This window comes from Nocardia wallacei (assembly GCF_029868745.1).
GTDB lineage: Bacteria > Actinomycetota > Actinomycetes > Mycobacteriales > Mycobacteriaceae > Nocardia > Nocardia wallacei_B.
Genome location: NZ_JARWOP010000295.1, coordinates 1 through 48,995 on the forward strand (window position 1 = coordinate 1; position 48,995 = coordinate 48,995).

General features: G+C 67.5%; 53 protein-coding genes, 1 tRNA gene and 3 pseudogenes. 20 read left to right on the plus strand and 37 right to left on the minus strand.

Features of this window, described 5'->3' with window-relative positions:
* Positions 1 to 81 precede the first annotated feature (81 nt).
* Positions 82 to 417, minus strand: a complete 336-nt coding sequence (locus QH470_RS27035) for a histone-like nucleoid-structuring protein Lsr2 (protein WP_187683724.1) — start codon at positions 415 to 417, stop codon at positions 82 to 84.
* 441 nt (positions 418 to 858) lie between these two features.
* On the opposite strand from QH470_RS27035, the gene QH470_RS27040 reads away from it, so the two are divergent.
* Both QH470_RS27040 and QH470_RS27045 read left to right on the plus strand, forming a co-directional pair.
* Positions 859 to 1,272 carry a helix-turn-helix domain-containing protein gene (locus QH470_RS27040; protein WP_280275175.1) on the plus strand — a complete coding sequence of 138 codons (414 nt, stop codon included), beginning with the start codon at positions 859 to 861 and terminating at the stop codon, positions 1,270 to 1,272.
* A 38-nt stretch (positions 1,273 to 1,310) separates the two neighbouring features.
* On the plus strand, positions 1,311 to 2,021 hold the full coding sequence (locus QH470_RS27045; RefSeq protein WP_280275176.1) for an alpha/beta hydrolase: 711 nt from the start codon (positions 1,311 to 1,313) through the stop codon (positions 2,019 to 2,021).
* On the opposite strand, the gene QH470_RS27050 is transcribed toward QH470_RS27045, so the two are convergent.
* Both QH470_RS27050 and QH470_RS27055 read right to left on the minus strand, forming a co-directional pair.
* On the minus strand, positions 1,929 to 2,531 hold the full coding sequence (locus QH470_RS27050) for a hypothetical protein (RefSeq protein WP_280275177.1): 603 nt from the start codon (positions 2,529 to 2,531) through the stop codon (positions 1,929 to 1,931). The two genes, QH470_RS27045 and QH470_RS27050, sit on opposite strands and share 93 nt — an antisense overlap.
* A 118-nt stretch (positions 2,532 to 2,649) precedes the next feature.
* Entirely contained in the window at positions 2,650 to 3,774 is a 1,125-nt protein-coding gene (locus QH470_RS27055; protein ID WP_280275219.1) for an epoxide hydrolase family protein, read from the minus strand.
* 71 nt (positions 3,775 to 3,845) lie between these two features.
* Here QH470_RS27055 and QH470_RS27060 point away from each other — a divergent pair, with 71 nt between their 5' ends.
* Positions 3,846 to 4,211, plus strand: a complete 366-nt coding sequence (locus tag QH470_RS27060) for a metalloregulator ArsR/SmtB family transcription factor (protein WP_280275178.1) — start codon at positions 3,846 to 3,848, stop codon at positions 4,209 to 4,211.
* A complete protein-coding gene (locus tag QH470_RS27065) occupies positions 4,208 to 4,720 on the plus strand; it encodes an SRPBCC family protein (RefSeq protein ID WP_280275179.1) in 513 nt (170 codons plus the stop codon). The genes QH470_RS27060 and QH470_RS27065 overlap by 4 nt, the downstream gene beginning before the upstream one ends.
* A gap of 63 nt (positions 4,721 to 4,783) precedes the next feature.
* Here QH470_RS27065 and QH470_RS27070 read toward each other — a convergent pair whose 3' ends face one another.
* The gene (locus QH470_RS27070) at positions 4,784 to 5,398 is read right to left on the minus strand and encodes a TetR/AcrR family transcriptional regulator (RefSeq protein WP_280275180.1); all 615 of its coding nucleotides are present in this window, start codon (positions 5,396 to 5,398) and stop codon (positions 4,784 to 4,786) included.
* A gap of 77 nt (positions 5,399 to 5,475) precedes the next feature.
* Between QH470_RS27070 and QH470_RS27075 the strand changes: the two genes are divergently transcribed.
* A complete protein-coding gene (locus tag QH470_RS27075) occupies positions 5,476 to 6,483 on the plus strand; it encodes a GlxA family transcriptional regulator (protein ID WP_280275181.1) in 1,008 nt (335 codons plus the stop codon).
* A 90-nt stretch (positions 6,484 to 6,573) separates the two neighbouring features.
* Positions 6,574 to 7,539, plus strand: a complete 966-nt coding sequence (locus tag QH470_RS27080; protein ID WP_280275182.1) for an alpha/beta hydrolase — start codon at positions 6,574 to 6,576, stop codon at positions 7,537 to 7,539.
* Between the two features lie 16 nt (positions 7,540 to 7,555).
* On the opposite strand, the gene QH470_RS27085 is transcribed toward QH470_RS27080, so the two are convergent.
* From QH470_RS27085 to QH470_RS27095, 3 genes are all read right to left on the minus strand, one after another.
* On the minus strand, positions 7,556 to 8,446 hold the full coding sequence (locus QH470_RS27085) for an alpha/beta fold hydrolase (RefSeq protein ID WP_280275183.1): 891 nt from the start codon (positions 8,444 to 8,446) through the stop codon (positions 7,556 to 7,558).
* Between the two features lie 74 nt (positions 8,447 to 8,520).
* Positions 8,521 to 9,120 (minus strand): dihydrofolate reductase family protein, encoded by a 600-nt coding sequence (locus QH470_RS27090; RefSeq protein WP_280275184.1) that lies wholly within the window; start codon positions 9,118 to 9,120, stop codon positions 8,521 to 8,523.
* Positions 9,117 to 9,950, minus strand: coding sequence for a metalloregulator ArsR/SmtB family transcription factor (locus tag QH470_RS27095; protein WP_280275185.1), 834 nt, complete (start codon positions 9,948 to 9,950; stop codon positions 9,117 to 9,119). The genes QH470_RS27090 and QH470_RS27095 overlap by 4 nt, the downstream gene beginning before the upstream one ends.
* 155 nt (positions 9,951 to 10,105) lie before the next feature.
* Here QH470_RS27095 and QH470_RS27100 point away from each other — a divergent pair, with 155 nt between their 5' ends.
* The 3 genes from QH470_RS27100 (at position 10,106) to QH470_RS27110 (ending at position 11,386) form a co-directional block, all read left to right on the plus strand.
* Positions 10,106 to 10,237: a hypothetical protein gene (locus QH470_RS27100; protein ID WP_280275186.1), complete on the plus strand. Its 132-nt coding sequence runs from the start codon at positions 10,106 to 10,108 to the stop codon at positions 10,235 to 10,237.
* A complete protein-coding gene (locus tag QH470_RS27105) occupies positions 10,234 to 11,235 on the plus strand; it encodes a zinc-binding dehydrogenase (protein ID WP_280275187.1) in 1,002 nt (333 codons plus the stop codon). The genes QH470_RS27100 and QH470_RS27105 overlap by 4 nt, the downstream gene beginning before the upstream one ends.
* Positions 11,236 to 11,312: 77 nt before the next feature.
* A tRNA-Pro gene (locus tag QH470_RS27110) sits at positions 11,313 to 11,386 on the plus strand.
* A 1,428-nt stretch (positions 11,387 to 12,814) separates the two neighbouring features.
* Here the strand turns inward: QH470_RS27110 and QH470_RS27115 are convergent.
* The 4 genes from QH470_RS27115 to QH470_RS27130 all read right to left on the minus strand — a co-directional run bounded on the left by QH470_RS27115 (position 12,815) and on the right by QH470_RS27130 (position 17,967).
* Positions 12,815 to 13,813: a hypothetical protein gene (locus tag QH470_RS27115; RefSeq protein WP_280275188.1), complete on the minus strand. Its 999-nt coding sequence runs from the start codon at positions 13,811 to 13,813 to the stop codon at positions 12,815 to 12,817.
* A gap of 83 nt (positions 13,814 to 13,896) precedes the next feature.
* Positions 13,897 to 15,741: a 3-deoxy-7-phosphoheptulonate synthase gene (locus QH470_RS27120; protein ID WP_280275189.1), complete on the minus strand. Its 1,845-nt coding sequence runs from the start codon at positions 15,739 to 15,741 to the stop codon at positions 13,897 to 13,899.
* A 754-nt stretch (positions 15,742 to 16,495) separates the two neighbouring features.
* Positions 16,496 to 17,092: an NADPH-dependent F420 reductase gene (locus QH470_RS27125; RefSeq protein ID WP_280275190.1), complete on the minus strand. Its 597-nt coding sequence runs from the start codon at positions 17,090 to 17,092 to the stop codon at positions 16,496 to 16,498.
* Between the two features lie 38 nt (positions 17,093 to 17,130).
* Positions 17,131 to 17,967: an inositol monophosphatase family protein gene (locus QH470_RS27130; RefSeq protein ID WP_280275191.1), complete on the minus strand. Its 837-nt coding sequence runs from the start codon at positions 17,965 to 17,967 to the stop codon at positions 17,131 to 17,133.
* Between the two features lie 96 nt (positions 17,968 to 18,063).
* On the opposite strand from QH470_RS27130, the gene QH470_RS27135 reads away from it, so the two are divergent.
* Positions 18,064 to 18,966, plus strand: coding sequence for a LysR family transcriptional regulator (locus QH470_RS27135; protein ID WP_280275192.1), 903 nt, complete (start codon positions 18,064 to 18,066; stop codon positions 18,964 to 18,966).
* A 179-nt stretch (positions 18,967 to 19,145) separates the two neighbouring features.
* On the opposite strand, the pseudogene QH470_RS27140 reads toward QH470_RS27135, so the two are convergent.
* The 12 genes and pseudogenes from QH470_RS27140 to QH470_RS27195 all read right to left on the minus strand — a co-directional run bounded on the left by QH470_RS27140 (position 19,146) and on the right by QH470_RS27195 (position 27,707).
* A pseudogene (locus QH470_RS27140) lies at positions 19,146 to 21,085 on the minus strand (potassium transporter Kup).
* A 279-nt stretch (positions 21,086 to 21,364) separates the two neighbouring features.
* Positions 21,365 to 22,045, minus strand: coding sequence for a DUF8020 domain-containing protein (locus QH470_RS27145; RefSeq protein WP_280275193.1), 681 nt, complete (start codon positions 22,043 to 22,045; stop codon positions 21,365 to 21,367).
* A 362-nt stretch (positions 22,046 to 22,407) separates the two neighbouring features.
* Positions 22,408 to 22,923 (minus strand): DUF3558 domain-containing protein, encoded by a 516-nt coding sequence (locus tag QH470_RS27150; protein WP_280275194.1) that lies wholly within the window; start codon positions 22,921 to 22,923, stop codon positions 22,408 to 22,410.
* 5 nt (positions 22,924 to 22,928) lie between these two features.
* On the minus strand, positions 22,929 to 23,180 hold the full coding sequence (locus QH470_RS27155; RefSeq protein ID WP_280275195.1) for a DUF3558 family protein: 252 nt from the start codon (positions 23,178 to 23,180) through the stop codon (positions 22,929 to 22,931).
* Positions 23,181 to 23,271: 91 nt separating this feature from the next.
* Positions 23,272 to 24,219: a magnesium and cobalt transport protein CorA gene (locus tag QH470_RS27160; RefSeq protein ID WP_425302790.1), complete on the minus strand. Its 948-nt coding sequence runs from the start codon at positions 24,217 to 24,219 to the stop codon at positions 23,272 to 23,274.
* A complete protein-coding gene (locus QH470_RS27165; protein WP_280275196.1) occupies positions 24,216 to 24,395 on the minus strand; it encodes a hypothetical protein in 180 nt (59 codons plus the stop codon). The genes QH470_RS27160 and QH470_RS27165 overlap by 4 nt, the downstream gene beginning before the upstream one ends.
* A 58-nt stretch (positions 24,396 to 24,453) precedes the next feature.
* Positions 24,454 to 25,215 carry an ABC transporter permease gene (locus QH470_RS27170; RefSeq protein WP_280275197.1) on the minus strand — a complete coding sequence of 254 codons (762 nt, stop codon included), beginning with the start codon at positions 25,213 to 25,215 and terminating at the stop codon, positions 24,454 to 24,456.
* Complete coding sequence (locus QH470_RS27175; RefSeq protein ID WP_280275198.1) at positions 25,212 to 26,021, minus strand: ABC transporter ATP-binding protein; 810 nt, start codon at positions 26,019 to 26,021, stop codon at positions 25,212 to 25,214. Before QH470_RS27175 ends, QH470_RS27170 begins: the two co-directional genes overlap by 4 nt.
* A 4-nt stretch (positions 26,022 to 26,025) precedes the next feature.
* Complete coding sequence (locus QH470_RS27180; RefSeq protein WP_280275199.1) at positions 26,026 to 26,367, minus strand: DUF1048 domain-containing protein; 342 nt, start codon at positions 26,365 to 26,367, stop codon at positions 26,026 to 26,028.
* Positions 26,368 to 26,384: 17 nt separating this feature from the next.
* On the minus strand, positions 26,385 to 26,717 hold the full coding sequence (locus QH470_RS27185; RefSeq protein WP_280275200.1) for a PadR family transcriptional regulator: 333 nt from the start codon (positions 26,715 to 26,717) through the stop codon (positions 26,385 to 26,387).
* Positions 26,718 to 26,735: 18 nt separating this feature from the next.
* Positions 26,736 to 27,428, minus strand: coding sequence for a GtrA family protein (locus QH470_RS38140; protein WP_342228468.1), 693 nt, complete (start codon positions 27,426 to 27,428; stop codon positions 26,736 to 26,738).
* Positions 27,429 to 27,530: 102 nt separating this feature from the next.
* Entirely contained in the window at positions 27,531 to 27,707 is a 177-nt protein-coding gene (locus tag QH470_RS27195) for a hypothetical protein (RefSeq protein WP_280275201.1), read from the minus strand.
* A gap of 41 nt (positions 27,708 to 27,748) precedes the next feature.
* Here QH470_RS27195 and QH470_RS27200 point away from each other — a divergent pair, with 41 nt between their 5' ends.
* Positions 27,749 to 28,354, plus strand: coding sequence for a hypothetical protein (locus QH470_RS27200; protein WP_280275202.1), 606 nt, complete (start codon positions 27,749 to 27,751; stop codon positions 28,352 to 28,354).
* An 81-nt stretch (positions 28,355 to 28,435) separates the two neighbouring features.
* Here the strand turns inward: QH470_RS27200 and QH470_RS27205 are convergent, their stop codons facing one another.
* From QH470_RS27205 to QH470_RS27220, 4 genes are all read right to left on the minus strand, one after another.
* Complete coding sequence (locus QH470_RS27205; protein WP_280275220.1) at positions 28,436 to 29,986, minus strand: MFS transporter; 1,551 nt, start codon at positions 29,984 to 29,986, stop codon at positions 28,436 to 28,438.
* A gap of 118 nt (positions 29,987 to 30,104) precedes the next feature.
* Complete coding sequence (locus QH470_RS27210; protein WP_280275203.1) at positions 30,105 to 30,395, minus strand: hypothetical protein; 291 nt, start codon at positions 30,393 to 30,395, stop codon at positions 30,105 to 30,107.
* Positions 30,396 to 30,412: 17 nt separating this feature from the next.
* Positions 30,413 to 30,856: a hypothetical protein gene (locus QH470_RS27215; RefSeq protein ID WP_280275204.1), complete on the minus strand. Its 444-nt coding sequence runs from the start codon at positions 30,854 to 30,856 to the stop codon at positions 30,413 to 30,415.
* 37 nt (positions 30,857 to 30,893) lie between these two features.
* A complete protein-coding gene (locus QH470_RS27220; protein WP_280275205.1) occupies positions 30,894 to 32,201 on the minus strand; it encodes an erythromycin esterase family protein in 1,308 nt (435 codons plus the stop codon).
* Positions 32,202 to 32,293: 92 nt separating this feature from the next.
* On the opposite strand from QH470_RS27220, the gene QH470_RS27225 reads away from it, so the two are divergent.
* The gene (locus QH470_RS27225; RefSeq protein WP_280275206.1) at positions 32,294 to 32,665 is read left to right on the plus strand and encodes an STAS domain-containing protein; all 372 of its coding nucleotides are present in this window, start codon (positions 32,294 to 32,296) and stop codon (positions 32,663 to 32,665) included.
* Between the two features lie 27 nt (positions 32,666 to 32,692).
* On the opposite strand, the gene QH470_RS27230 is transcribed toward QH470_RS27225, so the two are convergent.
* Positions 32,693 to 33,148 carry an ATP-binding protein gene (locus QH470_RS27230; RefSeq protein ID WP_280275207.1) on the minus strand — a complete coding sequence of 152 codons (456 nt, stop codon included), beginning with the start codon at positions 33,146 to 33,148 and terminating at the stop codon, positions 32,693 to 32,695.
* A 226-nt stretch (positions 33,149 to 33,374) separates the two neighbouring features.
* Here QH470_RS27230 and QH470_RS27235 point away from each other — a divergent pair, with 226 nt between their 5' ends.
* Both QH470_RS27235 and QH470_RS27240 read left to right on the plus strand, forming a co-directional pair.
* Complete coding sequence (locus tag QH470_RS27235; RefSeq protein WP_280275221.1) at positions 33,375 to 33,854, plus strand: hypothetical protein; 480 nt, start codon at positions 33,375 to 33,377, stop codon at positions 33,852 to 33,854.
* A 331-nt stretch (positions 33,855 to 34,185) separates the two neighbouring features.
* A complete protein-coding gene (locus tag QH470_RS27240) occupies positions 34,186 to 35,169 on the plus strand; it encodes an alpha/beta hydrolase (protein ID WP_280275222.1) in 984 nt (327 codons plus the stop codon).
* 21 nt (positions 35,170 to 35,190) lie between these two features.
* Here the strand turns inward: QH470_RS27240 and QH470_RS38320 are convergent.
* Positions 35,191 to 35,502, minus strand: a pseudogene (locus QH470_RS38320) (GNAT family N-acetyltransferase); the annotation flags it as partial.
* A gap of 102 nt (positions 35,503 to 35,604) precedes the next feature.
* On the opposite strand from QH470_RS38320, the gene QH470_RS27245 reads away from it, so the two are divergent.
* A complete protein-coding gene (locus tag QH470_RS27245) occupies positions 35,605 to 37,278 on the plus strand; it encodes a GMC family oxidoreductase (protein ID WP_280275208.1) in 1,674 nt (557 codons plus the stop codon).
* On the opposite strand, the gene QH470_RS27250 is transcribed toward QH470_RS27245, so the two are convergent.
* A complete protein-coding gene (locus tag QH470_RS27250) occupies positions 37,235 to 37,729 on the minus strand; it encodes a MarR family winged helix-turn-helix transcriptional regulator (protein ID WP_280275209.1) in 495 nt (164 codons plus the stop codon). The genes QH470_RS27245 and QH470_RS27250 overlap by 44 nt on opposite strands.
* A 122-nt stretch (positions 37,730 to 37,851) precedes the next feature.
* Between QH470_RS27250 and QH470_RS27255 the strand changes: the two genes are divergently transcribed.
* The 3 genes from QH470_RS27255 to QH470_RS27265 are packed head-to-tail and all read left to right on the plus strand — an operon-like array spanning position 37,852 to position 41,429.
* Complete coding sequence (locus QH470_RS27255; RefSeq protein WP_280275210.1) at positions 37,852 to 38,946, plus strand: spirocyclase AveC family protein; 1,095 nt, start codon at positions 37,852 to 37,854, stop codon at positions 38,944 to 38,946.
* Between the two features lie 15 nt (positions 38,947 to 38,961).
* Complete coding sequence (locus tag QH470_RS27260) at positions 38,962 to 39,780, plus strand: CbbQ/NirQ/NorQ/GpvN family protein (protein WP_280275211.1); 819 nt, start codon at positions 38,962 to 38,964, stop codon at positions 39,778 to 39,780.
* The gene (locus tag QH470_RS27265; protein ID WP_280275212.1) at positions 39,777 to 41,429 is read left to right on the plus strand and encodes a nitric oxide reductase activation protein NorD; all 1,653 of its coding nucleotides are present in this window, start codon (positions 39,777 to 39,779) and stop codon (positions 41,427 to 41,429) included. Before QH470_RS27260 ends, QH470_RS27265 begins: the two co-directional genes overlap by 4 nt.
* 6 nt (positions 41,430 to 41,435) lie before the next feature.
* Here the strand turns inward: QH470_RS27265 and QH470_RS27270 are convergent, their stop codons facing one another.
* On the minus strand, positions 41,436 to 41,882 hold the full coding sequence (locus QH470_RS27270) for a MarR family winged helix-turn-helix transcriptional regulator (RefSeq protein ID WP_280275213.1): 447 nt from the start codon (positions 41,880 to 41,882) through the stop codon (positions 41,436 to 41,438).
* Between the two features lie 103 nt (positions 41,883 to 41,985).
* On the opposite strand from QH470_RS27270, the gene QH470_RS27275 reads away from it, so the two are divergent.
* Positions 41,986 to 42,918: an NADP-dependent oxidoreductase gene (locus QH470_RS27275; protein ID WP_280275214.1), complete on the plus strand. Its 933-nt coding sequence runs from the start codon at positions 41,986 to 41,988 to the stop codon at positions 42,916 to 42,918.
* An 82-nt stretch (positions 42,919 to 43,000) separates the two neighbouring features.
* Here the strand turns inward: QH470_RS27275 and QH470_RS27280 are convergent, their stop codons facing one another.
* The 6 genes and pseudogenes from QH470_RS27280 to QH470_RS27305 all read right to left on the minus strand — a co-directional run bounded on the left by QH470_RS27280 (position 43,001) and on the right by QH470_RS27305 (position 48,595).
* The gene (locus tag QH470_RS27280; protein ID WP_280275215.1) at positions 43,001 to 44,161 is read right to left on the minus strand and encodes a CoA transferase; all 1,161 of its coding nucleotides are present in this window, start codon (positions 44,159 to 44,161) and stop codon (positions 43,001 to 43,003) included.
* Positions 44,162 to 44,188: 27 nt separating this feature from the next.
* Positions 44,189 to 45,748 carry a class I adenylate-forming enzyme family protein gene (locus QH470_RS27285; RefSeq protein WP_280275223.1) on the minus strand — a complete coding sequence of 520 codons (1,560 nt, stop codon included), beginning with the start codon at positions 45,746 to 45,748 and terminating at the stop codon, positions 44,189 to 44,191.
* A 150-nt stretch (positions 45,749 to 45,898) separates the two neighbouring features.
* Positions 45,899 to 46,957, minus strand: a pseudogene (locus QH470_RS27290) (AMP-binding protein); the annotation flags it as partial.
* Positions 46,957 to 47,754 carry an enoyl-CoA hydratase/isomerase family protein gene (locus QH470_RS27295; RefSeq protein WP_280275216.1) on the minus strand — a complete coding sequence of 266 codons (798 nt, stop codon included), beginning with the start codon at positions 47,752 to 47,754 and terminating at the stop codon, positions 46,957 to 46,959. The gene QH470_RS27295 and the pseudogene QH470_RS27290, both read right to left, overlap by 1 nt.
* 16 nt (positions 47,755 to 47,770) lie before the next feature.
* Positions 47,771 to 48,460 (minus strand): enoyl-CoA hydratase/isomerase family protein, encoded by a 690-nt coding sequence (locus QH470_RS27300; RefSeq protein ID WP_280275217.1) that lies wholly within the window; start codon positions 48,458 to 48,460, stop codon positions 47,771 to 47,773.
* A 6-nt stretch (positions 48,461 to 48,466) separates the two neighbouring features.
* Positions 48,467 to 48,595 (minus strand): hypothetical protein, encoded by a 129-nt coding sequence (locus tag QH470_RS27305; protein ID WP_280275218.1) that lies wholly within the window; start codon positions 48,593 to 48,595, stop codon positions 48,467 to 48,469.
* A gap of 104 nt (positions 48,596 to 48,699) precedes the next feature.
* On the opposite strand from QH470_RS27305, the gene QH470_RS27310 reads away from it, so the two are divergent.
* Positions 48,700 to 48,993: a hypothetical protein gene (locus tag QH470_RS27310; protein ID WP_425302791.1), complete on the plus strand. Its 294-nt coding sequence runs from the start codon at positions 48,700 to 48,702 to the stop codon at positions 48,991 to 48,993.
* Positions 48,994 to 48,995: the final 2 nt, after the last annotated feature.

Consider the following 48,995-nt stretch of genomic DNA (forward strand, 5'->3'; position numbering starts at 1 on the left):
CCCCCTCTTTTTCTACCACACACCCTCCCCCGCCGGGGCGGTGCGCCCCCCCCCCCCCGGCTTTCGTGACGGTGTGCGACGTCAGCTGGCTTTGTTGTACGCCTCGATGATGTCCGCCTGGACGCGGCCACGGCTGGAGACGTTGTAACCGTTCTTACGGGCCCAGTCGCGGATGGCCGCCGTCTGGCCGCTGTCGTTACGCGGCCGGGCGGCGATCTTGTTCTTGCCCTTGGGGATTCGCCCCACCTTGCGGGCCGGCTCGATCCACTCTTCGAACACCTTGCGGAGCTTGCCCGCATTGCGGACGGACAGATCGATTTCGTACTCCACGCCGTCGATGCCGAAGCGAACCGTCTCCTCGGCTTTGGATTTGCCGTCGTAGTCGTCCACGAGCTCGACGATGACCTTCTTTGCCATACGGTAACCCCTCCAATGCTCGCAAGAATGTATGTGACGTAACGCTAGCTCGCCGCGAAGATAATTACGAATCCGTTCCCATTTGTGGGACGTAACAGGGATTCGCGGCGCGTCATTCGAAGTGCGGGCCGCGCCGCCGTGACGTGGCCGGTCAGGTCCGAAGCGGTCGAATCGGACGGCGGTGCGGCGGTGCCGCGCCGGTCGGTTCCGTTGTGCGGCCCCGGTTTCCGTACGGGCTTGCGATCCGCGTTCGCGTGAACGGTTCGGATACGGACCGGTAACCGAGGCCGGAATACTTGTGCGCTACCACAGTTCGGTAGCGGGATCTTCGCCGAGAGCGTAGTTTTCACTGCTACAGCCTCGCGCGCGAGTGGTCGTGCACAACGGCCGCGCGTGGCCGGGACGGCATTGCGAAAATGAGCTTAGGAGTTTGCGGGGATCATGGCGAGTTTTGCGGATCGGTTGAACAAGTTGTTCGCCACTGTTCATCCTCCCGGACGCCCGCCGCTCAGCAATGCCGAGGTTGCGGCCAATCTCGCCGCGGCGGGCCAGCCGGTTTCCAAGCCCTACCTCTCGCAGCTGCGCTCCGGGCAACGCACGAATCCCTCCGCCGAGACGATCGCGGCGCTGGCGAAGTTCTTCAAGGTGGAGCCGCAGTATTTCACCGACGATGTCTACGCGGCCCGCGTCGACCACGATCTGGAACTGCTCTCGCAACTACGGGGATACAACTTGCGCAGGCTCTCGAGTCGCGCCTTCGACCTCTCCGCGGAATCCCAGAATCTGCTCGCCGTCATGGCCGACAAACTCCGTGCCAGCGAAGGCCTTTCGGAATTCCACACCGATCCGACGTAGGTAAGGCTAGCCTGACCTAACTATGTGATACTCGATCCATGGTGTACTTCGACGGGGCCGGTGGCCGGGTTCATTACCGCAGGTGGTCCGCGGAACAGCCGCGGGCGGTGGTGGTCCTGCTGCACGGGTTGCGGCAGCAGAGCGCCGACTATCATCGCTTCGCCCGAGCGGCGAACGGGCATGGCATCGCGGTTTTCGGCATCGACCATCTGGGCCATGGCCTCAGCGAGGGGGAGTGGAACGCCCAGGCGCCCGCCGACCATCTCGTCGCGAACGTCCTGCATCTCGTGGGCGTAGCTCGCGCGGCGTATCCCGGCGTGCCGCTGGTACTGGCCGGGCATTCACTGGGCGCGGGCACGGCGCTGGTGGCGATGGCCTCCGGCGCCGAAGCCGTCGGCGAGGTGTCGGCGGTGGTGCTGACCGGAACTCCGCAACAGGTGCTGGACATGGGTGTGGCCCCGCCGCCGGTGCCGACCCTGGCACTGCACGGCACCGAGGATCGGATCGCTCCGATCGAGCCGGTCCGAGCGTGGGCGGCCGGAACCCGGTGCGTCGTGCGTGAATTCGCCGGCGCCGGGCACGATCTGCTGCACGAGCCGGATCATCGCCTCGTCACGCGCGCGGTGCTCGACTTCGTGCTCGCCGCCGGGAATGCGTCAGAGGATGAACGACGCCGCCCCGCCGGAATTTCCCTCCGGCTCGGCGAGCAGCTGGCGCAGGCGCGGCCGGTTCGACTGATCCAGCGCTAATGCCGCCATCCACAGCCAGGCGGTGATGTTGTCGGGGATCCGCCAATCCTCGCGCGGCGCGGAGGGGACGTGGATCCGGACCGGCTCCAGATCCTGTAGGTGCCGCGGCACCACGGCCCACCACTGGCGGCCGGTGGCGTCGATGGTGACGGCGGCGATCAGGTCGTCGGCGCCGGGCAGTTGTTCGGCGGCGGTGTGGATCTGCGCGGGGATGTGCCGGTTCTCGTCGCGGCCGTCCAGCTGGTCCGCGAAGACGATGAACACCAGGCCGAAGCCGAACATGTCGGAGCCCAGATTGCGGCGCAACTGCGCGGCGCTGGCATGGATCGGATGCGGGTCGAGTTCGGAGTGGTCCTCGGTCAGCTGGGCCGGCACGAAGTCGGCGGCGATACTGGCGCCGTCGTAACGGAATCCGCACAGCATCGGCATCATGCCGCCGGGCATCGAGAGCATGAACCGTGAGGTGATCTCCTCCACCGATTCGGCGCCCGGGTATCGGATTGTCGTCATGCGATCGTGTCCTTCACTGGTCCCCGCTGTCCCGATCCGTGGCCGCGCTGAATCATGCTGTGACAGTAACGGCTCGGACCGGAGAGTTTGTTCCGTGTCGAATGTCACGCGACCGCCGTCAACGGACGGTGGCGAAGAAGGCGCGGAGGTCGGTGGTGAAGAGGTCCGGTTGTTCGAAGGCGGCGAAGTGGCCGCCTCGGGGCATCGTGGTCCAATGGGTGATGTTGTAGTTCGGTTCGCACCAGGAGCGCGGGGCGCGGCCGATTTCCTTGGGGAAAGAGGCTATCCCGGTAGGGATTTCGACTCGCGTGCCGCGGCGGAACGCGGCCGTGCTCTCCCAGTACAGGCGTGCGGAGGAGGCTCCGGTGCCGGTGATCCAATACAGGGTTACATTGTCGAGGATTTCGTCTCGGGTCAGGGCGTTCTCGGGGTGGCCGTCGCAATCGGTCCACGACCAGAATTTTTCCACGATCCAGGCGAGTAGCGCGACCGGTGAGTCGAGCAGGCCGTAGCCGAGGGTCTGCGGGCGGGTGGACTGCTGTTTGGCATATCCGGAATCCCAGCGCCGGTAGTACTTCAGGGCGGCCAGCGCGTCGCGTTCGGCCTCGGTGGGGTTGCGCAGCGCCGCCTCGGTGGGCGTGGCGATGGGCATATTGGTGTGGATCCCGACGCAGTGCCCGACGTTGCGGCCGATCTCCGTCGTGACCGCGGCGCCCCAATCGCCGCCCTGGGCGCCGAATCGGTCGTAGCCGAGCCGGGTCATCAATGTTTCCCAGGCCGCGGCGATGCGGCTCGCGTCCCACCCGGTGGTCGTCGGTTTCCCGGAGAATCCGTATCCCGGCAGCGATGGGCAGACGACATGAAAGGCGTCCTCGGCGCGTCCGCCGTGTGCTGTCGGATTGGTCAGGGGCGCAATGATTTTGCCGAATTCGAGGATGGAACCGGGCCAGCCGTGCGTGATGATCAGCGGGAAGGCGTCGGGGTGCGGTGAGCGCTGGTGGACGAAATGAATGGGCAGTCCGTCGATGTCGGTGACGTATTGGTCGAATTGGTTGAGCGCCGATTCCCGAGCCCGCCAGTCGTATTCGGTGGCCCAGTAATCGGCGAGTTCCCGGGTATAGGCCAGCGGGATCCCCTGGCTCCAGTCGTCGACGCACTCGGCCTCCGGCCAGCGGGTGTCGGCCAGGCGTCGGCGCAGGTCGGTCAGCACATCGTCGGGGACGTCGATTCGAAAACGTTCGATATCGGTCATGGTCCCATTCTGGGGTCTCGGCCGGGCTGGACAATCTGTAACCACTTGGTTACGCTTTCGGTGTGGACGAGGTGGCAGGGGCGATCGCGGACCCGGTGCGGCGACGAATCCTGGAACTGCTGCGTGAGAACCGGCTGACGGCGGGCGCCATCGCCGAGCACTTCGACATCAGCAGGCCCGCCGTCAGCAGGCACCTGCGGGTGCTGCGGGAGAGCGGCCTGGTGCACGACGAACTCGTCGGCAGGCAGCGGTACTACCTGCTCGACGCCGCGCCCCTGGCCGAAATCGCCGACTGGATAACGAGTTTCGCGGCGCGGCCGGGCTGGGCGCAGCACCTCGACGCGCTGGAAACCGAGGTGTACCGCACCCGCCGTGAGCGCCGCGCGACCCGTCCCGCAGCAGAATCGCACAAGGAGGAGACCGCATGACCCCGACACCCACCGGCCGGTTGCTGGCCGCCGAACAGGGCCGCGACCTGGTGCTCACCCGCACCTACCGCGCTCCCATCGATGACGTGTGGGCCAGCGTCACCGAGTCCGACCGCACGGCCCGATGGTTCGGTCCATGGACCGGCGAGCCCGGTCCGGGTCGGACCATCAAGGTGCAGATGGCTTTCGAGGAGGAGCAGCCGTGGATGGATATGCACATCGATGTTTGTGATCCGCCGCACCGGCTCGGCGTATCCGCCGTGGACGACTACGGCGCGTGGCGGCTGGAACTGGTGCTCAGCGAGGCGGCGGGCGTCACGGAGTTGCGGTTCGTTCATCATCTGCTCACCGAGGACGAGATCGCTCAGGTGAACCACGTGGGGCCCGGGTGGGAGTACTACCTCGACCTGCTCGGAGCGGCGCGGGACGGCGCGCCACAGCCCGACTTCGCCGACTACTACCCGGGAATGGCCGCGTATTACGAGAATCTCGTGGCGGGGCAACGCTAGGCTTCACTGGGAAGCGTTGGTATGCAGGGCGTTTCCCGTCGGACGCCGGGCGGGAATGCTGCGCTACCTTACCGCCGACGAGTCCCGATCGGCCCAGGCTCCGGGGAGTGTCCGGACCGATACGTCCGCGATCTCGAGCAGTCGCGGACGGGGGGTTCCCAAGCGGCTCAGATGGATCAGGCCCTGCGCCACCACCACGATATTGGCGCTGTGTGCCGCGAGATCGGGCTCCGGCAGGTCGCGGCGGGCGCTGCGGCGCAGCCGTTCGGCGACACCCTGCTCCATAGCCGCGGTGGTCCGGGCGCCGATCCCGACCACTTCGGGGATGCGGTTGCCGAGTTGGGCGATGCTGTTGAGCATCAGGCAGCCGCGCCGATCCGGTTGTGCCGCACAGTCGTCGACGATCGCGGCGAGCAGCGCGCGCACCGCGTCGCGGGCGGAACCGGGCGCGGACGCGACGACGTCGCGCACGAACCGGGCGCGGTGCTGGCAATAGCGTTCGAACGCCGCGAGGAACAGGCCCCGTTTGTTGCCGTACGCGGCGTAGATGCTGCCGTTGCCGACACCGGCGGCCCGCGACACGTCGTCCACCGAGGTGTCGTCGAACCCTCGGGTCCAGAACAGGTCGGTCGCGGCATCGAGCAGGCTCGATTCATCGAACTGTCGTGGCCGTCCCATGCGCTCACCGTAGCAATCCGATGCGAGACGGCACACATTACTTGTTCTGGAGGCGCGCCTCCAGAATGATGGTGGTCATGTCAACCGACTCGCCCCGCCGCCGCGTAGGCATCCTGGTCTTCGACGGCGTGAAGATGTTCGACTTCGCGGGTCCGGCGGAGGTGTTCATCGAGGCGAATCAGGCCGCCCCGGGTTATGAGGTGGTACTGATCTCGGCGGACGGGGCGAGCGTGCAGACCTCGATCGGCGCCCGGATCGAGGTGAGCGGCGCCGCCACCGAGGCCGGACGGTTCGACACCATCGTCATCCCGGGCAGCGAACTGCCGCCGGCCAAGTTCCTGACGCCCGAGGTGCTGGCGGCGGCGCGGCATCTCTCGTGGAACACGCGCCGGCTCGCCTCCGTGTGCAGCGGCGCCTTCGTGCTCGCCGAACTCGGTCTGCTCGACGGCCGGCGCGCCACCACGCACTGGAAGTTCGCGGCCGATCTCGAGCGGCGGTATCCCGCCGTGGCGGTGGAACCCGATGCGATCTTCGTCCGGGACGGCAACCTGTACAGCTCGGCCGGCGTCGCGGCCGGAGTGGACCTGGCCCTGGCGCTGGTGGAGGAGGATTTCGGCGCCGATGTCGCGCGGCGGGTCGCGCAGCTGATGGTGGTGTACATGCAGCGCGGCGGTGGGCAGTCGCAGTTCTCGGCGTCGCTGACCGGGCCGGTGCCGCGCAGTCCGCTCGTTCGTAAGGTTGTCGACCTGATCTGTGCCGATCCGGCGTTCCCGCACACGGTGCAGACCTTGGCCGCGCACGCCCAGGTCAGCGTCCGGCATCTGACCCGCTTGTTCCGCACCGAGCTGGAGCATTCGCCCGCGGAGTACGTGGCCTTCATCCGGTTCGGCGTCGCCCGCGACATGCTGCACGCCGGACGCAGCGTGACCGATGCGGCGATGATCGCCGGTTACGGTAACAGCGAGGCGTTGCGGCGGGCGTTCATGACCCGGCTCGGTATCTCGCCGCGCAAGTACCAGCAGCGGTTCCGGTCGACCGGATCGGCGTCCGGGATCGGCACGCCGGTCGCGGCCGCGGTGTCCTGAACGGGTGCTTTCACGTCCCGTGGGGAGGGGCGCGGGGCCGATGCCCCGGCGCAGACTCGGTGTTGTCCCGATGACCGAAAGGAAACGACGATGACAGGTAACCCGCTGGGAATCTCGCTGGAGCAGGCGGCGCAGGAGTTCGTCGACGCGACCTCGGAGCCCCCGTTCCTCTACCAGCTGCCGCCGGAAGAGGGCCGCAAGGCCGTGGATTCGGTGCAGGACACACCGATTTTCAAGCCCGACGTCGATGAGGAGTGGGTCACTGTCGAGGGCGGTCCCACCGGCTCGGTGCGGGCCCGGATCGTGCGACCACGGGGTGCCACCGAAACTCTGCCCGTGATCCTCTACACCCATGGCGCCGGTTGGGTTTTCGGCGACGCGCACACCCACGACCGGCTGGTGCGCGACCTCGCCGTCGGTGTGCACGCGGCCGTCGTGTTCCCCGAGTACGACCGCTCGCCCGACGTCCGCTACCCGGTGGCCAACGAGCAGTCCTACCGCGTCGCCCAGTGGGTCACCACGCACGGCGCCGGCAAGCAGCTCGACCCGGCCCGGCTCGCGGTCGCGGGCGATTCGGTCGGCGGCAATATGGCCATCGCGCTCACTCTCATGGCCAAGGAGCGTGGTGACGTCACGTTCCGCTGGCAGGTGCTCTTCTATCCGGTCACCGACGCCGGCTTCGACACCGCCTCCTACCACGAGTTCGCGACCGGGTACTTCCTGACTCGCGAAGGGATGCAATGGTTCTGGGACCAGTACACCCCCAGTGCGGCGGATCGCGCGCAGATCACCGCATCGCCGTTGCGCGCCACCACCGAGCAGCTGGCCGGGTTGCCGCCGGCGGTCGTGATCACCGCCGAGGCCGATGTGCTGCGCGACGAGGGTGAGGCGTTCGCGGGCAAGCTCCGCGCCGCGGGCGTCCCGGTGACGCAGACCCGCTACGGCGGCATCATCCACGACTTCGTCATGGTCAACTCGATGCACGACACCCAGGCCGCCAAAGCCGCTGTGGCGCAAGCCGTTGCGGCATTGCGGGCCGCCTTGTACGCGGAGTAGCTCGCCCCGGGCCCGGTCAGTCGGCGGTGAAATCGTCGATGAGCCGGGCCAATTCGATCGGGCGGTCGCCCTGCACCGAATGCCCCGCTCCGTCGACCACCACGACCCGCGCGCGTGGTTGGCGGCGGAGCAGTTCGGCCACATCGGCGTCGTCCACGACCGGCGAGCGTTCACCGCGCACCAGCAGCAGTGGCGCCCGCACGGCCGCGACGTCGTCCCACAGCGCGGTGAGGTCGAACGTGCCGTCCGCGGTGGGACGGATCCGGTCGTATCGCCAGACCCAGCGGCCGTCCTCGCGTTGCCGCGCGTTGTGCAGGATGCCGCGGCGCAGCGACGAGACGGACCGTCCCGGGTTGTGCTCGACGGTGCGATCGAGGATCTCGTCGAACGACGCGAAATCCGCAGGGCCCTGGACGAATGTGACCACCGCCGCGGTCTTGCCCGGATTGTCGCCCGCGCCCGGAGTCACGTCCACGACGACCAGCCGCCGCACCAGGTCCGGGTGCCGGGCTGCCAGGCGCAGTGCGGTCAGCCCGCCCAGAGACATGCCGACAACCGCGGCGGCTCGGGGCGCCGCGGTCGCGACGGCGGCGGCGACCGCCTCCGCCAGCAACTGCGGTGTGTAGAGGTGATCGGTCCACCAGTCGGAGTGGCCGTGGCCCGGCAGATCCAGGGCGAGCAGCGGACGCCGCAGCGCCAGTGCCACCGTGTCCCAGGTGTGCGCGTTCTGCGCGCCGCCGTGCAGCAGCACCAGCTCTGGCTCCCCGTCTCCCCAGTGCAGCCCGCTGACCCGGCGCCCGGCCCCGATCTCGATCGAGACCCGCCGCACCCGCGGGGGACCGGTCCACGGGAGACCCGCCTCGGCCGCGTTCTCGGCGAACAGCCCGAACTCGTCGTAGTCCGACATAAGGGGAGTATGCGTGAGCCCGGCCGCTCGCGCACGGGAAGATCATCCACCGCGTGCGCGAGCGTGACCGGCACTCAGCGGACACGGTCGTAGACCAGGGCGACCTCGCCGAGGTCGCCGGTGTCCTGGTGTGCCAGTGCCCATTTCGTGCCGGGCAGGCCGTCGTCGAACAGCCGCGCACCGCCGCCCGCGATCTCCGGGGTGATGAGGAGGTAGAGGCGGTCGATCAGGTCGGCCGCGAGCAGCGGCTTGATGACGCTGGCGCTGGTGTTGACCAGAATGTCGCCCGAGCCGGTGGCTTTCAGCTCGGTGACGACATCGGCGGCTGGTGCGTTCACGATCCGGGTGCGCTCCCACGGCGCTTCGGTCAACGTGGTGGACAGGACCACCTTCTCCGTGTCGACCAGCCATTTCGCGTAGCCGCGGTCTCGCGGATCGGCGTTGTCGTCCGCCGCGACCGTGGGCCAGAATCCCAGGAACCCTTCGGCATTCAGCCTTCCGAGGACCGCGGTGGTCGCGTTCTCCCAGATGCGGGTGAGGTGATTGCGTGCCACCTCGGTGACCGCGTAGGGCACGATCGCGCCCATGTCGCCGGGCCCGCCGGGGCCGCTGTAGCGCCCGTCCAGGGTCAGGGCGATATTGGCGGTCACCTTGCGTTCGGTCGAGTTGCTCATGACTGGTCTTCCTTCGGTGTGTCGGGGGTGTTGCTTCGGGGAGCGCCGACCGTGTCGGCGAGCTTGTCGAGGACTTGGCCCCAGCCGGTTTCGATTCCGGCGATGAAGGGGACGGCCTCGACGGCCGTATCGGTGATCCGCAGGTCCAGCCGCAGCCGGGTGCCTTCGGGAACGTCGGTGAATGCCAAGTCGTAGTGGCCGGTGAACGAGACCGCGCCGGCCGAGTCCAGGACCGCGAGATCGAACGCCAGACGATCGGGTGGCGTTGCGGCGCGGACCTGTCCCTCCGAGCGGTACCGTCCCTCGGCGTCGCGATAGTCGAGGACGACGCGGCCGCCCGGGGCCGGGTCGATCGCGCAGTCGACGATGGTCATCGACGGCGGAGCCCACCAGGACGCGAGGAGGTCCGGGTCGGCCCAGTGCCGCCACAGGACCTTGCGCGGCGCGGCGAATACGCGGTCGAAGGCGAAGGTGCGCCCGTCGGCCCAGTGATCCTGTTGCGCGCGAGCGGTTTCCGCCTCGATGGCGGCTTGGTAGCGGGTCACGACATCGCGCTCGCCGGCGTTCGCCTCGACGGTGTCGATCAACTCCCGCAGCCGCTCCTCGAAATCGCGCAGCGGTGCCGCCTCGGCCGCCCAGATACGGCGCTGGCCCAGGGGAGTGACCGTGACCAGGCCCGCGCGGCCGAGCGTCTGCAGGTGCTTGGTGGTTTGCGGCTGGCGCAGCCCGGTGAGTTCGGCCAGTTCGCCGACGGACCGGGGCCGTTCGGCGAGGAGCTCGACGATGCGCCAGCGGGCGCCGTCTCCGAGTGCTGATGCGATCTGCTCCATGATGCAAAGTATTCACTAAGAAGAATATTCGTGTCAAGGAATATTTTGGGAAGGCTGGGGCGACGGGTCGAACAGGGCTGCCGACCTGTGGGTTCGCTGATTCGTCGGAGGAATTGTCTAGGCTTGCTGACGGATCAACCGTGGAAAGGAATCCCGTGTCCGAGCCCCCGCTGCCGCCCGCGGCCGTCGAGCTGCCGCACCGGTCCGCACCTGCGGTGACGGCGCCCCAGTACACCCGTGGGACAGGTTCGGGCCCGCGCCGGGACAGCGACCGGGCGGTGGTGTGAGCACGCCCGGTACGGCCATGCGCGCCCTCGTATTGGATCGGCCGGGCCCTCCCGACACGCTGCGTCTCGCCGAATTGCCTGTGCCCGAACCGGGTCCGGGCCAGGTGCGGGTCCGGGTCGAGGCCTGCGGTCTCAACCCCGTCGACTACCAGGTCGCCGCCGTGGGCCATCTCGACTGGACGTGGCCGCACGTCCTCGGCCTGGACGTCGCCGGCACCGTCGACGCGGTGGGGGAGGACGTGACGGCCGTCCGTGTGGGACAACGCGTCGCATACCACGGCGACCTGCGCCGACCCGGCGGCCTCGCCGAATACACACTGGCCGACGTCCTCACCGTGGCGCTGATACCCGACTCCGTCGACTCGGCCTCCGCGGCCGCCCTGCCCTGCGCGGGAATGGCCGCCTACCAAGCCGTCTTTCGGCGATTACAGGTCGCCGGCGGCGATACGGTGCTCGTCACCGGCGGCGCCGGCGGGGTCGGCGGATTCGCCGTCCAACTCGCCTCCTGGGCCGGGGCCCGCGTGCTCACGACGGCCTCCGCCCACAACGCCGATCACGTCCGCTACCTGGGCGCGACCGACGTCATCGACTACCGCACCGAGGACGTCGCCGCGCGCGTCCGGGAACTGACCGACGGCCGCGGCGTCGACCGTGTGGTCGACACCGTCAGCCCCACCTCCGCCACCGCCAACCTCGCGCTGCTGGTCCACGGCGGCGGCCTCGCCGCGGTCGCCGGCCGACCCGACCTCGCCGCCGTCCCCCCGTTCACCCTCGCCCCGTCCGTCCACGAGATCGCCCTCGGCGCCGCCCACGGCTACGGCGACCACCGCGCCCGCGCCGACCTCGCCATCATGCTCGGCGACCTCCTCGCCCTGGTCGCCGAGGAAGACCTAGACCCCATGGTCACCCGAACCCTCACCCTCGACGAAGTCCCCGCCGCCCTCACCGAAGTCTCCACCCGCCACACCCGAGGCAAACTCGTCCAAACCTTCGACTGACCCCACCACCATGGCGATTTGGTGACACCGGGGGGTCCTGAGGTAATCTCATCGAGCACTCGCGAAAGCGAGCGCAACGGGCTGTGGCGCAGCTTGGTAGCGCACCTGACTGGGGGTCAGGTGGTCGCAGGTTCAAATCCTGTCAGCCCGACAGAAAGGCCAGGTCAGAGACTACTCCGACCTGGCTTTCACTGTCTCTCATGACCATTTCCGAGACTATCCCGAAAATTCAAGACCGCCCGCCGCGGACGGACCACGGCGAGCCTACTGCGCTCGCACCCGCGCGCCCTTCTCATTACTCAGGCATGGTCCGCCTCGACTTGGGAAGGTCTCATGGAGAATTCTTCTCCATGCCGAAAACCGAGCTGGTGTACCGGAACTACTGGCGCACAAGGGAAGACGCCGAGTCACCGTCACGCCGGCCCGGCGGTGTCTGTGGGCTCAGTGACCGCAGCCGTGGAAGCAGTTCGGTTGGCTGACCGCCGGGGATATGTCGGTCCGATCGGGAGGTAACCGGAAGATCGTCTGCTGCTGCGCCGTCTTGGCGGTAGGGGTCAGCCATTCGTGGCCGAACGCTGGTTTCCTGTTCCATTCGTGGCCGGACGCGTCATTCCCATGGTCGGCAATGACGCCTGCGACAGTGCCAGCATGTGGACCGGACAGGATGCCGTGGGGCAGCAGGCCGCGCCGGACGGCTGCATTGCCGGACGGGGAGGGATCGAGACATGTCAATCGAACGGCCGGTCGAGACCGCGCGGCCCGGTGGAGGCGTCCGCCCCTTACTTGTGCTCGGTGTCGCGGCGATCGTCCTGATGGCGGGTACGGTCGCCCTGTTGTTGGTCAGCGCGATCATCGACTGGGTGCGGCTCGCGGACTTCGAACGCTATTGGGCGCACCCGCAGGGGGCGCGCCGGGAATGGCAGTCCGATACGTGGGCCGGGACCGCTGGCACTTTCTTGCTGCCTGTCGCGGGAATTCGTGTCGGTGAGCCTTCCCTCCGACGATTTTGCTCGTTCCACCGCCCCCGCGACGACACCGGCGGTCGCCGCCGCCTCCCCCTGGGGCCGGAGCCAGTGGGTTGCCGACATGTTCCCGCGGCTGCTTCCTGGCAAGCCCATGCCGCACGCCGGCCAAGAAATCCCCGCGGACGCGGAAGCCGGGTACAACCGTCTCACTTGCGAAGCGGATGCCAGCAACGAGACGAGGATCGAATGCGCGGGTGATCCTCGCACCAACCGGAATCCTTTCATAGGCATCGATTGCATCCAGGGCCACATTCGGAATGGTCTGCGTGAGCGCTACCCACTCTTGGAGTTGTGGCCACGCAGGTCCGGGACCGTCGGCGTCCTGCGCGCGACTCACAATGGACGGGACGCGATCTGGCTGACCTTCGACGATCTGCCCCGCGGCCAATGCATGATCTATTCCACCTGGAGAGACCATCGCATGGACGAACTGCTGGCTTGGTGGCGCTCCACCGTTGTGACGGAGCACCCGGTCGGCCGGCGCGTCGTACGCTTCGGTGGGATGGCGAATACAGTGCGACGCCCGTATTGTTCGTCGTGGGAAGTGACCTGCCTCAGCTTGCCTGGCGATAGACGAATTCCTCCAGGGTCGTGAGGGTTTCGGACCGGTTGGCGCGATGGCGCAGGCAGTACCGGGTCGGATACCAGCCGGCTCGCTGCCACGCCCGCGGCTGTTCGATCGGAGTGCAGGTGTCCCCGATCGCCCCGGAGCGCAGCGCGTTGTAGTGATCGAGGTTCACCATGGGCTCGTAGAAGGTGATCTCGCCGTTCCAGCTGCCGTAGATGAAGGTGTGGGTGAACGCGCCGCCGTTCAATTCCGGGGTGGTCTTGTCGATCAAGTGCTGGCCCATGGCCGGCTCGATCGCGTCGAGGTCGGTGTAGTTCGGCGGCCGGTATTTCGCGGCGGGCAGATTCTTGCCGAGTGCGTAGTCGGCACAGGCCGTCAGCTGCGGGCAGGGGCCGGGGCGGATCGCCAGCCGGTCGGGGTTGTCGTTCAGATAGAAATGGACGTCGAAATGAGCTGTGTCCCATACGCCCGGCGGGACATGGCCGTGCGGGTTCCAGTTCGCCAGCACATAGGTGAACGGTATGTCGTCTCGGCGGGTGAAGTTCTCATGTAACGGCAGCGCGTTCTCGTGGCCCCCGGCGCACTCGTGGTGGGGATCGACAGCGCCGTCGGCGTCCTTGTCGTAACAGTACAATCCGCTTGACGGCGGGTCGTACGGCAGTGCGGCGTAGGCGCTGTCGGTGGCGGCCATCCCGATCACCAATGGTGTTCCGGCGCTGTCGGTCTGGGAGTAGGCAATGATCCGGCCGCTGCCCAGATTCGCGCTCTGCCCATATTCCGCGCACGGACCGGAATAGGCCGGCGTCACCGCCAGCAGGGCCGTGGCTTCGACCTCGGAAACCCGGACCGTTTGTTCCCGAGCGGGTGCCGACACATCCACCTGGCAGATGGTGACCGCGTCGTCGGCCCGTACGACCGGGTTTGGTCCGAAGGTGAGTGCCAGTCCGGCGATCAGGGCGGCGGCGATGTGTGCCGACGTTCGCATGCGGGACGAATTCGTTTGCCGCGCAGAAAGGCTGGGCGAGTTGTGGTGTTCGATCGACATTCGAAATTTCCTTCCGTGACCGCTTACTCCGGCCACGACCCGAGTTCGTCGACAGCGACGGTGACGCATTGCAGTGTCTGAGCGGCGTTGAGCCGCGGATCGCACCGCGTGTGGTAGTTCGTGGCGAGTTCGTCTTCGCGCAGCCGCTGCCAGCCGCCGACGCACTCGGTCACCGGTTCCGGAGCCGTCTCCAGATGCAGGCCGCCGGGCGTGACACCGGTGGCTCGGCAGGCGCCGAAGAAGGCCCGGATCTCGGCGGTCACCTCGTCGACACGACGAGTCTTGATCCCTTGATCGGTCACGAATGTGTTGCCGTGCATGGGATCACAGACCCAGCACACCGGCGTTCCGGTCTCCGCCGCGGCCTCGAGCAGTGCGGGGAGCACCGTCGCGACACGATCGACGCCGAGGCGTGGAATGAGGGTCAGCCGGCCCGGAACTCTGCTGGGATTGAGGCGGCGGCACAGTGTCACGACGTCTGCCGGGCGGGTCGCCGGGCCGAGTTTGACCCCGATCGGGTTGTTGATCAGTTCGGCAAAGCGGATATGCGCGTGTGCCGGATCTCTGGTCCGCTCGCCGATCCACAGCAGATGGGCCGAGCAGTCCCACCACCGGCCGTCGGGCCCGCGACGGGTCAGGGCCTGCTCATAGTCGAGCAGCAGCGCCTCGTGTGACACCCGCATGAGCGGGCCGTGCTGGTTCCGGCCACCCTCCGATGCGGTCGTGACCAGATCCAGGAGGTCGGCGACATCGCGCAGCAACCGCACCGGACCGCGGTGATCACAGAGGTCGGCGGCGTGCCGAAGCAACCGCGCCGCCGCGTCCGCCGACGGTGTCGGTTGGGTGCGAAGGTGATTCAGCGTTGCCGCCGCGTGGAAATAAGCATCGACCATCCGGCTCGGGTCGGGTGTCCGGCTCGCCGCGTCGGGCTCATACCCATTGATCATGTCACCGAGATAGGAGTGCAGCCCGGTGCCCTGCTCCAGCGGTTGTGACCGCGGTTTCGCGTATTCGCCGGCGACGCGACCGATCACGACCGGTGTGATGCCACATCCGTGCCTCAGCACCGCGGCGGCCGCGGCCGCGAGCGCCTGTCTGTCGGCCAACGCCTGCACGTGGGACATCTCGAAGGTCTCGGCGCAGTCTCCGAGCTGGAGGACGAACGCTCGCCCCGCTGTCGCGGCGGCCAACTCGGTCGTCAGCGCCTCACATTCGGCAGCACCGACGAGCGGTGGCAGCGACCGGAGCCGGTCCGTACTGCGCACTGCCGCTGCGGCATCCGGCCAGGACGGCTGGTGCAGCGCGGGCCGGTTACCGCTGTCTGTCGGCGGAACTCCAGGCTCGTTCGGCCGATCACGGTGTACCTCGTCGACCAGCACAGGTTCCGGTTCGCCGGTTCCGCTGCCGGATGTGTCCGGGCACGATTCCGACGAGATGAGGTCCGGGTTGAAGCGTTCCTTGATATAGCACACCGGCACGCCGCCGACATCGATCACATAGGCCTTGGCGACGCACGCCCGGCCATCGATCCAACGAGCCAGGCCCGCCCACAACACACGGCGGGAATGGGCCACGCCACGAGACACCAGGTGGTAACCGATCGGGCCGGGGCCGTCTATGCCGAACCTTGTCGCCGAACTCTGTTCAGCCACCACATGATTCATCGACACCAGCACCAGGTTCGGATCGACCAGGCCGGAGTGGCGCACGACGACCTTGCAGTCCTCGTCGACACGCAGCGATCGCGCCACCGTCTCCGACACACGATCGGCCGATACCACGTCCTGGTGCACCACTCGAATATGTAGTGCTGTTCCGAGCGATGCCTCCAGCAGTGGCGTTGTCAGACCGTCGTTGGCCAGCAGCATCCTGGCCGTCGGATCGGTGAACGCCGCCGCAGGTGGCCGGCAAACCCGGTGACGTGCACCGACTGTCGCCGTTCCGAGGCTTTTCTCGTCCTGATTGAGCACGATAGATACGCCGCTTTCGCATTCGCCGTTCGCGACCGAGTCGCTTTCCCGAGCCTCCCACACGGCGGGAAACGACGAGTTCCCAGAAGTGGCGCTACGCAACACATTTAAACAGAACGAAACGTAGTTCATCATCCGGCCAAGTTCACATTACAACGGCGCCAACAAACGACGAGCTACCGGACTGCGCAGCCGGGACACACGCCGATACGGGCTGATCCGCCGAGTGCAGCGATAGTGACGCGCTTCGCTTTCCCGATCACCGGCAAATGAAAGGTGGGAGCCGGATCCGCCGTGAGGGATTCAGTGTGACGGTCCGGTCGACCTACCCGCCCAGGCGAAACAGCTGTACCGGATCCGGTGCGCCGACCGACGCTTCGACGGCTACAACCTCTTCGGCCGCTACCTCGAAATCTCCGATCGACCGCGGCCGACAAACACCCGAAATACGTGCCCCTCGCCCAGCCACTCACGCAGGGGGCGCCACCCGTGTAGCTATCGGCAGATCGGGGTACCGGTGACCCACCTCGCCGATCCCCTTGCGGCAGTAGCCGTCCAGGGTCGGAGCCGACGGCGAGATTTCGACGCCACCTGACTGTCACCGCAACGAGTAGCGGAGCGCTGTAGCCGGCGAGCGCCCGAACCGGGTTGGTCAGTGAACGATCGAGATGGCGAAGGGTGCGAAGCCGCGTGATCGGATCACGTGCGGGACGAACAGGATCGCGGCTTCGGTGGCGCGCGCGGTCTCGATCCCGCCGAGGTCGGTGATCCACTCTTGGTGCCAGCCCAGGTCGGTCAGAAGCCCGGCCACGACCTGTTTGGCCTGCGCGTCGTCGCCGGAGAGAAATACCGTCGGGGCTCGAGTGAGGATGCTGGGCGCGGTCATCACCGTGTAGAGCATCGTGTTGAGCGTTTTGACCACGTGCGTGTCGGGCAGGGCAGCCTGCAGTTGCTCGGCGAGGCTCGAGCCGGGGTAGAGCAGGCCGGCGGGCAGCCCGTCGGGGCCGTCGACGGTCGCGTTGGCGATATCGATCAGGATCTTGGCGCGCAATCGCTCGCCGAGTGTGGTCAGCCGCTCGAGCGAGCCGGCGCCCGGGGTGGCATTGACGACGATCTGCGCCGTCGCGGTGGCCGCGGCCGCGGCGCCGGGCGAGCTGTCTGCCACGCTCACCTCGTGTCCGGCGTGGGTCAGTGCGGTGGCCAGGGCGTTGCCGACACGGCCGCGCCCGAGAACAGCGATGGTGCTCATCGTGAAAGTCCTTCTGTGTGCTGTTGTGGTCGGTGGGGTCAGCGCGAGAGCGTGGCTGTCGCGGCGGCGTGGACGCCGGGGGCGCCGGCCAGGAAACTGTCGCTGTCGGGGGTCCAGGGGCTGCCGTCGGTGGTAGAGATCCGTCCGCCGGCCTCGGCGACGAGCAGCGCTCCGGGCAGCAGGTCCGCGCGAGCCCCGGCGAACTGCCAGAACGCCTCGATCCGCCCGGCGGCCACATTCGTCAGATGCAGAGTCGCGGGCACCGTCGTGCGCACCACGAGCGCGTCGAGAAACATCTCGGTGATCGAGGCACCGACGCGCCGCACCAGGCGCTCCGGCTCGTCCGGGCGGGCCTGGCTCGTGGCCACGATGCTCAACGCGAGGTCGGTGGCCCCCGACACCTGCAGGCGGCGACCATCGAGGTAGGCACCGCCACCGGCGAGCGCAGTGTAGGTCTGGCCGGTCAACGGCAGGTGGACCACGGTGAGCACCGGCGCGTTGTCGCGAACCAGGGTGGCGGTCACCGCCCACTCCGGCAACGCACGCAGGTGATTGACGTTGCCCTCGGCCGGATCCACCACCCACCATTCACCCCCCGGCAGCGCGCCACCGTCGAGTTCCTGTTCCTGCTCCACCCAGCCGGCGTGTGGGCGCAACGTGTGCAGCCGCGGGCGCAGAATGTCCAGGACCACACCGTCATTGGCGCCAAGTGCCGCCATCAACTCTCCACGCGTCCGGGACAGGGTGACCTCGCCGAATCGTTCACGCAACGGCGCGCTCGCCGCGCGGACCGCGGCCTCGGTCTGTGCGAGCAGCGCGGCGGTGGGGGCAGGGTCGGCGGCGGTGGAGAAGGTGTCGGTTATCGACTCGGGCATGGTGGTGGTCCTTGTTTGAGCAGCGGTGATGTTCTCGACCGTAGAACCCCGATCGTTAACATCAAGTGCATGTAAGGCACGTTTAAGATGACTGTCATGCAATTGGATCTGAACCTGCTCACAGCGCTCGACGCGCTCTTGGAGGAAGGCAGCGTGGCAGGTGCGGCGGAGCGCTTGCATGTCACCGCGCCGGCGATGAGCCGAAGTTTGGGCAGGATCCGGCGCACGACCGGGGATCAGATCCTGGTCCGCACCGGACGGACGATGACTCCCACGCCCTACGCGCTGTCAGTGCGCGAACAGGTCCACGATCTGCTGGGACAGGCTCGAGGCGTTCTGGCGCCCAATCGCGAACTCGACCTCGCCACACTCGAACGCACATTCACCCTGCGCTGGCACGACGCTTTGGTGGCCCTGAGCGGCCCCCGCCTGCTCACAGTCGTGCGCGAGCAGGCACCCGGGGTGCGGCTGCGTTTCATCGCCGAATCCAGCATCGATACCCCCGAGCTACGGCGCGGGCAACTCGATCTCGCCGCAGACGCCGACCGCCCATCCGCCCCCGAGATCCGCGCGGATCGCATCGCCGAGACTCAGCATGTGATCGCCGTGCGCCACGGGCACCCGCTCACCGAGGTCGAGACCCTCACCCCCGAGCGGTATGCGGCGGCCGAGCACATCACGGTCTCGCGGCGCGGGCGCCTGAGCAACCTTCTCGACGACGCGCTCGCCCGCCTCGCGCTCGCCCGCCACGTGGTAGCGAGCGCGCCCACTGAACAAGCCGCCCTGGAATTCGTGCGAGACTCCGACCTCGTCGTGACCATCCCACAATCCACCGCGCGCACAGGCGCCGCGGACCTCGGCCTGGTCCTGCTGGCGTTGCCGTTGCAGTTGCCGCCCGCAGCGGTGTACATGTCATGGCATCAGCGCTACGACACCGACCCGGCACACATCTGGTTGCGCGAGCACGCACGAACCGCGTTGACCAGCGCGATGACGTGATTCCCCCGCGATACCGCGACACGCTGTGCTCGAGCTGCCCTGCGCCCGGGCGCTCCCGCGTCACCTGCCGGTCCAAGCTCTGGTCCATGAGCGGCTCGAAGCCGCGGAGCCAGCGCGTCGCGCTGCGTGAACTGTCCGTGCGGCGGGACCGCGTGGAGACGGTGTCCGGGTCGGCTTTTCTACACATCGACGCGGGCGCCCATGATCACGGTGCGTTCCCCGGGTAGTCCGAAGTATTCGGCGGCGTCGGCGGTGATGTAGGAGGTGGCGATGAACAGGCGTTTGCGCCAGGGCGCCATGGTCGGTGCGGGGCCCTTCTTCAGTTCGATCTTGGATAGGAAGTAGGAGGCGTTGTCGATGTCGATGGGGCCCTCGGTGTGTGCGGGGTCGAGCCGGCGCAGGGTGTCGGGGATGTTCGGGGTTTCCATGTAGCCGAAGTGTGCGGAGACGTGGATGATGCGGTCTTCGGCCCAGCCGAGTGCGTCGACCTCGGTGCGGTCGGTGTCGGGTACTCGCGGCACCGGGAGCGTCACGATCGACATGATCACCACGTGGTCGTGCAGGACGTGGTTGTGTTCGACGTTGGCTCGCATCGTCAGGGACGCGGTTTCCTTGCCGCGGTTGAGGAATACGGCGGTGCCGGGGATGCGCCGCAGTGGTGGCTGGTGGTCGTGTAGTTGGTCGATGAAGGTGCGCAGTGATCCTTCTTTTGCCTCACGGGCGTGGGTGACGATGTCGCGGCCGCGCTGCCAGGTGGTCATGGCGGTGAAGGCGGTGATCCCGATCAGCAGCGGCAGCCACGCGCCGTGGACGAGTTTGGTCATGTTCGCAGCCAGGAACAGCAGGTCGACGGTGAGCAGTGGGACGGCGCCGAGCAGGATCAGCCAGAGCGGGGTCCGCCATGTGGTGTGGGCGATGTAGAAGAACAGCAGCGTGGTGATGGTGATCGTGGCGACTACCGCCATGCCGAACGCGAATGCCAGGGCCGCTGAGCTGCGGAACGCGAAGACCAGGGTGATCACCGACACCATGAGTGTCCAGTTGATCCATGGCACGTAGATCTGCCCGATGGTCGATTCGGAGGTGTGTGTCACCCGCAGCCTCGGCAGGTACCCGAGCTGGGCTGCTTGGGCGGCCACCGAGTAGGCGCCGGTGATGACCGCCTGTGAGGCGATCACGGTGGCCGCGGTCGCGAGTATCACCAGCGGTAGCCGCGCCCAGCCCGGGGCGAGCAGGAAGAACGGGCTGGCCGCTGCGTCGTCGTCGCCGAGCAGCAGCGCGCCCTGGCCGAGGTAGCTCAGGGTGCAGGCCGGGAGCACCAGGCCGAGCCAGCCGCGGGTGATCGCGCGTCGACCGAAGTGGCCCATGTCGGCGTAGAGGGCTTCGGCGCCGGTGACCGAGAGCACGATCGCGGCCAGCGCGAAGAACGCGATACCGAAGTGCCCGGCCAGGAAGCTCAACGCGTAGGTGGGCGACAGGGCCTTCAAGATCTCGGGATGCCGTGTGATGCCGGCGATTCCGCAGGCGCCGATCGTGACGAACCAGGCGATCATCACCGGCCGAACAATCGGCCGACCGCCGCAGTGCCGCGGCGCTGCACCGCGAACAACGCCACGATGATCACCACCGTGATCGGCACGATCAGTCGTTCCAGGCCCGGTTCGACGACCTTCATGCCTTCCACCGCGGACAGCACCGAGATCGCGGGAGTGATCATGCTGTCGCCGAAGAACAGTGCGGCGCCGAAGATGCCCAGCCCGGCCAGCACTACGGTGGTGCGCCGCCCCCGCGCTCCGCCGAGGCGGCGCAGCAGGGTGATCAGGGCCATGATCCCGCCCTCGCCGTCGTTGTCGGCCCGCATCACCAGCGTGACGTAGGTGAGGGTGACGATGATCATCACCGACCAGAAGATCGGCGATACCACGCCGTACAGGTTGTCGGCGCCGACGGGCACCGGGTGCGGATCGTCGGGGTTGAACACCGTCTGCAGGGTGTAGATCGGGCTGGTACCGATATCACCGAACACCACACCCAGCGCACCGACCACGACCGCGGTCCGGACCGGCCCCCGGCCGTCGGCGGTGTGATTCGGTGTCGCGGTATCGGATTGAGTGTCCATCGATCAGCTCCTCGATTGCCGGCCCGCAGCCTGACGCGCCGCAGCGCGCCATCGGGTCGCGGTGGGCGCGCGTCGATGATGTCGGCGACCTGCCGGTTGCCTGCGTGCCCTCCGGCCGGGCAGGCCCCGGTTCTCGGTCAGGCCGACCGGTGGCCGCTGGGTGGTTGAGCGCTCGAGTGCCTGCGACACAACGGCTTTCGAGCAGAAGCCGCCCCGCGGGCAGTGTCGTGAGAGCGGCGTCGCTCGGCCTGGTCGCTGCGCCGAGCGCGCCGCTGCTCTCTAGTCGTACGGCTGGTTCATGGTGTGCTGGAACTTGATCGCGGACGCGATACCCACCGGGACTCCGACCACTGCTGCGCCGAGGATCGCGCCCAGACCGCCGAGGACTCCCGCGCCGGCGAGACAGCCGGCGAGGAGGGTCAGCCCGCCGGCATCGAGGACGGGCGCCCCGAAGATCGCACCCGCCACGGCACCGACACCGCAACCGACGGCGGCGCCGATGAGACCACCGGTCATGGTTCCGACTCCGCTCGCCAGGCCGAACTCGTTGACAGCGGCCTGAATCGCCGCGTCGAATCGCTCGGTCCGGGGGTCACCATCGATGTGGTCGAGGCGCAGACTCGGGGTCGCTTCCCGCACCGCGTCCCGCACGTTCTCCGGAGCCACCGCGGCTGCCAGGGCCTTCGGCTCGACCGCGAATTCCGCGACGCCGGCCACCGCCCTGCCGGCGGCATCCCGCACCTGGAACTGTCCGCCCTGGGTGATGAGGCTGGCCGTGCCGGTCTCGATAACCACGGACCGGTCGCCTGTGTCGCTGGTGTAGAGCACGCCCGGCATGATCTCCGTCCTCAGCGTGCGGCTTTCCGGTGCCGCCGGGGCGGCTACGGCCGCGGTGGCTCCGAAACCCACGGCGCCTGCCATCGTCACTACCACGCTGAGCGCGCGGACCATCGTGTTCATAACTTCCTGTTCCTGATCGTGCGTCGAGAACGCAGCCTCGGGCCCGGCAGGCAACCGCTGCCATCCGTGGATGCGAATCACGCACAGAATGTGCGCCGACGGGACTGTTCGGCCGCCCTCCGATGGCCGCGAATCGCGTTCTCCGCCTGTGTGTTCTCGACGTTGAGCAGGCTCAACATAGCGAAATGAACTGCCGCTTCCCGCCCAAGCGGTACCTGGCGGCGGGTTTTTAACGGATTCCTCCAGTCACCGATGCCGGTATTGACGCCCTGTTTACAGCTGGCGGACAAGGCAACTCGCGTCGGGGCGTCCTGTTCGGCGAGCGAGTGGTGAGTCCCGACCCCAGACCGGCCACGCGCCGGTTACCCGTCGAGCTGGACGGTTTCGAAGATCAGCTGTCGGGCCGCTTCACACGGATCCGGCTGTGGCGCCGGGGCCCGCAGCCGCACCCACCAGGTCACCGTGCCCGAGTCGGCCGCCGACGCCCCGCACGACGCCGCGTCACGGGGATCGTGCCACTCGAACCCGCCGAAGCTCTCGCTCACGAAGGTCTCGGTGCGGTACCCCAACTGCACGGCGATCTGCCGGTCGAACATCAGCGAGTTCGTCCGGAACCAGCTGTAGGAGACATCGACGCTGTCACCGGCCGCGGTCACTCCCACCCAGGAACACACTGTGGGCGCGGCCTGCGCGCGCACACCGTCCAGTCCTGCGGTCACGGCGATGTCCTTGTCCGTCAGCGGACCGCACCCGGCCAATCCGCTCGCCTCCGCCGGGTCCGGCGCCGCCTCGGACCGGTCGCCGGACGAGCACGCTGCCAGCACACCGACCGCCAGTACCACAGCTGCGGGCAGCGCCCGAAACCGATTGCGCCGCATCACTGTTACCTCTTCGTCAATGTCGTCTCAGCGAGTGTGCGAGTGCCCGCGCACACATCTCTCGCCGGCGCCGCGGTCGTGTCGACTGTCCAGGTGATGAAGTCGCTGTCACCTGACGGGGCGGCGACCTCGCACGCCTGCGGCTGGCGCCACAGGTATCCGGTCCGCCCGCCGACGCTGATCTGCTCGCGCTGGGCGCGCATCTCCTGCGGGCCCAGCCGGTATCGGTCGATCACCGCCTTTCGAGAGCGGCACATCCTGCGTCGCTACGCTGAGTCGTCCCGACATCTGAACTCCGGTGGCGATCGGTAAGGGCGCAGGCGGGCAGTCCGGGGCCTACCGGCGCGCTCAGAGCCAGTGGTTGCGGCGGAACGCGACGACCAGGCCGATGCAGATCGTCACCATGATCGCCAGTACCAGTGGATATCCCCAGACCTGCCGCAATTCGGGCATGTGGTCGAAGTTCATTCCGTAGATGCCCGCGATCATGGTGCGCACGGCGGCGATCGCGACCATCGCGGAGATCTTGCGCATGTCGGTGTTCTGCTGCACCGCGACCTTGCCCAGCGCGGCGCTGACCAGAGCGCTCAACGTCTCGTCGAAATCATGGATGCGTTCGGCCACGACCGTGTGGTGGTCGGCGACGTCACGGAAGTAGCGGCGAATCTCCTTGCTCAGTGGGGCATCCGGTTTGGCCAGGACCTGCAGCGGGACGCCGAGCGGCACGACCGCGCGCCGCATCTCCACCACCTCGCGTTTGAGTTGGTAGATGGGTTCGATCGCCATCGGGCGGCCGGGCGAGAAGACCGCCTCTTCCATCTGGTCGATGTCGTCTCCGACCGATTGCGCGACGTCGAGATAGGAGTCCACGACGAAGTCGGCTATCCCGTGCAATACCGCCGCCGGCCCCAGCGCCAGCCGTACGGGGTCGGCCTCGAGTTCCCGGCGCAGTCCCGCCAGACCGGAATGCTCACCGTGGCGGACCGCGACCAGGAAATCCGGCGCGGCGAACACGAGCATCTCTCCCGTCACCACGATCTCGCTGACAGTGTGCAATTCGTGTTCGACGTAAGCGACGGTCCGCATCACCAGGACCAGGGTGTCGTCGTACCTGTCGAGTTTGGGACGCTGCCGGCCCGTGACCGCGTCCTCCACCGCCAGCGGATGCAGCGCGAAAGTCGCTGCGATATCGGCCATCTGCTCGGGATCGGGATCATGCAACCCCGCCACTGGGCGCCGGTCACGATCGCCGCCGCCAGCGAGGTGACGGTCGGTCGAGGCACGTTCTCGGTTCATGCCGGCCGGTGGCCGCGGAGGTGAGCGGAGCGCTCGAGTGCCTGCGACACAACGGCTTTCGAGCAGAAGCCGATCGGCAGGGTCACGGTCGTGAGGACGGCGTTCAGGTGGCAGGTGAGGTGGCGTACGGAGCGATGCGGGAGGAACGCGGTGTCGCCGAAGTGTTGCTCGGCCATCGGTGTTCCTCGTTTCTCCGGCTCGACCACGGCGCTGTTACGGGACGGTGGGTGGTGGTCAGGCCATCTTGCGGCGATAGATGGACGTGGCGAACAGGTAGGCGACGACGAGGATTCCGGCACACCAGCCCAGGGCGATCCAGATGTCGTTGCCGACCGGCTGTTGCGCGAACAGGTCGCGGAGGGTGTTGACGATGGAGGTCACCGGTTGGTGTTCGGCGAATGCGCGCACGGGGCCGGGCATGGAACCGGTCGGCACGAACGCGGAGCTGATGAACGGCAGGAAGATGAGCGGGTAGGAGAATCCGCCCGCGCCGTCGACGGTCTTCGCGGTGAGGCCGGGGATGACGGCGAGCCAGGTCAGCGCCAGGGTGAACAGGAACAGGATGCCGGCGACCGCGAGCCACGCCGACACGCCGGCGCCGGAGCGGAAGCCCATGAGCAGGCCGACGCCCATGACGACCACGAGCGAGATCAGATTGGCGACCAGTGAGGTCAGCACGTGTGCCCACAGGATGGACGACCGTGTGATCGGCATGGACTGGAATCGCTCGACAATACCGTTCTTCATATCCAGGAACAGCCGATATGCGGTGTAGGAGATGCCCGAGGCGATCGTGATGAGCAGAATGCCGGGCAGCAGGTAGGTCACATACGAATCCGACCCGGTGTCGATCGCGCCGCCGAATACATAGACGAACAGCAGCATCATGGCGACCGGCGTGATCGCGGTCGTGATGATGGTGTCCGGGCTACGCAGGATGTGGCGCAGGGATCGGCCCAGCAGGTAGCCGGTGTCGCCGAGGAAATGCGTGGTCATCGTTGGTCCTTACCGGTCTGTGCCGACGCTGCGATGTCACCGTTGTCGTCCTCGCCGACCAGGGCGAGAAAGACGTCTTCGAGAGTGGGTTGTTTCTCGACGTATTCGACTTCGGCGGGCGGGAGGAGTTGCTTGAGTTCGGCGAGGGTCCCGTTCACGAGAATCCGCCCCTTGTGCAGGATCGCGATCCGGTCGGCGAGTTGTTCGGCCTCGTCGAGATACTGCGTCGTGAGCAGTACCGTGGTGCCGCGTGCGGCGAGTGCCTTGACGGTCTGCCACACCTCGATGCGCGCCTGGGGGTCGAGCCCCGTGGTGGGCTCATCGAGAAAGATGACCGGCGGATTCCCGATCAGGCTCATGGCGATGTCGAGGCGGCGGCGCATGCCACCGGAATAGGTCGAGACTCGCCGGGCGGCCGCGTCGGTCAGCGAGAATCGCTCGAGCAGGTCGTCGGCGACCTTGCCGGGGTTCTTCTGGCGCCGTAGGTGGGCGATGAGCACGAGATTTTCGCGCCCGCTGAGGATTTCGTCGACGGCGGCGAATTGTCCTGTGAGGCTGAAGGACTCGCGTGCGTCGGCCGCCTGTGTGGCGACGTCGAAGCCATTGACGGCAGCCGTGCCCGCGTCCGCCTTCAGTAGCGTTGACAGTATTCGCACGACCGTGGTTTTGCCCGCTCCGTTCGAGCCGAGCAAGGCGAAAATGCTGCCCCGCGCGACGTCGAACTCCACGCCCCGCAGGACATGCAGTTCTTTGTAGGACTTCTCCAGACCCTGCACATGAATTGCCGGAGCTTGCTGTGTCGTCATCGAGCTACCGTCCCTGTCCGGTGTCTTCGCCGGCGGCGCGCTCGATGGCGTCGATCAGCCGTGTCCGTTCGCGGTTCTTCCACGAGTCCTCTTGGTAGTTGCGGGCGAACGCTTCGATGAACTCCACCGGATCGTCGCCGACGACATCGCGAACCGGGGTGCGATCCGCCGCGCTCTGCTCGAACAAATCGATGAGATCCACGAAAATCGCTGTGCCGCCGCCGGGGCCGAGGACCATCAGGTACCGCTCGAACCCGTCCACCGCCGTGCGATAGGCCGCCGGCAGCTGTTTTTTGCGCGCCTGGTACTGCCGCCACCGCTTCTTGTCGCCGAGGTCGCCGATCACTTTTTCGATGAACACGATTATCTGCCTCCTGTTTCGTGGAGTTGTTCGAGCCGTTCGGACAGGAAGTGCCACGTCTTCCAGAACTCGTCGAGGTATTGCCGCCCCTGCGCGTTGAGGGAATACACCTTGCGCGGCGGGCCCTTTTCCGACGGGACCTTCTCCACGTCGACCAGTTCCCTTTTCTCTATCCTGACCAGCAGGGCGTAGATGGTGCCCTCGGCAATGTCGGAGAAGCCCTGCTCCCGCAGCCACGCCGTGATCTCGTAGCCGTACGCCGACCGCCCCGCCAAGACCGCTAGGACGATGCCCTCGAGCGTGCCCTTGAGCATCTCTGTCATCTGCTTGCCCACGAACCACCTCCTTGCTACTCAGCGTCGCTGACTACCGGTAGATAGTAACACTGAATAGTGGAGGTGCAAGCCCTCCCGCGGCGGGGCACTGGGGCAGATCCGAGACGTCTCGGTCTTTCGGAAGACGAAGCCGCGGAGCGCCAGGAAGCGCAGGCCGCCGACCATCGCCATGACGCCGACGACCGCCCCCGCCTGTGCGATCTCGCCGAGGCCGGGCGCCCAGAATTCGAGACCGGCCAGCGCCGCCGTGCTGATCAGCAGGCCGATCAGCGCCAACCCGCCGCCTTCCCACTGTGCGGTGAACCAGCCGACCTGCCCGGCTGCGCGGAAGGTGAGCTGCCGGTGCAATTCGTTCGCGATCACCGTGCTCACGATCGAGCCGGCGGTATTGGCGACCAGCGTGCCGCTCCCGGACAGGGCAATGAACAGCAGGACATAGGCAATGTTGCCGAAACCGCCGACCAGGGCGAAGCGGATCAATTGGGCGACAACGTGTTCACTGCCCAGATACCGGCGCACGCGGTCGAGCCATTCCGCGCCCGGCATCGGGTAGCAGTCGGCCCCGAACGTCGCGGCGATGCCATCGAGGACCGCCATATCCCCATACGTCTCCCGCGGCCCGGAAGCCGCAATTGCCATGCTGTCCACACGGATACCATCGCCAGCCCTGCTGACACCGGCCTGACACAGGTCTGACGTACCCACCGGCACGGTGTTCAGCCTGGCGCGGTCCCGGAGAGGTAGCTCCCGGCTGGCCTCTTCGGCGCCGTGACCCTAGTCCTTTCCGGGTCTCGGACCGCACGTCATGAGCGGTCATGCACACGGCTGCGCGGGGTCGGCATTGAGGGCGAGTAGTGCGATGCGCGCACTGGTCCGGCACAGGCCCGGGGCGTCGTCTTCCGCCATGCGGGCGGCACGGCATTGCTCGGGCCGAGTCGTTGCTGTCCGGAACTCGTGCAGGCCGGAGGTGTCGGCGTCTAGTGTGTTCACGACGGCCGCGTGGGAGCGGTGCGGCAGGCGGGGGAGGATCCATGGCGGACTGGCAGAAGATCAGCGGCATCGCTACGGTCGTCGCGATTCCGATCTCCATCCTGATCGCGGTCGCACAATGCGGGGCGGGTTCGAACGACCCGACGCCGCCGACCTCGAGCACCACGGCAGGGGCCGGAGGCTCCGGGCATGCGGTGCCTCCGAGCGCGTCCTCAGGACCATCCGAACAGCCGTGGCCCGGCGACCCGACGGGCGCTTCCTTCCAGACGGGCACCATCTCGATCACCGCGTACACCAATCTCGGTGGTGACTCCTTCAATCTCGACAAGAACAAGACGGAGAACGGTATCGCCGAAGGTTCGGACCTGGTGGCACAGGAGGCCGGCCTCGGCGCCAACAACGGCACCCAAGTCGCACGCTGGTCCGGTCCCGAGTCGCCGACCTTGCACGACTGCCGCCAACTCCCCGACGTGGAATACGCGAAGACCGAACTCATCGACGCAGGCAGCTTCGAGACCGCGACACGCTACTGCGTGAGGTCGAGCGAGGGCCGCTTCGGCCGCATCCACACCATTTCCGCGCGAGGCGGAAACTTCCCCCAGTTCAACTTCAGCTACGTGCTGTGGAAGAAGCCCGGCGACAAGTAGTCGGCAACCCGACTCCGACGCACAACCAATCTTCCACCACATGTTCGCTGTCGTCCGGCTAGTTTGCGGACCCGTTGTGGTTCAGTCGGTTTCGGTAATGACCTTCGGGACGCCTCGGAGTGATACCAGTGCGAATGCCGCGACGCCGATGATCAGTGCGGTCCCTATCGACAGCGTGACCTGCATGCCGTCGACGAATGCCGCCTGTGCGCCGGCGGCGACTTGTCGGTACAGGTCGTCGGGGAGTTCGGTCCGCAGCGCGGTGCCGAGGCTGTCGCGGATACCGTTCGCCTCGTCCGCTGAGATCGATTCCGGGACAACGACAGTGGAGCGGTAGATCCCGGTGAGGATGGTGCCGAGGACCGCGATTCCCAATGCCGCACCCAATTGCGTTGCGGTCTCGGAGATTCCGAACGCGGAGCCCGGGCGGTGGCGGGGCGCCGAGGCGAGCACGGTGTCGGCGGTGGTGGTGAAGGCGAGGCCCATGCCGAATCCGGACAAGAGTATCGACGCCGCGAGCACGGGGTATTCGGTGTCGACTCCGCTGGCGAGGGCCAGCAGCGCGGACGATACCGCGGTGATACCGAGTCCGAGCGCCACGGTACCGGCGCGGCCGAGACGGGCGATGAGCGGCGGGGTGAGTACCGCGCCACCGATCAGCGCGCCCAAGGCCGCGGGCATGGTGGCCAATCCTGCTCGCAGCGGTGACCAGTCGAGAACCATCTGGAAATACTGGGCGAGGATCATCGATTGGGCCGCCAGCGCGAGCATCATCACGAAATTGACGGTGATGGAGCCGGTGAAGCCACGCGACCGGAACAGGCGCGGATCGATGAGTGGTGCGACCGCCCGGGTCTGCCGGCGCAGGAACAACGCGATGCCCACACATCCCAGCGCTGCCGCGACAATCACGCGCGCTTGCCCGAGCCCGTTGGTGGCCTCCTTCAACGCGTATACCAATCCGAGGACCCCGGCGACAGACAGTGTGACGCCGATCGGATCCAGCCGGGCGGGGTGCGTATCCCGGACCTCGGGAAGTACGCTCAGCCCGATGGCGACAATCGTGACGGTTATCGGGACGTTGACGAGAAATATTGCCCGCCAGGAGAATACGTCCAGAATGGTCCCGCTCACGAGTGGTCCGAGTCCGACCGCCAGCCCACCCGCGGAGCCGAATACGCCGAGGGCCATGGTGCGCTGCCTGGCGTCGGTGAATACGCTGCGAAGCAGACTCAGCGTGGTCGGCAGCATTGTGGCCGTGGTGACACCGAGCAATACCCGCGCCGCGATCAAGGTCTCCGGCGTCGGCGCGACCGCCGCCAGTATCGACACCGCGCCGTAGCCCGCCGTGCCGAGCAGCAGCAGGCGTCGGTGACCGATCCGATTGCCTATGCCACCCATGGTGATCAGCAGCCCGGCCAGCACGAATGTCGAGATGTCGGCGATCCACAGCAATTGCGTGCCGCTCGCGCCGAGATCGGCGGCGATACCCGGAAGCGCCATACCCAGCGCGGTGAGATCCCAGTTCGGAATCACCGCGAGCAGGCACGCGACCGTCAAGGTGCCCCACTTCCGCACCGCCGTAACCGTTTTCGCGCTCGCCGTCGGATCGTGAGCGTCGGAACTGGTCATCGAATTCACGGCTCGACGGTAGAAATGCCGAACACGAATCGGCGTCCCACTGCGGTAGGGGCTCGGGTAGCACGGTGGTATCAAATCGGCCGTGCACCCTGGTCGCATGTCCCCGGCGTCAGCGACGGCGCATGAACGCCACCAGGCAGCGTTCCTTGAATCTCGGACTGTCGAGGCTCCGCTCGATCACGCTTACCAGTTCCCACCCCTGGGATTCGAGCAATTCGATGCCGTTGAGCAGGTGCACCACCGGCTCGAAGATGACGGAATTGTTGTTGCTCGATGCGCGGGTCTCCACCCGGGGAGGCGAACTCAGAGCCAGGTTCCGGTGTGGATAGGACCGTAGATCCACGACACCGTTCAGTACGGCGATCACGTCGAAGACAGGTCCAGGTACGGGAGCGTTCACACCTTCATCATGCGTCGTCAGCCGCCGAAACCGGCCAGCGCCGAGGCCAAGTCGGGCACTTCGAGCACCTTCGTGGCCTGATCGCGTACGTCGGGGCAGGTCTGGGTGGTGACGTCGTCGATGATCGACTTGTCGCGGATCACTTCGTCGTTGAGCCCTTGGTTGCGGGCGGCCCAGTTCTGGACCGTGCCGTTGAAGCTGACCTTGCCGAGGACCGTGCCCTGGTCACGCCAGTTGTCGATTTCCGGGGCGATCATGTCGCACAGCTGCCGAGCTGCCTCGGGGGTGACCTTGTCCTCGTCGGTGCCGGTGGTGGCTGTCGTGCTCGGCATCGTGACCGGAGCGGTGGTGGGCGCCGACGTGTCGGTGTCGTCGTCGCCGCAGGCCGCCAGCATCGCGCTCGCCGCCATCACCCCGACCACAACGGCCGAACGCATCCGCCTGCTGTGCCGCGTGAACATGTGTCGCCTCCTTCGAACGGGGAACATTACGTCGGCGTTACCCGGTTTCGGCCGTTTGATGCGGATCGGCCTCCGCCACGAGTTCGTCGCCGATAGCGTTGTGGCGCATAGCAGACAGAGCGTGTAATGCGTGCGTGCGATCGAACCAGAAGAACGCGTCGTAGCGGTCGCCGAGGACGGTGGGCACATAGTTGCCCCACTGTTCGCGTTCGGGGTGATAGACGACGCCGATCGCCCGGTGGCCCAACTCGTCGCCGAGCAGATCGGGGCGATCCCCGCTGGGGAAGACGAACACTCCACGCTCGGGCGCGTGCGCGTGCAGCACATCCTCGAGCGATCCGGCGCGTGCCGGGGGAACCGCCAGTTCGCGTGGTTGCGCACCCCAGAAATCTCCCGCGACCACCGTCCCGCGATGGCAACCGAATCCGATCAGCACCACCCGATCACGGCCGTAGCGCTGCCGTGCGAGCTGGCCGATATTCACCTCGCCCCGCTCGGCCATCGTTGTTGCGCGCGCATCGCCGACGTGGGTGTTGTGGGCCCATACGATCGCCTTCGAATCGGGCCCGTAATGGCTCCGCAATCGCTCCAGTGTGGCGTCCATGTGCCGGTCGCGGATATTCCATGAGTGGCGATCGCCGCCGATCATGGTCCGGTAGTACCGCTCGGCACCGGCGACGACTTCGGCGTTCTGCCACGCCCGGAACGCGTCCCCACCGTCGGCGGCCGCTCTTGCGCGCAGCCGCACCAGCAGATCCACCACCTCGTTCTCGCAGCCGGCCGGAACGAACCGGGCGGCGCGGGCATAATCGGAAATATCCCCGTAAGGCTCGAAACACCGGTAAGCCGACAACGCCGCCGGCATTCCGGCCGGATCGTGCTCACGCACATGGAGCATGATCTCGTGCAACGACTCCCACAACGAATACACATCCAAGCCATGGAAACCGACGCGGGCGTGTTCGTCTCTTTCCGCGTTGTAGGTGCGCAGCCAGCGCGTGAAATCGACGACTTCCTCATTCGCCCACATCCATGTCGGCCACCGCCGAAATGCCAGCAACGCCGCGCGCGGATCCTCGGGTGCGCCGGGCAGACATCGCACCGAACGGTCGACCCGGTCGCAGTCGGGCCAGTCGCCCTCGACCGCCACGAACGAAAAGCCCTTCTCCACGATCAATCGCCAACTCAGCAACGCCCGCCAGCGATAGAACTCGTCGGTGCCGTGGCTGGCCTCACCGATCAATACGACCGAAGCATCACCGACCCGGTCGAGCAACACATCCAAGTCGCCCGCATCCGTCAGCGGGGTGGCCAGTGCCGCGACGTCATCGCCGTACCGAGACATATCGACCTCCTCCCACCGTCGTGCTACCCGGTCGAGAAGCGTCGAACCACTATGCGCGGGCTTGTGACGGGTGGGCTGGGTAAGGTCCTCGGGTGAGTGAAGGTGAGCGGGAGTCGGCCCCATCGTTATTGCGGGTCCGAGTTCGGATGGCCGGCGCGGTTGCGGTGGTGACGATCGAGGGCGAGGTCGACAGCGGGACCGCGGGGCGCATGGCGGCGGCGGTGCGCGAAGGGTTGGATCGCACCAAGGCGGGGTTCTGCGTCGTGGACCTGACCGGAGTCGAGCACTTCGGGGCGGCGGGTTTGAAGACTCTCGCCGCGACCAGCAGGGAGGCCGAGAACCGTCGCGAACCCCTGCGGGTGGTCGTCGACGCCAACCGCCCGGTCATTCGGCCCCTCGAGCTGTCGGGACTCGAGGAGGTCCTGGCGCTATATCACAGCGTCGAGGACGCACTCACCGCCTGACTCTCGCGCCGCGGTTCGGTCGCCTGGCTAGCTGCCGTCGGGTTCGTCGGGCGGTGGCGTGGCGGTCATGGGGGGAACGCGGGGGCGATCCAGCGGCAGCTCGGCCCACACTGTTTTGAACCTGGCGTAGTCGATCACGCCCCACCCGGTGGCCAAGCGGTCGATGACGGTCATTCCGCGCCCACCGCGGTCGTCGGGTGTGCGCAGGTACGGCCCGCCGGGCCCACAGTCATCGACCTCGATTCGCAGCCGTCCCGGGCGTGCTTGCACCCGGAACCGGGCCCGCCGCGGCGGCCGCCCGTGTTCGAGGGCATTGGTGACCAGTTCGTCGGCGACCAGCACCGCGTCTTCGACCACGACACCGCTCCGCGGAGCGAGCAGCGTGCGCACCGCCTCCCTGACCTGCCACAGCGCAGTGTCGTCGAGATCGAATTCCGCGTCGTGTTCCTCGCCCTCGCCGATCGGCCCCAGTGGCGCCCTCATCACGTCCACCCGCCCTCTCCGCAAACTCGGGATACCGCCTGGCTACCCCACGATCGCGGCGCGAAAACCATTGGGTGACAGGGCTCGCGGCGCGACAGTCGGCAGCGTCGGCGGCGATTGCCGATGGTAGCTAAATCGGTGCGCACACGGAGACGCGGGTCCGTGTGTAGGAGGCGGAAGCCCGGGTACGCACGGCACAGAAAACCCAGAATTCGGAGGTCTCGTGATGAGTAAATGGCTTACCCGTGTGGGCGTCTCCGCGGCGGCGGCGACAGTGGCGGCGATGGCGTCGGCGGGGCAGGCAGCGGCGGATCCGGCCAGCGTGGCGATCGACGGCAGTATGCAGGTGATGGGCATGAACGTCCTGCATGTCGATGCGCAAGGCCGGGGTGATGGGCCGGCTACCGGCACCTATGTCGCGAATGCGCAATGGGGCAATACGGCATTACCGGTCAAGGTGACCGGTCCGGTGACTTGTCTGCGCGCGCAAGGTAATACCGTATCGCTGGTCTATCCGATCACCAGCGCGCAGCCCGTGATGGTCTTCGCGCCGGATTCGATGGCCATCCAAATTACGGTGGCCAAGGGACAGAACGGCGCGCCGAACATGATCGGATACGGCATTCCGATGCCGACCAGTTCGTTCCGCGACTGTCTGCCGGGCCCCACCCCGATGGTGTTCGACGGGACGATCGATATCAGCTGATACCGCAAGTCGGGCACCGCCGTCATCGCTGGTTCGGTGACGACGAAAGGTCAGGGCGGCGCGCCGGTGAGGGTATCGGCGCGCCGCCGACATAGCCGAATCATGGCATCCGAGTAGCACACTCACAGGCCGCGCTCGGGAAAGCCCTTCGGGGCAGGTGCCGGCGGCTCTCGCATCCGTTGACGTGCCTCCATCTCGTCGCGCAGTGCTTGCAGAGCTGAACCCTGCCCTGATGTCTTCCCTGTCCTGGCTGGTCCCGCCCGGAAAATTTATGCTGGGCAACCGCCGAATTCGGGTCTTCGGCATCTTGTCGGGACAGCAGCGAGGAGGTATGCGGGTGGCGCGATCTGTGAGCCGGCGGCCATGGTTGGGGAAGGCTGGAGTCGTCGCGGTAGTGGTCCTGCTGATGTCGTGGGTCGGTGCGGCGGTGGCGCCGGCGGCGCCGGTGTACGCGCCGGTGCGGCAGGCGCCGGCGGGCGGATTCCAGGAATTGTCGGTGCCCTCCAGCATGGGGCCGATCAAGATTCAGGTGCAGTGGGCGGCGCGCGGCGGGAGTGCGGCTCTGTACGTACTCGACGGTCTGCGGGCGCCGGGCGATCACAGCCAGTGGACGACCGACACCGACGCGCTGCGCCAATTCGCGGGCGACAACGTCACTGTGGTGTTCCCGGTCGGCGGCCGCTCGAGTTTCTATACCGACTGGCACCGGCCGAGCAGCACCAATCGCCAAGCGACGACCTACCGGTGGGAGACCTTCCTCACCGCCGAATTGCCCGCTTTCCTGGCGCGTTTCGGCGTCTCGCGCACCAACAATGCCATCGTCGGCGCCTCCATGGGCGGTAACGCCGCCCTGACGCTGGCCGCCCACCACCGCGACCAGTTCAAGTTCGCCGGATCCTTCTCCGGATTCGTGCACCCGACCTTCCCGATGTGGAACGAAGCGATGCGCGCGGCCATGTGGGACGAGGGCAACTTCAACGTAGACGACATGTGGGGCCCCGCAAGCGATCCCGCCTGGCGCCGCAACGACGCCACCGAACAGGCCGAATTGCTACGCGGCCTCCCGATGTACATCTGGGCCGGAAACGGCGTGCCGGGCCCGCCGGACCTGCCGAACGGCGTCGGCAACACGGTAAATGCCATGGGCCTGGACGCAATGACGATGGTAGCGGCACAGATGTTCCGAGATCGACTATCGGCCTTGGGCATTCCCGCGCGCGTCGACATCGGCAACGGCACCCACACCTGGGCGTACTGGCAACAGGCCCTGGCAACAGCCCGCCCAATGATCCTCGACACCCTCGGCGCACACTGACCTGTAGGGGGTGCCTACGCCTCGGCTTCTGTACTCGGGGAGTACGAATGCGTTGCTGAGATAGCCCCAGCGTGAGGCGGGTAGGCCGGGGCGGGGCATTCGTTCGAATAGGGCGAGGTTGACCATGCCGACTGCGTCGCTGTCGATCTCGGCCAGGAATGTCGTCCGGCGGGATGACTCGGCGGCGTACCACTGGGCGAATTGATCGTCGAATCCGTTGTCCTCGAGTGGGCGGCCTGCTTGTTCCTCCGCCCATTGCCTGCGCAGCTGGGCCAGGGCTGGTATGTCGCGGTCGTCGGTCTGTCGGATGGTGACAGCGGGGGTGCAGGGCATCGGCCAGTATATGGCGCTCGACCCCGATAGGTGCTAGCGTCGCGCAATAAGTTCGGATTCTGAACTATTTCGGGCTGATCGGTTGGGACAGCGGAGGTCTGGATGACGTGGGCACGGACGACCAAGGCTTCCGGCGGCCCGGGATCGGCCGACTACGTCGTGGTGGGATCGGGCAGCGCGGGCGCGGTCGTCGCGCGACGCCTGGCCGACACCGGCGCGACGGTGACGCTGATCGAGTCGGGGCGGCAGCTTCGCGGACCGCTCGTCACGGTCCCCGGCATGTGCGGGGCCATCCACGCGATGACGTCGCTGCAACGTCGCGTCACCTGGCCCGCCTACTCGGTTGCGCAGCGGCACATGAACAATCGCAGACTTCCCCAGTCCCATGGCCGGGCGCTCGGCGGCGGCAGCGTCATCAACGGCATGGCGTTCGTGCGTGGGAACCGCCGCAACTACGACGACTGGGCGGCCGACGGCGCCGCGGGCTGGGGATTCTCCGATGTGCTGCCGTCTTTTCGGCGGCTGGAGAGTTTCGAGGACGGGCCGAGCGAGCTTCGCGGCGGCACCGGTCCGATCGCGGTCGGACGGTCCACGGGTCTGGCTCCGGTCACCGAAAGCTTCATGGCCGCGTTGTCGGCGACGACCGGCATCGGGCCGAACGACGACTACAACGGGGCACAGCAGGCAGGCGTCGCCGCACTACAGCAGAGCATCGGCGCGGGCCGGCGGGTGGGCACCGATCGCGGGTATCTGTGGGCCGCCCCGCCCACTCTCCGGATAGTGACCGGTGTGACAGCGACCCGGGTCGTCGTGGAGAACGGCCGCGCGGTCGCAGTCGAGTTGGTAGCGGGCGGGAATCGTCGGATCGAGCCCGCGCGGGCCGGCCGTGAGGTCATAGTCTGTGCCGGATCGCTGGGCACGCCGCGTCTGCTGATGCTGTCCGGCATCGGCCGTGCCGCGCATCTGCGTGAGCACGGGATCGATGTCATCGCCGACCTTCCGGTGGGCGACAACCTGCACGATCATCTGTTCGTCCCGATGTCCTATCTCGCGCCCAGCGGTCGGCGCGCATCCCCGTTGAGCTTTGCCGGAGCGATGGCACGGGAATGCGTGCGCCCGCGATCGACATATCTGTCGAACACGCTGTTCGAGGCCGTCGGCTTCGTACACAGCGGAGTCCGGACCCGGACGGACGTGCCCGACCTGCAGATGTTCATCCTGCCCATGAGCTATCCGGAAAACCAGGACGAGCCGGGACTGCATCTGGCCGCCGACCCGTCGCCGTCGCTGACCCTGCTCCCTACGATGCTCTACCCGCAGAGCCGGGGGACGGTGCGGCTGGCGTCGACCGATCCGTTCGCCGCCCCCCTCATAGACCCGAATTACCTTGCCGAACCGCAGGATTCGGCGACCCTGATCGCCGGGATGGAGCTGGTGCGCGAGACGATCGGGCATGGCGCGGTCGCCTCGGAGGTGGGGCGCGAGGTGCTTCCGGGAGCAGGGGCAACCGGTGTGGACTTGGCGGAGTTCGTGCGGCGCAATGCGTCGGGTGTGTACCACCCGGTCGGAACCTGCCGGATGGGCACCGACGAGCGTGCGGTGGTCGATCCCCGACTGCGGGTGCACGGCATCGCGGGACTTCGCGTGGCCGACGCGTCGATCATGCCGAGCATCGTCGGCGGCAACACGAATGCCGCGGCGATGATGATCGGCGAGCGGGCCGCCGAGCTGATCATCGACTGTGGTCGGTCGCCTCGCCCGCACGCAGCGGATTAGGAACGGACGGCTGCGGTTCGCCGCTGAGCTTCCGGAGTGTGGCGATACAGGCATGAAGTTCGTCGAGCGACACCCCGGCGGCCTTGGCGCGGAAGTACTCGTGCAGTCGATGCAGCGATTCCTCTTGTGTCGCAACGCCTTTCCGGGTTACTTCGAGCCTCGTGACCCGGCGGTCGGTGGGCGACAACGTCCGTCGCAGCAGGCCCGCCGCGACGAGCTTCTCGATGTCCGATGTGATCGTGCTCGGCAGCACGCTGAGGAAATCGACCAGCAGTCCCGGGCGGTCGAGACCGGCGTGGACGAGAAAGACGATGCCCAAGGCGCGTTCGGAGATTCCGCGTCGCCGCGCGACCGGCAGCGTCAGGTTCGCGATCATCCGCCGCACGTCGGTCACGGCACCGAGGAAATCGACGATATCGCTGTCCTCAGCAGCGCCAATGGTGTCGGTCACGGAGTCAGACTGTACTCCATCTTCCCGAATATTCATTTTCTGAACTATATGGGTTACGCTCTACTTCGAGGCGAGAGTCGCCTCCTGCGCCCTGAGGTCGCGGGGGATCCGCACGGAGTGCCATGAAGTCGTCCGAATCAAAATCCACACCGTCATGGCGGACCCTCACCTGCTGGGTTGTCGCGGTTGTCGCGGCCGGGGCCATCCTCGTGACCTCCGAAAAGCACGGGCCGGCGGCACCGGACAACCGCAATCCCGACGGAGCGAATACGCCATTGCCCGTCGAACCGCTGCTTTCCGGGATCGACTGGATCACCGTCGGGCAGGTCGCGGCGATCGGCCTGTTCATCGCGACCGTCATCGCCTCGGTCTGGGGCTGGCGGCGCTATCCGGGGCATCCGGTGATATTGATGGTCATCGCGTCCAGCACGCTGTTCTGGCTCGACCCGTACAACAATTGGGCGATCGGCCTCGTCTACAACCCGCGACTGTGGCACTTTCCCCGAGAGTGGCCGTGGCTGAACATATCGCCGATCATCGAGCCGCTGACGTCGTTCGTCTACGCGCCCTACATCCTGCTTCCGTACTTCGTGGCGATGCCGATCCTGCGAGCCGTGCAACGCCGCCGCGAGCCGGACGCGCTCGTGTGGCGGCGCCCGTTGATCTGCCTGGCGGTGCTGACTTTCGTCGTCGGTCTCCTCTGGGACGCCGCCCAGGAGATCTTCCTGGTCCGCACCCAGTTTCTGACCTACTCGCATGTCATCGACTTCGGCACGATCGATGCGGGCAAGAACAGTCAGTTCCCGATGCTGATGGCGAGTGTGCTGATCACGATCGTGATGATCCCGGCGTCAGTGCTGCTCTATCGCGACGATACGGGGCGAACACAGGCGGAGAAGATCGCCCGGCGGTTCGGCTTCCACGCCCGCCATCCCAGGCTCGCAACGTTTTTGGTGATGGCGGTTGCGCTCAGTGTCGCGATGTTCGGCTTCAGCACGTCGTTCTGGGCGGTGCGCGCGACCGGCGCGGCGTCCACGGTCGCTTGCCCGTGGCCGTACCCGACCGCGAAGACGTGGGATCCGCGCGGATACTACGAATCCCAGGGCGCCCCAGGGCCTTTCACGTCCGGAGCCGCCGACACGTGGCAGATCGGGCAGCCCGACGGCCGACCCGCCCGCATCGACCAGGAATCCGACCGCTGCGGCCGCCATGATTGAGCGAACGGGACACCGATGACTCTGACGAACAGCGCCGCGCCGCAAAGCTTCCGGGAGACACCGTTCTACCGCCCGGTCGGCGACGAGGTCGAGATCTTCCGGGCGGCGGCCGGCCGCGGTCTGCCGTTGTTGCTGAAGGGTCCCACCGGGTGCGGAAAGACCCGGTTCGTGGAGGCCATGGCCGCCGAGAACGATCGGCGGCTGATTACGGTGGCCGGGCACGAGGACCTGACCTCCGCGGATCTGGTAGGCCGTTTCCTGCTGCGGGGCGGCGAAACGGCTTGGGTGGACGGGCCTTTGACGCGGGCCGTGCGCGAGGGCGCCATCTTCTATCTGGACGAGGTGGTGGAGGCGCGCCAGGACACCACCGTGGTCATTCATCCGCTGGCCGATCACCGTCGTGCGCTGCCGATCGATCGACTGGGGACGACGGTGCCGGCGGCGCCGGGTTTTCAGCTGGTGATCTCCTACAATCCCGGCTATCAAAGCGTGTTGAAGAATCTCAAGGAGTCGACGCGCCAGCGGTTCATCGCCATCGAACTCGGTTTTCCGCCCGCAGAAATCGAGACCGAGGTGGTCGCGCACGAAGCCGGGCTCGACAGCGGCACCGCGCACGCACTTGTGGTGTTGGGCAACACGATTCGCGATCTGGACGGATCGCCGCTGCGCGAGGTGGCGTCCACCCGGATGCTGATCCTCGCGGGCAGCCTGGTAGCGGAAGGATTGAGCCTGCGCGCCGCCGTGCGGTCGGCCGTGGTGCAAGTGCTGTCCGACGATCATGAGGTGGTCCGCGCGCTCGGCGAACTCGCCGACGCCGTGCTGCCCCGAGCATGATCTCCGCCGACGCGACAGGGCCGGGCCGGTTCCGGTTGCTTGCCGCTCATGTCGCCGGGCGTTCGGTCGAGGTCGCGTACGCACCGGCCGGGACGGCCGCGCACACCACAGGCCGGACGATCTTCGTCACGGCCGGGCGGCCCGCGGCCGAGCAGCGGCGCGAGCTGCTGGTGCAGGCCGCGCTGCTCGGTGCGGGAAGCCTGGATCCGCCTCTGGTGAAGGCGTTGCGACGGCGTCCTTCCCTGGCACGCCGCTATCTCGCAGTCGAAGGCCGCCGGGCTCTCACCGCACTCGCGGCCCCTCTCCGTGCTGCCGCCGATCTGCCCGTCGAGGGGGAAGCGAGCACCACGACCGCCGAGCACTCACTGGCGGTGGCGCGACGGCGTGGACCGGTCGCGGATCCACCGCCATGGTTCGGTGTCATCGAACCCGCCCGCCTCCTCGCCGCTGCGGATACATGGACCACCGGGAATGCGCCGCACTCGAGTTTCGATCCGCTCGACATTCCGGAGGCCGACGATCAGTCCGGCGGAAGCAATGCCGGGAAGTTCTTCGGGAATCCGTTTCTCAGTTCACGCACGCTGCTGGATCTCTTCCGCAATGGATTCGGTGCCGCTGGCCAGGGTGGAGACGGACCAGCCGCCGATATGAAAATCCGTGCCGTGCGCCGAACAGGTACGGCCGGAATACACGCGAGGCCGCTGTCCACGCGCATTCGGTTCGATGATGACGGCAAGCCGGACGCCATTCTCACGTCGGGTGGCGCCCTCTACCCGGAATGGGATGTCCACCAACAGAGATACCGGCCCGAATGGTGCCGAGTGATCGACTTCCCCTTGACGGACGAGGTCGACATCGCCGCCGCCGCGATCGCGCCCGACGACGTGCTGCGCCGGCGCCTGGCCCGGGTCGGTCTGGGCCTCGAGACCCTTCGCGGCCGTCCCGACGGCGACGAACTCGACCTCGAGGCGCTCGTCGACCTGTTTGTCGACCTGCGCTCAGGCTACTCGCCACCCGAACACGTCTACCGCGAACATCGCAGGCTGGCACGCGATCTCGGTGTTCTCATCCTGCTCGATGCCTCGGGGTCCGCCACCGAGACCGATACCGACGGCCTCACCGTGCACGACCATCAGCGCCGCGCGGCCGCCACGCTGGCCGCCACCCTCGAAGAACTCGGCGACCGCGTCGCCGTATACGGCTTCCGGTCACATGGCCGCCGCGCGGTCCATCTCCCGTCGATCAAGACATTCGGACAGCGCTTCGGCGCCGTGGAACGAGCACGAATCAACCGGCTCCAACCCACCGGCTACACGCGCCTCGGCGCCGGGATTCGCGGCGCGGGCCGAATTCTCGAGACTCGAGCGGGAACACGAAATCGATTGCTGCTCTTATTATCCGACGGATTGCCCTACGAGGACGGTTACGCAGGCCATTACGCCGAAGCCGACACCCGCAAGGCACTCGAGGAACTCCGTGGCGAGGGCATCGGCTGCCTATGTCTGTCGCTCGGTACCGACACCGAATCCCTCGATCGCGTCTTCGGACCCGGCGCCTACGCATGCGCCAGGACGCTGGCCGAACTGAGCCCTCGCATGGACGAACTCTTCCTCTCCTGCCTGCGGGAGTTCAGCGCGCCGACACCGTAGCCGAGGTCACGCGTGTTCCGCCGTGATGATTCGTTCCAAGGTCCGGCGGAGTGCGGCGAGGTTGTGGGATCCGACGACTCGCGCGCGCCGGGTGTCGATGTCGGCGAGGATTCGGGCGGCGGCCGCCTGGGCTTCGTGGCCCTGCGGGGTGAGGCGAATGATCTTGACGCGCCGATCGATGGCGTCGGCCGCGCGTTCGACGAAGCCGAGTTGCTCGAGTTCGGCGACGGCTTCTCCGACGGATTGTTTGGTGATGCCCGATCGGTCGGCCAGGTCGGTCAGTCGGGCTCCGGTGTCGTCGATGAACCGGAAGACGACGCCGTGGCGTGGCTGTATGCCGGGAAAGCCTTCCTCGGCCAGCCTGCGATGCAGCTCGGTCAACGTCAGGGCCTTCACCTGGTCCAGTAGCGCGGGCAGCGGTCGTTCCCACTGCCGAGGTTCTGCCTGGTCCACTCCCACCTCACTTTCGTCAGGGCATCTTATCAGGCTGCTTGACAATTATGATCAGGTCACCTTACTTTCTTGATGAGCGCAACCTTTGAGAGGGAGAGAAGAGATGAAGGCAGTGCGATACCACTCCTACGGTGGCAGTGAAGTTCTGGTCTGCGAACAGGTTCGGCGGCCGGTCGCGGGTCCGGGCCAGGTCGTGCTGAAGGTGTCCGGCACCTCGTTCAACATGCTGGACGTGGCGATCCGCGCGGGCATTCTGCGGGAGATGATCCCGGTCGCGTTCCCGCACATTCCGAACTGCGACGTAGCGGGCGTGGTCACCGAGGTCGGCGCGGGTGTGCGGGGCTGGAACGTCGGCGACGCCGTGATCGCATTGCTTCCGCCCGATGTACCGGGCGCGGCCGCGGAGTACGTCGCCGCGCCCGCCGAAGCGCTGGCGGCCGCTCCGCGCACTGTCCCGGCGGCCGACGCCTCGGCACTGCCTCTCGTCGGATCGACGGCCTGGCAAGCGCTGTTCGAGTACGCCGAACTGCAAGCGGGGCAACATATCCTGATCAACGGTGCGGGTGGCGGGGTGGGCGGATACGCCGTCCAGCTCGCCGTGCGGGCCGGTGCCGTCGTGACCGCCACCGCGAGCCCGCGCAGTCGCGAGCGCATTCGTTCCTACGGCGCGGAACGGATCGTCGACTACACCACCACGGCTGTCCCTCACGCGACCGACGGACAGCGCTTCGACGTCGTGTTGCAACTCGTACGCGACAGTTCCGAGAACACCGCGCAACTGGCGGAACTGGTCGCCGACGGCGGAACCTTCGTCAGCACCGCCACTCCCGGCCCAGACCATGCCGGGCGCGGAGTGCGAGTGCGGCAGGTCCTCGTCCGCAGCGATGCCGCACAGCTCGCCGAGCTGGTCAGCCGGGTCGACGCCGGAGACCTGACAGTCGATGTGGCCGAACGCCGTTCGTTGACCGATCTGGCCGCCGTCCACGACCGGGCCGTCGCCGGGCAGCTTTCCGGCAAGACCGTATTGATCCCCTGACCCACGCACACGCCCTACAACCACTTCACCTTCCGGGCCGCTGCCGCGCGGCTCTGTCGAATTGTCGTGCGGACAGCCGAAGTCATTCTCGCAGTACCGATTCGGTGTGTTCGCCGAGCCGTGGCGCGGGCCGGGCGGGGACATGGACACCGTTCACCGACATGGGCGCACCGGGCGCGAGGTAGTCGCCGATCCCGGGCTGGCGCAGCGGGGTGAACAGCGGATTCTCGGTCACGCGCGGCTCGGTGACGAGATCGGCGAAGCTACGGTAGCGCTCCCACAGCACCGAGGTACCGGCGAGGGCGGTGGCGACCTCCGTGCCGGTGCGGTCCTGGAACCAGGGTGCGAACAGGCCGGTCAGCACGTCGCGATAGCGGTAGCGGGCGCCTTCGTCGGTGAAGTCCACCCCCAGCGTCGTCGCCAGCGCGGCGACCGGCGCCGCGGTGCCGGTGAGTTCGGTGAGATCGCGAAAGTGCCTGGGGGTCAACGCGACCACCATGAACGACACGCCGTCGGCGCTGGTGAAGTGCTGCCCGTATTGACCGTAGAGGGCGTTGCCGAGGCGCGGGCGCTCCCGTCCGGTCAGCGCGGCCTCGGCGAGGAAGCCGAGGTTGCCCGCCGTGGCCAGCGCGACATCGTCCAGCGGCAGGGCGACCCGGCTGCCCTCCCCGGTCGTGTCCCGGTGCCGCACGGCCGCGGTGATCGCCAGTGCCGCATAGATACCGCAGAGCAGATCCCACGCCGGAAGCACGTGGTTGACCGGACCGTCGTGGTCGGCGGGCCCGGTGACGAGCGGGAACCCGGTGGCCGCGTTGACGGTGTAGTCGACGGCGGCCGTGCCGTCGGCGCGGCCCAGTATTTCCAACCGGATGAGGTCGGGCCGCCGGGCGGTCAGCGCATCCCAGTCGAGCTCCTCCCGTCCGGCCGTGTTGGTGAGCAGAATGCCTCCGGCGGGTCCGCTTTCTGTGATCAGGCGGGCGACGAGCTGCCGCCCGTCCGGTGAGCGCAGATCTACTGTGACAGAACGCTTTCCCTTGTTCAGACCGGCCCAGTAGATGCTTTCGCCCGCGTCGGTGAGCGGCCACCGGTGACAGTCGGCCGCTCCGCCGATCGGATCGACGCGAACGACATCCGCGCCCAGCTGTGCCAGCGTCATCCCGGCCAGCGGCGCGGCGACGAAACTGGATATCTCCACGATGCGCACACCGGCCAGGGGCTGTGTGGGCGAGGGGGCAGTGGTCACGCCACGATCCTTTCGACTACGGCGGCGTCATCGCGCCGACAACAGCTCGCGCAAACCGGCGATATCGACCTTGCCGGTCGCCCCGCGCGGGATATCGGCGTCGGAATCGAGCAGCGACCACACCGTGGGTACCTTGAAGGAGCTGAGCACCGCCCGGGCAGCGGCGCGGAGCCGGTCGGGGGAGGTGTCGGCGGTGTCGCACACCACCGCCGCGGCGACCCGATCACCTTGTGGCCCCGGGACATTGGTGACGAAGGCCTGGGTGACGCCGTCGAGACCCCGCAGGGCGGCCTCCACCTCGCTGGGGTAGACGGTGGCGCCGCTGACCTTGAACATGTCGTCGGACCTGCCGTGGTAGAACAGGAATCCGTCGTCGCCCAGGCACCCGAGGTCGCCGGTCTCGTAGTAGCCGTCCACGGTGTAGACGTCCTCCCGGCTGCGCCGGCACATCCCCCGCAGGATGTGCGGGCCCCGGATCTGGATGACTCCCACGATGCCGGAGCGTACCGGACGTCCGTTCTCCGGATCGGTCACGCGGACCTCCATTCCCGGAAACGGCCGCCCGCAACTACCCCAGGCCGAACGCGGCATATCCGTATCGGCGGGATACCCGCAGTAGGGGCCGAACGATTCCGTCATCCCGAACAGATTGGCGCGGGCCCCGGGCCGGGCGCGCAAATGCGCGGGCAGCAGCGCATCCAAGCTCCCAGGCCGCAGCGTCGGCACCGCGGTGCCGAGCGTTTCGGCTTGGCGCGCAAGCCTTTCCGCTTGATCTGGCCAGCCTCGGAACAGCGTGACACCCTCGCGTCGCAATAGCTCCAGCGTCGCCTCCGGGCGCGGGATCGACTCGGTGACCAGGGTGGCCCCCGCCAGCAGGGCCGAGAGGACGCCGCCGCCGAAGCCGCCGACCCAGAAGAACGGCATGGGTAGGTACAGGCGGGTGCCGACGCCGATACACCGGCTCGCCAGTCCCGAACGGACGGCGCCGCACGCGCTGCCGTGCGAATGCACGACGGCCTTGGGAAGTCCGCGGCTGCCGGAGGTGAACATGATGACGAGCGGATCCGCGGCGGTGACCGTGCCGGACAGGGCCGCGACGATCGCCGCGGCCCGCGGGCTCGCCCCGGCGGAGGCGATCTGCTCGGCGGTTCGGACCTGCCGGAGCGCGGGGAGCCGCGGATCCCACAGCGGGTCGCGCCCAGCGGTCGGACCGAGATCGTCGAGATAGCGCCGCCCCCGGAACTCCTCGACGGTGATCAGGAACTCCACGGCGGCGACGCGCAGTTGGGTACGGAGTTCGGGCGGCCGCAACAGCGTGCTGAGCGGCACGAGAACGGCGCCGATCCGGCCGAGCGCCAGCGCGATTCGCACCCACTCGGTGCCGTTGGGCATGAGCAGGGCCACCCGGGTGCCCTTGCCGACTCCGGCGTCGACCAACGCGGCGGCCGATTCCTCGGTCGCCATAGCGAGTTCGCCGTAACTGAGCCGGTGCCGCGGATCGATCACCACGGGGGTGTCGGCAGCGTCGGCCGCACGGTCCCGCACCAGTTGGTCGATCGTCAGCGCGGTGGCCTTCTCACCGGTCATCCCAGGCGCCTCGGCGCTGGTCTCGTTGGTCGCGTCGCGGCGGCCGATGAGGTGCACGAATCCGTCGCTGTCGATGCGCGCCATATCGCCGACGGGGAACCAGCCGTCCGGGTCGAAGCACTCCTCGCGGCCGCGCTTGTGGTACCCCTGCATGAGATACGGTCCGCGAAAACAGAGTTCGCCGATATCCCCGGCGCCGACGGGCACACCGGTGTCCGGGTCGACGATCCTGGTCTCGAAGCCGGGAGCGGGCTTGCCGCACGATCTCCGGCGGCGCTGATCGGATTCCTCGCTGATCAGGGCGATGCCGCCGGTCTCGGCCAGCTCCAGCAGGCCGTGCCGCATCGAGCACACGTTCCACTTTTCGGATTCCGGCATAGCGATCGGCACGGCGGGATCGGTGGCGTCGGAGCACAGCAGCGTCGACCCGGCGACGATGGTTGCGAGTAGACCTGATGCGAATCCGCGGATCGAGAAGAACGGCGAGTCGCAGAACAGGACGTGGTGCTCGGTGAGACCGCGGATCTCGTTGAGGTCGCGCTGATGACCGAGCAGCGCGGCGTGGGTGTGCACCACGCCCTTCGGCGCACTCGTGGCACCCGTGGTGTACACGATGGCCAGCGGATCGGAGCCGTCGACATCGTGTTCCATCGCTTCGATCAGTGGTTCGTCGACCGTGTGGGCGAGCCGCTGGATATCGGTGCCGCCGCGCACACACAGCGCGGTCGCGGGGCCGTCACTGATCGCGACATGCCGCAACTGCGGGACCGCCGCACAGAACAAGCGATCCAGCGAGTCGAGTTCGGCGCCGTCGAGGAGCTCGGTCAGTCGCTGGACGTAGTCGTGCGTGGTGGCAATCAGGATGCGAACATCACTGTGCACCAACATCTCTCGGAGTTCGCGCGGCGTGGCGAAGGTGGGGAGGGGAACGACGACGGCGCCGATCCGCGCGACGGCGAGTGCCGCGACGGCGAACGCCGTTCCGGTGGGCAGCAGCAGCCCGACATGGGTTCCCTTGCCCGCGCCCAGCGCGGCCAGCCCGCGCGCCATTCGGGACGAAAGGGCCTGTGCATCAGCATAACTCAGCCGATCCGCACCGCAGACGACCAGCGGATGGGTCGGCCGTGCCCACGCGCGTTCCCGCAGTACCGCCGCGAGGGTCGAGGACTCGATGGATGCGATCGCCTCCGTGGTGTCGTGGTCGGTCATCAGCGAATCCTCGGTCCGGGCAGGTCGACGTTGTCGGATCGGCCCGCCAATTCTGCTGTGCCCAAGGGGTTTCCGAGCCGTGTGTAGATGAGCCCCTGGTCGAGTGCGGCGCGGTAGGGCTTGTCCAGCGACTCCCAGATCGCCTTCACGGTGCCCTGCGTGGCGGCCGCGGGCTTGGCGGCGATGGTGGCCGCGATCTCGTGGGCGCGGGGCCACAGCCGGTCGGGGGAGAGCACCTCGGAGACCAGTCCGATGCGTAGCGCGGTCTCCGCGCAGACGCGTTCGTCGTTGCCCATCAACGCGATTCGCAGTGTTTCGCCCAGACCGATGCGCCGCCGCAGCCCGATCGGCTCGAGTGCCGACACCAGACCGGCCGAGACGTGCGAGTCGAAGAATGTCGCGTTCGTCGAGCAGATCACCACATCGGCCTCGTTGACGAAGTAGAAGCCGCCCGCGGTGCACATTCCCTGCACCGCGCAGATCACCGGCTTCCACATCTTCTGCCATTTCGGGCTGAGCGCTTCGCCGGGATCCTCGTGATGCCACACGCTCGACGGCTGGCCGTAGGGCTTCTTGATATCCAGCCCGGCGCTGAATGCCCTGGTCCCGGCGGCTCGCAGCACTACCGCGTTGACCGAGTCGTCCGCTCGGATCAGGCGCCAGGCCCGGGTCATCTCCTCGCACATGGTGCGGTCGAAGGCGTTGAGACGTTCGGGCCGGTTCAAGGTGATGGTGGCGACGCGGTCGTTCGCGTCGACATCGAGCCGGATGGTGTCGAATGCGGTGGCGGGCGACATGGTGCTCCCTCGTCGGTTATCGGCCCTGGAACTCCGGTGCGCGCCGTTGCCGGAACGCGGCCAGTCCCTCCTTGAAATCGCTTGTTCTGCAAGATAATTCGAGGTCGAAAAGCTCATGGTTCAGCGACTGGGTGAGGGTGGCGTGCTGACCGTAGGCGAGCGCCTGCTTGGCCAGGCCGATCGCGACGGTGGGGCCCGCGGCCAGGCGCGCCAGCAACTCGCCGCCGGCGGTCTCGAGATCGCCCGCCGGTACGCAACGGTCGATCAACCCCCACCCGGCGGCCTCGGCGGCGCTCACCTTGTCGCCGAGCAGCAGCATGCGCCTCGCGCGGGCGAGGCCGATCAGGCGCGGCAGCAGCCAGGTCGAGCCCGAGTCGGGGCTGAAACCACGGGTCAGGAACGGTTCCCAGAACACCGCGTCGTCGGCGGCCACGGTGAAGTCCGCGGCGAGTGCGAGGTTGCAGCCCATGCCGGTCGCCCACCCGCGCACGCTGCAGACCACGGGGAGATGAATGGTGTGCAGGAGTTCGATCACGCGGTGCGCCGCGTGGGGGATGCGCCGGACCAGGTCGCCGGTGCGCGGCCGCGGCCCGTCCGCGGCGTTCCCGGTCACCCAGTCCACGCCCGAACAGAAGTCGGCGCCGGCGCCGCGAAGATTGATAGCGCGCAACGAGTCGTCGGCCGCTGCCACCGTAAGTGTGTTCACGAGGGTCTAGACCAACGGCCGGGTCAGCGAATTCCGCTGCCGGGTGCGATCGATGACGAGGTGCAGGACCGCGCCGTCACGGTCGATCGTCACCGAACCCTCGGCGTCGGATCCGGTATTCGCTGGCTCGCTCACTGTCCCACTCCGCATCCAACAAGCATACTGTTTTACATACCGTATGTGATACCGTTGTGCATTGCACAATGTAGCAAGCATGGGACGTGGAAGAAAGAGGACGCATGCCGCAGAACGGGCAGTCCAGCCGGCCTGGTCCGGAGGGGGGATCCGGATTCGGTGCGCAGCCGCTCGCCCAGACCGTGGCAGCGGCGGCGGCCATCCGGCGGCTCACGGGGCTACTGCTGTCGTTGGAACGGCCGCATGCGGCAGTGGACGACCTACTCGCGCGGCTGCCCGACTGGGAGGCCGCGCTGGCGGGGGGGGGGGCGGGGGGGGGGTTGGGCCCGGGGGGGGGGCGGGGGGGCGCGGGGGAGGCGGGGGTGTTGGGTGGCCCCCGCCCCCCCCGGCGGGGGTGAAA

Excerpts from the sequence above, each read along its gene's own strand:
- QH470_RS27035 (WP_187683724.1), bottom strand. The coding sequence starts at position 417 with ATGGCAAAGAAGGTCATCGTCGAGCTCGTGGACGACTACGACGGCAAA.
- QH470_RS27040 (WP_280275175.1), top strand. The coding sequence starts at position 859 with ATGGCGAGTTTTGCGGATCGGTTGAACAAGTTGTTCGCCACTGTTCAT.
- QH470_RS27045 (WP_280275176.1), top strand. The coding sequence starts at position 1,311 with ATGGTGTACTTCGACGGGGCCGGTGGCCGGGTTCATTACCGCAGGTGG.
- QH470_RS27050 (WP_280275177.1), bottom strand. The coding sequence starts at position 2,531 with ATGACGACAATCCGATACCCGGGCGCCGAATCGGTGGAGGAGATCACC.
- QH470_RS27065 (WP_280275179.1), top strand. The coding sequence starts at position 4,208 with ATGACCCCGACACCCACCGGCCGGTTGCTGGCCGCCGAACAGGGCCGC.
- QH470_RS27070 (WP_280275180.1), bottom strand. The coding sequence starts at position 5,398 with ATGGGACGGCCACGACAGTTCGATGAATCGAGCCTGCTCGATGCCGCG.
- QH470_RS27075 (WP_280275181.1), top strand. The coding sequence starts at position 5,476 with ATGTCAACCGACTCGCCCCGCCGCCGCGTAGGCATCCTGGTCTTCGAC.
- QH470_RS27080 (WP_280275182.1), top strand. The coding sequence starts at position 6,574 with ATGACAGGTAACCCGCTGGGAATCTCGCTGGAGCAGGCGGCGCAGGAG.
- QH470_RS27085 (WP_280275183.1), bottom strand. The coding sequence starts at position 8,446 with ATGTCGGACTACGACGAGTTCGGGCTGTTCGCCGAGAACGCGGCCGAG.
- QH470_RS27090 (WP_280275184.1), bottom strand. The coding sequence starts at position 9,120 with ATGAGCAACTCGACCGAACGCAAGGTGACCGCCAATATCGCCCTGACC.
- QH470_RS27095 (WP_280275185.1), bottom strand. The coding sequence starts at position 9,950 with ATGGAGCAGATCGCATCAGCACTCGGAGACGGCGCCCGCTGGCGCATC.
- QH470_RS27115 (WP_280275188.1), bottom strand. The coding sequence starts at position 13,813 with ATGCGAACGTCGGCACACATCGCCGCCGCCCTGATCGCCGGACTGGCA.
- QH470_RS27120 (WP_280275189.1), bottom strand. The coding sequence starts at position 15,741 with ATGCTGCTGGCCAACGACGGTCTGACAACGCCACTGCTGGAGGCATCG.
- QH470_RS27125 (WP_280275190.1), bottom strand. The coding sequence starts at position 17,092 with ATGAGCACCATCGCTGTTCTCGGGCGCGGCCGTGTCGGCAACGCCCTG.
- QH470_RS27130 (WP_280275191.1), bottom strand. The coding sequence starts at position 17,967 with ATGCCCGAGTCGATAACCGACACCTTCTCCACCGCCGCCGACCCTGCC.
- QH470_RS27135 (WP_280275192.1), top strand. The coding sequence starts at position 18,064 with ATGCAATTGGATCTGAACCTGCTCACAGCGCTCGACGCGCTCTTGGAG.
- QH470_RS27145 (WP_280275193.1), bottom strand. The coding sequence starts at position 22,045 with ATGAACACGATGGTCCGCGCGCTCAGCGTGGTAGTGACGATGGCAGGC.
- QH470_RS27150 (WP_280275194.1), bottom strand. The coding sequence starts at position 22,923 with ATGCGGCGCAATCGGTTTCGGGCGCTGCCCGCAGCTGTGGTACTGGCG.
- QH470_RS27155 (WP_280275195.1), bottom strand. The coding sequence starts at position 23,180 with ATGTGCCGCTCTCGAAAGGCGGTGATCGACCGATACCGGCTGGGCCCG.
- QH470_RS27160 (WP_425302790.1), bottom strand. The coding sequence starts at position 24,219 with ATGAACCGAGAACGTGCCTCGACCGACCGTCACCTCGCTGGCGGCGGC.
- QH470_RS27165 (WP_280275196.1), bottom strand. The coding sequence starts at position 24,395 with ATGGCCGAGCAACACTTCGGCGACACCGCGTTCCTCCCGCATCGCTCC.
- QH470_RS27170 (WP_280275197.1), bottom strand. The coding sequence starts at position 25,215 with ATGACCACGCATTTCCTCGGCGACACCGGCTACCTGCTGGGCCGATCC.
- QH470_RS27175 (WP_280275198.1), bottom strand. The coding sequence starts at position 26,021 with ATGACGACACAGCAAGCTCCGGCAATTCATGTGCAGGGTCTGGAGAAG.
- QH470_RS27200 (WP_280275202.1), top strand. The coding sequence starts at position 27,749 with ATGGCGGACTGGCAGAAGATCAGCGGCATCGCTACGGTCGTCGCGATT.
- QH470_RS27205 (WP_280275220.1), bottom strand. The coding sequence starts at position 29,986 with ATGACCAGTTCCGACGCTCACGATCCGACGGCGAGCGCGAAAACGGTT.
- QH470_RS27215 (WP_280275204.1), bottom strand. The coding sequence starts at position 30,856 with ATGTTCACGCGGCACAGCAGGCGGATGCGTTCGGCCGTTGTGGTCGGG.
- QH470_RS27220 (WP_280275205.1), bottom strand. The coding sequence starts at position 32,201 with ATGTCTCGGTACGGCGATGACGTCGCGGCACTGGCCACCCCGCTGACG.
- QH470_RS27230 (WP_280275207.1), bottom strand. The coding sequence starts at position 33,148 with ATGAGGGCGCCACTGGGGCCGATCGGCGAGGGCGAGGAACACGACGCG.
- QH470_RS27235 (WP_280275221.1), top strand. The coding sequence starts at position 33,375 with ATGAGTAAATGGCTTACCCGTGTGGGCGTCTCCGCGGCGGCGGCGACA.
- QH470_RS27240 (WP_280275222.1), top strand. The coding sequence starts at position 34,186 with ATGCGGGTGGCGCGATCTGTGAGCCGGCGGCCATGGTTGGGGAAGGCT.
- QH470_RS27245 (WP_280275208.1), top strand. The coding sequence starts at position 35,605 with ATGACGTGGGCACGGACGACCAAGGCTTCCGGCGGCCCGGGATCGGCC.
- QH470_RS27255 (WP_280275210.1), top strand. The coding sequence starts at position 37,852 with ATGAAGTCGTCCGAATCAAAATCCACACCGTCATGGCGGACCCTCACC.
- QH470_RS27260 (WP_280275211.1), top strand. The coding sequence starts at position 38,962 with ATGACTCTGACGAACAGCGCCGCGCCGCAAAGCTTCCGGGAGACACCG.
- QH470_RS27265 (WP_280275212.1), top strand. The coding sequence starts at position 39,777 with ATGATCTCCGCCGACGCGACAGGGCCGGGCCGGTTCCGGTTGCTTGCC.
- QH470_RS27275 (WP_280275214.1), top strand. The coding sequence starts at position 41,986 with ATGAAGGCAGTGCGATACCACTCCTACGGTGGCAGTGAAGTTCTGGTC.
- QH470_RS27285 (WP_280275223.1), bottom strand. The coding sequence starts at position 45,748 with ATGACCGGTGAGAAGGCCACCGCGCTGACGATCGACCAACTGGTGCGG.
- QH470_RS27295 (WP_280275216.1), bottom strand. The coding sequence starts at position 47,754 with ATGTCGCCCGCCACCGCATTCGACACCATCCGGCTCGATGTCGACGCG.
- QH470_RS27310 (WP_425302791.1), top strand. The coding sequence starts at position 48,700 with ATGCCGCAGAACGGGCAGTCCAGCCGGCCTGGTCCGGAGGGGGGATCC.